The sequence below is a fragment of the Streptomyces sp. NPDC001617 genome (genome assembly GCF_053596855.1).
In genome coordinates, this window is record NZ_JBSFHA010000088.1 from 1 (window position 1) to 43463 (window position 43463).

General features: G+C 70.3%; 32 protein-coding genes and 2 pseudogenes. 12 read left to right on the top strand and 22 right to left on the bottom strand.

What is annotated here, in order from left to right:
* From zwf to pgl, 3 genes are all read left to right on the top strand, one after another.
* A partial coding sequence (gene zwf, locus ACWC09_RS42300; RefSeq protein ID WP_450856371.1) for a glucose-6-phosphate dehydrogenase occupies window positions 1–931 on the top strand: 931 nt, incomplete at its 5' end.
* On the top strand, window positions 928–2031 hold the full coding sequence (gene opcA / locus ACWC09_RS42305; protein WP_450856372.1) for a glucose-6-phosphate dehydrogenase assembly protein OpcA: 1104 nt from the start codon (window positions 928–930) through the stop codon (window positions 2029–2031). The genes zwf and opcA, both read left to right, overlap by 4 nt.
* Window positions 2028–2810: a 6-phosphogluconolactonase gene (gene pgl / locus ACWC09_RS42310; RefSeq protein ID WP_450856373.1), complete on the top strand. Its 783-nt coding sequence runs from the start codon at window positions 2028–2030 to the stop codon at window positions 2808–2810. Before opcA ends, pgl begins: the two co-directional genes overlap by 4 nt.
* A 40-nt stretch (window positions 2811–2850) precedes the next feature.
* On the opposite strand, the gene ACWC09_RS42315 is transcribed toward pgl, so the two are convergent.
* The 5 genes from ACWC09_RS42315 to ACWC09_RS42335 form a co-directional block, all read right to left on the bottom strand.
* Window positions 2851–3690 (bottom strand): carbohydrate ABC transporter permease, encoded by an 840-nt coding sequence (locus ACWC09_RS42315; RefSeq protein ID WP_450856374.1) that lies wholly within the window; start codon window positions 3688–3690, stop codon window positions 2851–2853.
* Window positions 3687–5048: an ABC transporter permease subunit gene (locus ACWC09_RS42320; RefSeq protein ID WP_450856375.1), complete on the bottom strand. Its 1362-nt coding sequence runs from the start codon at window positions 5046–5048 to the stop codon at window positions 3687–3689. Before ACWC09_RS42320 ends, ACWC09_RS42315 begins: the two co-directional genes overlap by 4 nt.
* 6 nt (window positions 5049–5054) lie before the next feature.
* Entirely contained in the window at window positions 5055–6383 is a 1329-nt protein-coding gene (locus tag ACWC09_RS42325; protein ID WP_450856376.1) for an ABC transporter substrate-binding protein, read from the bottom strand.
* A gap of 83 nt (window positions 6384–6466) precedes the next feature.
* Window positions 6467–8092 carry a glycoside hydrolase family 13 protein gene (locus ACWC09_RS42330; protein WP_450856377.1) on the bottom strand — a complete coding sequence of 542 codons (1626 nt, stop codon included), beginning with the start codon at window positions 8090–8092 and terminating at the stop codon, window positions 6467–6469.
* A 135-nt stretch (window positions 8093–8227) separates the two neighbouring features.
* On the bottom strand, window positions 8228–9499 hold the full coding sequence (locus tag ACWC09_RS42335; RefSeq protein WP_450856378.1) for an ABC transporter substrate-binding protein: 1272 nt from the start codon (window positions 9497–9499) through the stop codon (window positions 8228–8230).
* Between the two features lie 125 nt (window positions 9500–9624).
* Here ACWC09_RS42335 and ACWC09_RS42340 point away from each other — a divergent pair, with 125 nt between their 5' ends.
* From ACWC09_RS42340 to ACWC09_RS42350, 3 genes are all read left to right on the top strand, one after another.
* The gene (locus ACWC09_RS42340; protein ID WP_450856380.1) at window positions 9625–10140 is read left to right on the top strand and encodes a PadR family transcriptional regulator; all 516 of its coding nucleotides are present in this window, start codon (window positions 9625–9627) and stop codon (window positions 10138–10140) included.
* On the top strand, window positions 10137–10889 hold the full coding sequence (locus tag ACWC09_RS42345; RefSeq protein WP_450856381.1) for an ABC transporter ATP-binding protein: 753 nt from the start codon (window positions 10137–10139) through the stop codon (window positions 10887–10889). Before ACWC09_RS42340 ends, ACWC09_RS42345 begins: the two co-directional genes overlap by 4 nt.
* A gap of 144 nt (window positions 10890–11033) precedes the next feature.
* The gene (locus ACWC09_RS42350; protein ID WP_450856382.1) at window positions 11034–13559 is read left to right on the top strand and encodes an ABC transporter permease; all 2526 of its coding nucleotides are present in this window, start codon (window positions 11034–11036) and stop codon (window positions 13557–13559) included.
* A gap of 122 nt (window positions 13560–13681) precedes the next feature.
* Here ACWC09_RS42350 and pgi read toward each other — a convergent pair whose 3' ends face one another.
* The 13 genes and pseudogenes from pgi to ACWC09_RS42415 all read right to left on the bottom strand — a co-directional run bounded on the left by pgi (window position 13682) and on the right by ACWC09_RS42415 (window position 29880).
* On the bottom strand, window positions 13682–15337 hold the full coding sequence (gene pgi, locus ACWC09_RS42355) for a glucose-6-phosphate isomerase (protein WP_450856383.1): 1656 nt from the start codon (window positions 15335–15337) through the stop codon (window positions 13682–13684).
* 52 nt (window positions 15338–15389) lie between these two features.
* Complete coding sequence (locus ACWC09_RS42360) at window positions 15390–16658, bottom strand: MFS transporter (RefSeq protein WP_450856384.1); 1269 nt, start codon at window positions 16656–16658, stop codon at window positions 15390–15392.
* A 145-nt stretch (window positions 16659–16803) separates the two neighbouring features.
* A complete protein-coding gene (locus ACWC09_RS42365; protein WP_003976875.1) occupies window positions 16804–17139 on the bottom strand; it encodes an RNA polymerase-binding protein RbpA in 336 nt (111 codons plus the stop codon).
* A 211-nt stretch (window positions 17140–17350) separates the two neighbouring features.
* Complete coding sequence (gene secG, locus ACWC09_RS42370; protein WP_356348840.1) at window positions 17351–17581, bottom strand: preprotein translocase subunit SecG; 231 nt, start codon at window positions 17579–17581, stop codon at window positions 17351–17353.
* Between the two features lie 102 nt (window positions 17582–17683).
* The gene (tpiA, locus tag ACWC09_RS42375; protein ID WP_450856385.1) at window positions 17684–18460 is read right to left on the bottom strand and encodes a triose-phosphate isomerase; all 777 of its coding nucleotides are present in this window, start codon (window positions 18458–18460) and stop codon (window positions 17684–17686) included.
* Window positions 18461–18466: 6 nt separating this feature from the next.
* Window positions 18467–19678 (bottom strand): phosphoglycerate kinase, encoded by a 1212-nt coding sequence (locus ACWC09_RS42380; RefSeq protein WP_450856387.1) that lies wholly within the window; start codon window positions 19676–19678, stop codon window positions 18467–18469.
* Between the two features lie 139 nt (window positions 19679–19817).
* Entirely contained in the window at window positions 19818–20825 is a 1008-nt protein-coding gene (gene gap / locus ACWC09_RS42385) for a type I glyceraldehyde-3-phosphate dehydrogenase (protein WP_361277620.1), read from the bottom strand.
* A 228-nt stretch (window positions 20826–21053) separates the two neighbouring features.
* The gene (locus ACWC09_RS42390) at window positions 21054–24008 is read right to left on the bottom strand and encodes a M14 family zinc carboxypeptidase (RefSeq protein WP_450856389.1); all 2955 of its coding nucleotides are present in this window, start codon (window positions 24006–24008) and stop codon (window positions 21054–21056) included.
* 150 nt (window positions 24009–24158) lie between these two features.
* Complete coding sequence (whiA, locus tag ACWC09_RS42395; RefSeq protein WP_404199309.1) at window positions 24159–25148, bottom strand: DNA-binding protein WhiA; 990 nt, start codon at window positions 25146–25148, stop codon at window positions 24159–24161.
* Window positions 25139–26206 carry a gluconeogenesis factor YvcK family protein gene (locus ACWC09_RS42400; protein ID WP_450856391.1) on the bottom strand — a complete coding sequence of 356 codons (1068 nt, stop codon included), beginning with the start codon at window positions 26204–26206 and terminating at the stop codon, window positions 25139–25141. Before ACWC09_RS42400 ends, whiA begins: the two co-directional genes overlap by 10 nt.
* Window positions 26203–27171: an RNase adapter RapZ gene (gene rapZ / locus ACWC09_RS42405; RefSeq protein ID WP_450856393.1), complete on the bottom strand. Its 969-nt coding sequence runs from the start codon at window positions 27169–27171 to the stop codon at window positions 26203–26205. The genes ACWC09_RS42400 and rapZ overlap by 4 nt, the downstream gene beginning before the upstream one ends.
* Window positions 27168–29216, bottom strand: coding sequence for an excinuclease ABC subunit UvrC (gene uvrC, locus ACWC09_RS42410; protein ID WP_450856394.1), 2049 nt, complete (start codon window positions 29214–29216; stop codon window positions 27168–27170). The genes rapZ and uvrC overlap by 4 nt, the downstream gene beginning before the upstream one ends.
* Before the next feature lie 53 nt (window positions 29217–29269).
* Window positions 29270–29880 (bottom strand): annotated as a pseudogene (locus ACWC09_RS42415) (response regulator transcription factor).
* A gap of 225 nt (window positions 29881–30105) precedes the next feature.
* Between ACWC09_RS42415 and ACWC09_RS42420 the strand changes: the two are divergent.
* A complete protein-coding gene (locus tag ACWC09_RS42420; RefSeq protein ID WP_450856396.1) occupies window positions 30106–30267 on the top strand; it encodes a hypothetical protein in 162 nt (53 codons plus the stop codon).
* Between the two features lie 109 nt (window positions 30268–30376).
* On the opposite strand, the gene ACWC09_RS42425 is transcribed toward ACWC09_RS42420, so the two are convergent.
* Together ACWC09_RS42425 and ACWC09_RS42430 are read right to left on the bottom strand one after the other, a co-directional pair.
* Window positions 30377–33037: a nitrate- and nitrite sensing domain-containing protein gene (locus ACWC09_RS42425; RefSeq protein ID WP_450856398.1), complete on the bottom strand. Its 2661-nt coding sequence runs from the start codon at window positions 33035–33037 to the stop codon at window positions 30377–30379.
* Between the two features lie 455 nt (window positions 33038–33492).
* Window positions 33493–34851 (bottom strand): ABC transporter substrate-binding protein, encoded by a 1359-nt coding sequence (locus ACWC09_RS42430; RefSeq protein WP_450856400.1) that lies wholly within the window; start codon window positions 34849–34851, stop codon window positions 33493–33495.
* Between the two features lie 204 nt (window positions 34852–35055).
* On the opposite strand from ACWC09_RS42430, the gene ACWC09_RS42435 reads away from it, so the two are divergent.
* From ACWC09_RS42435 to ACWC09_RS42450, 4 genes are all read left to right on the top strand, one after another.
* On the top strand, window positions 35056–35430 hold the full coding sequence (locus tag ACWC09_RS42435) for a response regulator (RefSeq protein WP_450856402.1): 375 nt from the start codon (window positions 35056–35058) through the stop codon (window positions 35428–35430).
* Between the two features lie 209 nt (window positions 35431–35639).
* Window positions 35640–36596, top strand: a complete 957-nt coding sequence (locus ACWC09_RS42440) for a hypothetical protein (protein ID WP_450856404.1) — start codon at window positions 35640–35642, stop codon at window positions 36594–36596.
* Between the two features lie 194 nt (window positions 36597–36790).
* Complete coding sequence (locus ACWC09_RS42445; RefSeq protein ID WP_450856405.1) at window positions 36791–37900, top strand: LacI family DNA-binding transcriptional regulator; 1110 nt, start codon at window positions 36791–36793, stop codon at window positions 37898–37900.
* A complete protein-coding gene (locus tag ACWC09_RS42450; RefSeq protein ID WP_450856407.1) occupies window positions 37897–38808 on the top strand; it encodes a carbohydrate kinase family protein in 912 nt (303 codons plus the stop codon). The genes ACWC09_RS42445 and ACWC09_RS42450 overlap by 4 nt, the downstream gene beginning before the upstream one ends.
* Before the next feature lie 60 nt (window positions 38809–38868).
* Here ACWC09_RS42450 and ACWC09_RS42455 read toward each other — a convergent pair whose 3' ends face one another.
* Entirely contained in the window at window positions 38869–39726 is an 858-nt protein-coding gene (locus tag ACWC09_RS42455) for a helix-turn-helix domain-containing protein (RefSeq protein ID WP_450856409.1), read from the bottom strand.
* A 100-nt stretch (window positions 39727–39826) separates the two neighbouring features.
* Between ACWC09_RS42455 and ACWC09_RS42460 the strand changes: the two genes are divergently transcribed.
* Window positions 39827–40411 carry a YceI family protein gene (locus tag ACWC09_RS42460; protein WP_450856411.1) on the top strand — a complete coding sequence of 195 codons (585 nt, stop codon included), beginning with the start codon at window positions 39827–39829 and terminating at the stop codon, window positions 40409–40411.
* 163 nt (window positions 40412–40574) lie between these two features.
* On the opposite strand, the pseudogene uvrA reads toward ACWC09_RS42460, so the two are convergent.
* Window positions 40575–43385: pseudogene (gene uvrA, locus ACWC09_RS42465) on the bottom strand (excinuclease ABC subunit UvrA); the annotation flags it as partial.
* Window positions 43386–43463: the final 78 nt, after the last annotated feature.

Consider the following 43463-nt stretch of genomic DNA (forward strand, 5'->3'; position numbering starts at 1 on the left):
CCACTACCTGGGCAAGGAGACCGTCCAGAACATCCTGGCGCTCCGCTTCGCCAACACCATGTTCGAGCCGATCTGGAACCGGTCCTTCGTGGACCACATCCAGATCACCATGGCCGAGGACATCGGCATCGGTGGCCGGGCCGGCTACTACGACGGCATCGGCGCCGCCCGTGACGTCATCCAGAACCACCTCCTGCAGCTCATGGCCCTGATGGCCATGGAGGAGCCCGCCTCCTTCGACGCGGACGCGCTGGCCGCCGAGAAGACCAAGGTGCTCGGGGCCGTACGACTCCCCAAGGACCTCGGCCGGGACGCCGTGCGCGGACAGTACGCGGCCGGCTGGCAGGGCGGCGAGAAGGCGGTCGGGTACCTCCAGGAGGAGGGCATCGACCCCAAGTCGAAGACGGACACGTACGCGGCCATCAAGGTGTCGGTGGACAACCGCCGCTGGGCGGGCGTGCCGTTCTATCTGCGCACCGGCAAGCGCCTGGGCCGCCGGGTCACCGAGATCGCGGTCGTCTTCCAGCGGGCCCCGCACTCCCCCTTCGACACGACGGCCACCGAGGAACTCGGCCAGAACGCGATCGTCATCCGCGTCCAGCCGGACGAGGGCGTGACGGTCCGCTTCGGCTCGAAGGTGCCGGGCACCTCGATGGAGATCCGCGACGTGTCGATGGACTTCGCCTACGGCGAGTCGTTCACCGAGTCGTCCCCGGAGGCGTACGAGCGGCTGATCCTGGACGTCCTGCTCGGCGACTCGAACCTCTTCCCGCGCACCGAGGAGGTCGAGCTGTCCTGGGAGATCCTCGACCCGATCGAGGAGTACTGGGACACGCACGGCACGCCCGCCCAGTACCCGTCCGGCACCTGGGGCCCCGTCGAGGCGGACGAAATGCTCGCACGAGAGGGACGGAGCTGGCGCCGGCCATGAAGATTGACCTCACGGACACCACGGCCAGCAAGATCAACAAGGCGCTGGTGCAGGGGCGGCGGGCCATCGGCACGCCCGCCGTCGGCATGGTGCTGACGCTGGTCATCGTGACGGACGAGGAGAACGCGTACGACGCGCTGAAGGCCGCGAACGACGCCTCGCGCGAGCACCCCTCGCGCACGCTCGTGGTCATCAAGCGCGTCTCGCGCACACCCCGCGACCGCACGTCGTCCCGCCTGGACGCCGAGGTACGGGTGGGCGCGGACGCGGGGACCGGCGAGACGGTCGTGCTGCGTCTGTACGGCGAGATCGTCGACCACGCCCAGTCCGTCGTCCTCCCCCTTCTGCTGCCGGACGCGCCCGTCGTCGTCTGGTGGCCGGTGACCGCGCCGCTCGACCCGGCGAACGACCCCCTGGGCGCCCTCGCCCAGCGCCGGGTGACCGACACGTACGCCGCCGAGCAGCCGGTACGGGAACTCACGGCCCGCGCCGACACCTACACCCCCGGAGACACCGACCTCTCCTGGACCCGCATCACGCCCTGGCGCTCGATGCTGGCCGCCGCGCTCGACCAGGTCACCGTCGAGGTGGAGGCCGTCGAGGTGGAGGGCGAGGAGTTCAACCCGAGCTGCGAGCTGCTGGCGATGTGGCTGGCGGACCGGCTGGACGTGCCGGTGAAGCGGTCGCTGTCGAACGGCCCCGGGCTGACGTCCGTGCGCATGCACACCGACGGCGGCCCGATAGTCCTCGACCGGGCGGACGGCTCGCTCGCCACGCTGTCGATCCAGGGCCAGCCGGATCGTGCGGTGGCGCTGAAGCGGCGCGAGACGGCCGAGCTGATCGCCGAGGAGCTGCGCCGGCTGGACCCGGACGACACCTACGCGTCGGCGCTGCGGTTCGGCGTGGAGCGGCTGAACGCGCCGGGGCCGGTGCGGGAGGCGGTGGTGGCCGTCGAGGAGACGGCGCCCAAAAGCGACGAGTCCGCGCCCACAGGGGACTCCGCCGACGGAGAGCCGGTCGAAGCCGCTGCTGAAGCTCCCGCACAGGAAGCGGAGGCGGAAGCACCGGTGAACCACTCGAACGAGGCGGCCACGACGTGAGCACTCCGCAGCTGGTCGTGCACCACGACAAGGAACTGATGGCGCAGGCCGCCGCGGCCCGCCTCATCACGAAGATCGTGGACGCGCAGGCCTCCCGGGGCTTCGCGTCCGTGGTCCTCACCGGTGGCCGCAACGGCAACGGCCTGCTGGCCGCCCTCGCCGCCGCGCCCGCCCGCGACGCGATCGACTGGGGCCGTCTCGACCTGTGGTGGGGAGACGAGCGCTTCCTGCCCGAGGGCGACCCGGACCGCAATGTCACGCAGGCCCGCGAGGCCCTGCTGGACGCGGTCCCGCTGGACCCGAAGCGCGTGCACGCCATGCCCGCGTCGGACGGCCCGTACGGCTCCGACGCGGACACGGCGGCGGCCGGGTACGCCGAGGAGCTGGCCCTCTCGGCCGGCCCCGAGAACCACGGCGCCGTGCCCACCTTCGACGTCCTGATGCTGGGCGTGGGTCCGGACACGCATGTGGCGTCCCTGTTCCCGGAACTCCCCGCGGTACGGGAGACCGAGCGCACGGTGGTCGGCGTCCACGGCGCCCCGAAGCCTCCGCCGACCCGCGTGACCCTCACGCTCCCGGCGATCCGGGCGGCGCGCGAGGTCTGGCTCCTGGCGGCGGGCGAGGACAAGGCCCAGGCGGCGGCGATCGCCCTGTCGGGAGCGGGCGAGGTGCAGGCCCCGGCGGCGGGCGCACGGGGACGTCAGCGCACCCTGTGGCTACTGGACGCGGCAGCGGCCTCACAGCTGCCCCGGTCGCTGTATCCGCCGGCTTCGCCGTGAGTCGAGGGCGCGGCGGGGCAAAGAACCCTCGCCGCGCGCCTCACTTCACCGACCCCGCCATGACCCCCTGCACGAAGTGCCGCTGGAACGCGAAGAACACCACCACCGGCACCACCAGCGACACGAAGGCCCCCGGCGCCAGCACATCGATGTTGCTGCCGAACTGCCTTATCTGTGACTGGAGTTCCACGGTCAGCGGCTGTGCCGAGCTGTCCGCGAAGAGCAGCGCCACCAGCATGTCGTTCCACACCCACAGGAACTGGAAGATGGCCAGCGAGGCGATCGCGGGCCGCCCCACCGGCAGGACCAGCCGTGTGAAGATGCGCCACTCGCTGCCGCCGTCCATCCGGGCCGCCTCCAGCATCTCCTTCGGCATCTCGGCGAAGTAGTTGCGCAGCAGGAAGACGGCGAAGGGCAGGCCGTACGCCACGTGGAACAGCACCACACCCGGGATGGTCCCGAACAGCCCCAGTTCTCCGAAGAGTTTGGCGACCGGCAGCAATCCGATCTGCACCGGCACCACCAACAGGGCCACCACGACCAGGAAGACGGCATCCCGCCCCGGGAAGTCCAGCCAGGCGAAGGCGTACGCGGCCAGCGCCGCGAGGACGACCACCAGGACTGTCGCCGGTACCGAGATCAGCACCGTGTTCCAGAAGGCCTGTGTCATACCGGCGTTCTTCAGCAGCGCCGAGTAGTTCTCGAAGGACAGCCGGCCGGGGCTGGTGAACGCCGTCCACCAGCCGCTGCTCGCCGAGTCCTGTGAGGACCGCAGCGACGACAGGAACAGCCCCGCCAGCGGTGTCAGCCACACCAGACCGATCAGTACCAGGAAGGCCTGCACGAGACCACTGCTCAGGCCGCGCCTCACCGCGTTCATCGCTCACTCCTCCGGAAACGGCTGATGTTGAAGGCCATGGCGGGCACCACCAGCAGCAGGAGCAGCACACCGAGCGCGCTGCCCAGCCCCTGGTTGTTGCCGCCACCGAACGACACCAGCCACATCTGGGTCGCCAGCACGGTCGCGTCCTGCTGCACCGGCCCGGGCGCGATGATGTAGACGAGGTCGAAGACCTTCAGCACGTTGATCACGAGCGTCACGAAGACGACGGTCAGCACGGGAGCGAGCAGCGGGACCGTGATGCGGCGGAAGATCTGCCACTCGTTCGCCCCGTCCATCCGCGCCGCCTCCAGCGCGTCCCGGGGCAGCGCCGCGAGCCCCGCGCCGATCAGCACCATCGCGAATCCGGTCCAGATCCACAGGTACGCCCCGATGATCGCCGGCGTGACCAGCGTCGGCCCGAGCCAGGAGACGCCCTGGTAGGGCTGCGCGAAGTTGGAGGCCGGCAGCTTCACCGTGTACGAACCGGAGCCGAGGCCGGTGAAGCGGAAGGAGCCGTCGGCCGCGGTCGTCGTACGCGCGACCGTCTTCCCGTCGTCCCGGACCACCTCGACGCTCATCTCCGGCAGTCCGCTCTCCCGCCGGTCGACCTTGCCCTGCACCCCTCCCCCACCAGGGGTGAAGTCCAGGTAGACGACCCCGCGCAGTTCGTGCGCCCCCGCCGTGCGGGCGGCCGCCGTGTAGGCGGGCCGCGCGTCGCCGGGCAGGTCCTTCGGCGCGACGCCCACCAGGCCGAGCGTCACCGAATCGCCCGGCGACACGCTCGCCGTCGTCCGGTACGAGCCGTCCGCGCCCGCCTTCAGCCCCTGCCCGACGCGCGCCCGGGCGGTCGGATACTCCGATGTCCCCTTGAACGCGTCGTGCACCCCGACGACGGCCGCGTCGAGCACGCCCTTGTTCGGGTCCTCGTCGTAGGCGAGCCGGAAGATGATGCCCGCGGCCAGGAAGGACACGGCCATCGGCATGAACAGCAGCAGTTTGAAGGCGGTGGCCCACCGCACCTTCTCCACCAGCACGGCGAAGATCAGGCCCAGCCCGGTCAGCAGCGCCGGGGCGATCACGACCCAGATGGCCGTGTTCCGTACGGCTTTGAGGGTCGCGGGGTCGCGGAACATCTCGGTGTAGTTCTCGCCGCCGACGAATCGTGTGCCGGACGCGTCGAAGAAGCTGCGGCCGATCGAGAAGAGCACCGGGTAGACGACGAGGGCGCCCAGCAGGAGCAGCGCCGGGAAGACGAACAGCAGGGCGACGACGCGGGCCCGCCGCCGTGAGCGCCGGGCGCGCTCGACCAGCCCTGTGACGGGCGGACTTGGCTCTTTCACCAGGGTCGCGGTCATGGCGCGTCAGTCCTTGTACGCCTTGGCCGCCGCGGTCTCCAGCTCGGCCGCGGTGCCCTTCGGGTCGGACGGGTCGCGCAGGAAGTCCTGCAACAGCTTCCACTCGCCGGCGCCCTTGGTGCCGCCGAAGGCCGCGGGTGCCTGGTCGGACATGTCGAAGCGGACCGAATCCCCGGCCTGGACGAGGGACTTGGCGGTGGCGCGGGTGACGTCGTCGCCGTACTCGGACAGGTTCAGCTTCTTGTTCGGGGAGAGGAAGCCGCCCGCCTTCGCCCACACGGCCGCGGCCTCCGGCGTCGCCAGGTACTCCACGAGCTTCATACCGGCCTTGGTGTTCTTGCCGTCCTTCAGGGCGACGGCCGCGTCACCACCGCTGACCACGGGGGCCTTGCCGCCGTCGACCGCGGGGAAGGGGAAGAAGTTCGCGTCCGTGCCGATGGTCTTGCCGAACTGGTCGTGGGCGACGCCGGCGACGAAGTCGCCTTCGTAGACCATGGCGGCCTCGGGCTTGGGTCCGAACACCTTCTCCACCGAGCCCGGGAAGTCGGTGTTGAGGGCCTCCTTCTGACCGCCCGCGATCAGCTGCTTGTCCTTGAACAGCCTGCCGAGCGTGCCCAGCGCCTTCACGACGCTCGCGTCCGTCCACTTCACCTTGTGGGCGGCCAGGGCGTCGTACTTCTCGGGCCCGGCCTGGGAGAGGTAGATGTTCTCGAACCAGTCGGTGAGGGTCCAGCCGTCCTCGCCCGCGACGGAGAAGGCGGCGAGGCCGGAGTCGGAGACGGTGCGGCCGGCCTGGAGCATCTCGTCGTACGTCTTGGGCGGCTTGACGCCGGCCTGGTCGAGGGCGTCGGGGCTGTACCAGACCGTCGACTTGTGGGCGGCCTTGAAGAAGAGGCCGTAGAGGCGGCCGTCGACGCTGCCGTACTTCTTCCAGACGGGGGCGTAACCGGCGTCCACGGACTGCTCGGTGGTCTTGGACAGCGGTGTGAGCCAGCCGTTCTTCGCGAACTGCTGCAACACGCCCACCTGCGGGACCATCACCACGTCGGGCGCGTTGCCGCCCTCGATCTTGCTGCCGATGACGGTGGAGACGTTGTCCCCGGTGGCTATGAACTGCGTCTTGGCGCCGGTCTTCGCGCTGAAGGCGTCCAGCACCTTCTGGAAGTTCTTCTGCTCGCTGCCGGTCCAGACACCGGCCACGGTGACCGTCTGACCGCTGAGCGCCTTGTCGCCGCCGCCCGCGGAGACCGGTCCGCCGCCTCCGCAGGCGGTCGCGCCGAGGGCCAGGGAGAGGGCAGTGCAGCTCGTGAGCAGGGTCGTGCGTCGTCGCATCATCGTTGATGTCCCTTCAAGGGGGTGGGAAACTGACGAACAATCAGGGGAGATCGCCCGTCATCGCGGGGGTGACAGGTGGCGATTCAGAGGTCGTTGATCCACCAGGCGGCCGTCGAACCGGGCAGCACGCCGTTCGGGCACGGGCCGCTGGACAGCAGAGGGGTACCGGAGACCGGCGCGGGTGTGGGCGCCGTACCGAAGTTGACGGCGCAGACCAGGCCGTCGCCGCGGACGAAGGCGAGGACGCCGGGCGGAGTGTCCAGCCACTGGAGCGGTCCCTCGCCCAACTGGGACAGAGCGGCTCGGAGTTGGAGTCCGTCGCGGTACAGGTGCCAGAAGGAGCGGGTGTCGGCGAGGGCGCGGTCGGTGGCGTATTCGGCGAAGTAGGAGGGCTGCGGAAGCCACGGCCGTGCGGTCTCCGCACCGGAGGTGAAGCCGAAGGGCGAGGCCTGTCCGGACCAGGGGAGCGGGACGCGGCAGCCGTCGCGGACATGGGTCCGGCTTCCCGTGCGCCGGAAGATCGGGTCGGTGAGCACGTCGTCGGGCAGGTCGACCACCTCGGGCAGGCCCAGCTCCTCGCCCTGGTAGATGTACGCGGCTCCGGGCAGCGCCAGCATCAGCAGCGCGGCGGCGCGGGCACGGGCGGTGCCGAGGCCGCTGCCCTCGGTGGCGGGTTCGCCGTAGCGGGTGACGGTGCGGACCTGGTCGTGGTTGTTGAGGACCCAGGTGAGCGTGGAGCCCGTGCCGGCGATGTCCTCCATGGCCTCCGAGATGACCTTGCGGAAGGCGTCGGGGTCCCAGGGAGCGCTGAGCAGGTCGAAGAAGAAGGCCTGGTGGAGCTCGTCCGCCCGGACGTACTGCGCGTGCTCGCGGGCGCTCGGGACCGACACCTCGCCGACCAGGAGCCGCTCGTTTCCGTCCCGTTCCGTGTACTCCTCGCACACCGAGCGCCAGTGCCGCCACACGTCGTGCACCTCGGGCTGGTTCCAGGCGAGCGGGTTGACCGAGTCGCGGGTGCGGGCGTCGGCCTCCGGGTCGTCCGAGTCGGGCAGCTCCGGGTGCTTGAAGAGGCCGGCGGCGACGTCGATGCGGAATCCGTCGACGCCCCGGTCCAGCCAGAAGCGGAGCACCCGGTCGAACTCGGCGCCGATCCGGGGGTCGCGCCAGTTCCAGTCCGGCTGCTCGGGCGCGAACATGTGCAGGTACCACTGGCCGGGCCGCCCGTCCGCCTCGGTCACCCGACTCCAGGCCGGCCCGCCGAACATGGAGTGCCAGTTGTTGGGCGGCTCACAGCCGTCGGCGCCACGCCCGTCGGCGAAGTGGAAGCGAGTGCGGGCCGCGCTGCCGGGTTCCGCCGCCAGCGCCTCCTGGAACCACGGGTGCTCGCTGGAGCAGTGGTTGGGCACGATGTCGAGCAGCACCCTGATGCCCAGCCGCCGGGCGGCCGCCATCAGCAGGTCGAACTCGGCGAGGTCGCCGAAGAGCGGGTCGACGTCGCAGTAGTCGGCCACGTCGTAGCCGTGGTCGTGCTGCGGGGAGGGGTAGAACGGGCTCAGCCAGATCCCGTCGACGCCGAGCTTCTTCAGATACGGCAGGCCGGCCCGGACCCCGGCCAGATCGCCGATGCCGTCGCCCGTGCTGTCCAGGAAGCTGCGGACGTACACCTGATAGATCACCGCGTCCCGCCACCAGCGGTACTTACTCAACATGTATGCATGTTAGGTATCCAAGTCGCGAGAGTGTCAACGAAGAGAACGGAAACTACCGCCGAGTCACCATGGCAGATACGGACTTAGTGGGGCATTCTGCAGCGAGATGAGATGTTCGCGTTACCTAACAGGTAACTATCGACCCCGGATCGCGGCCAGCTCCCGCGCCAGCCGCTCCACGGCTGCCCGCGGCGTCTCGTGCCCGGTCATCGCGTCGTGCACCACCGCCTGCACCACCAGGCTGACCTGGTCGTAGCGCGAGCTCTTGGGACGCGGCTGGGCCGTACGGATGCTCTCGCGCAGGGTCGGCAGATACGGGAACCGCCGTATCAGCCCGGGGTCTTCGTAGAGCGCGGCCCGTACGGGCGGCAGGGCGCCCTTCGTGAGGACCTGGCGCTGGACGGGTGCGCTGGTGAGGTACGCGATCAGACGCGCGGCCGAGTCGGGATGGCGCGCATGGGTGTTGACGGCGAGGTTGGACCCGCCCAGCACGCTCCTGCCCGGCCCGTGAGGGCCGGGCAGCGGTACGGCGCCGATCTTCCCGGCGACCGGGGAGCCCTTGGCCGACGCGACGGCATAGGCGTACGGCCAGTTGCGGAGAAAGAGCAGGTGTCCGGCCTGGAAGGCCTGCTTGGACTCCTCCTCCTTGTACATCAGCGCCTTCTTGGGGATCCAGCCCTCGCGCACGCCCCGGGCGAGGAACCCGATGCCCTCGCGCGCCGCCGCCGAGTCGACGGTGACGCGGGCACCCTCGTCGCCGAGGATGCTGCCGCCCGCCGAGTAGACGGCTTCCGCCGCGTTGACGGTGAGTCCCTCGTACGGGAGGAACTGGCCGGCGTACCCGTCGAGCCCGTACTTCGGCGCGATGGTCTTGGCGTCGTGCTCCAGCTCGGCCCAGGTGCGCGGCGGTGGGACGCCCTGCTTGGCGAGGATGTCCTTGCGGTAGAGGAGCAGGCCGGCGTTGGTGACGTACGGGACGGCGTACAGGCGTCCGTCGTAGCGGGCCGTGTCGACGACCGGATCCAGGAAGGCCCCAAGCGGGAAACGGTCGTCGGGCAGGGGACGTATCCATCCCGCCGCCGCGAACTCCGAGGTCCAGCTGACGTCGATGTTGAGGACGTCGAAGCGGCTGCGGTCGCCACCGCGCAGGTCGGTGACCATCTGCGCATGGGTCTCGTCGGCGGAGTCCGGGAGTTCGACGAGCTTGACCTTCTCGGCGGGGTGCGTGCGGTTCCAGCCCTGCAGGAGGGGGCCGAGATAGCCGGTGAGGTCTCCTGCTGTGGCGAGAGTGAGCGGGCCTCGCCCGCCGTCGGCAGCGCCGCCGGCGAGGGCTCCCGAGGCCACGTAACCGGTCAAGATCACGACGAGAACGAGGAGCCCCCTACCGGCGGCGTGCGTCCACCGCATAGGTTCCTCCTTGCACACCCGGCGCCGGGCGTCCTCGCCCGGAGTCAGAGGCCATGTATACCTGTTAGGTATGGGCGATACTAGAGCCTGCGGCACATTACCCCGAGGCGAGGAGGAGAGCACGCGTGCGGCTGCCTCTCCTGGCCCTGCTCGCCCGCGGTCCGGCCCATGGCTACGAGCTCAAGCAGGACCTTGAGCAGATGCTGGGTTCCGCGTACCCTCAGCCGAACGTCGGGCAGATCTACGTCACCCTCGGCCGCCTCGAGAAGCAGGGGCTCATCGAGGGCCAGGGCGTCGAGCAGTCGGGCCGGCCCAACAAAAAGGTCTACCACCTCACCGAAACCGGGCGCGAAGCGCTGCGCGCCTGGTTCGAGGAGCCCGAGGACGAGCCGCGGGTACGGGACGAGTTCTTCATGAAGCTGGCGCTCGCTCCACAGACCGGTCTCGCCGACCGGATCGCGCTGATCAACAAGCAGCGGCGTCAGTATCTGAACACGATGCGGCAGTTGTCGAAGCTGGCCGCAGCGGAAGACCGGGACAATCGCATCGCCCATCTGCTGATCGATGGCGCGATGCTGCACCTGCAGGCCGACCTGGACTGGCTGGAGCGGTGCCAGGAAGAGCTGGAGGAGCTGGAATGAGCGAGAATCCCGCTCCCGTGCTGCGCGCCGAGAGCCTGGTCAAGACGCATTACGGCGAGGGTGCCCCGGCGCACGCGGTGCGTGGAGTCGATCTGTGCGTACGCAAGGGCGAGTTCGTGGCCGTCACCGGTCCGTCCGGGGCCGGGAAGTCGACGCTGCTGCATCTGCTGGGCGGGCTGCAGCGGCCGGACGGCGGCCGTGTCTGGCTGGACGGGGAGTGCGCGGACGCGTGGAGCGAGGCGCGCTGGGCGGTGGAGCGCCGGAAGCGGATCGGGATCGTCTTCCAGTTCTTCAACCTGGTGTCCAATCTGTCGGTCGCCGACAACGTGGAGCTGCCCGCGCTGCTCGCCGGGGGCACGCCGAAGCGGGCGCGTGCCGAACGGAGGGAACTGCTGGCCGAGCTGGGGCTCGCGGGCAAGGAACGCAGCCTGCCGGGCGAGCTGTCCGGCGGTGAGCAGCAGCGGGTCGCGCTGGCGCGGGCGCTGGTCAACCACCCGCCGCTCCTCCTGGCCGACGAACCCGCGGGCAGCCTGGACAGCAAGGGCACCCGCGAGGTGATGCGGTTGCTGTCCCGCTTCCACCAGCGCGGCCAGACGATCGTGCTGGTCACCCATGACGCGCGGCTGGCGAGCGCCGCGGACCGGGTCATCTGCTTCTTCGACGGACGCATAGCCGACGACGCGAAGCTGGACGGCGCTCCGGCGCCCCGCAGGAGCGGGGCGTCCGGGGTGCTGGAACTCAAGGACTGACATGCGGATGTACGACGGTTCGGGAGTCGCGGCGATGTCCGGCGGCACCTGTGGGAGCGGTGCCGGAACTCCGGAATCCGTCATGTCCAGGCCCGTTGCCCGCCCTCGGGGGGCCACCGCGCGCAGGGCTCGGGGCTGATTCCGGTGCGAGCCACCCTGCGCTGGGCGCACTCCGATCTGCGCACGCACCGCGGCGAGGCGCTGTTCCTGATCCTCGCGACCGCCGGGATCACGTTGTCGCTGCTGCTGGCCACGGCCCTGTTCGGGTACGCCACCAACCCCTGGCAGGGGATCTTCACCGAGTCGCGCGGCGCCCACGTCTGGATCCACACGAGCGAGTCCGCCCAGGTGCGCCGGCTGGCAGGGCTGGACGGCGTGGAGTCCGTCGCCGGTCCCTACGCCACCGTCTCCACCACCCTCGCCTCCCGCGGCACGCGCGCCTCCGTCGAAATGCGCGCGACTCCCCGACGCCCCGCCGTCGGCCGCCCGCTCCTCGTCTCCGGCCACTGGCTGGACCCCGCGACCCCCGACGGTGTCGTCCTGGAGAGCCGCCTGGCCCGCGCCCTGCTCGCCGAACCCGGCGACACGCTCACCGTGCCGGGCACCGCGCGGACGGTGACCGTCCTGGGCGTGGCCGACGACGCCGAACCCCGCTACCACCCGGGTGAACGTCCAGGCCTGGTCTGGGCGCTCCCGGCCGCCGTGTCCCACCCCACCGGCCAGGTCATCGGCCTGCGCCTGACCGACCCCGCCGACACGGACTACGCCGTCCAACGCGCCGTCACCACCCTGGGCGCCGGTGCCATAGGCGATGTCTCCACCTGGCGGCAGGCGCGCGCCGAGGCTCAGGGCGAGAACCGGCTGCTGGGACAGGTGCTGGCTCTGTTCGGGCTGGGCGCGCTGATCGCCGCCGGGCTGGCCGTGCATGGCGCGATCGCCACCCGGATTCGCGGCCACCTGCGCGACATCTCGGTCCTGAAGGCGATCGGCTTCACGCCGGGCCAGGTCGTGCGGGTCTTCCTGTTCCAGCACATCGCCTACGCCCTTCTCGGCGCCGTCGCCGCGGCAGCGTTGACGGAGGCACTGGGCAGCGGCTTCCCCGGCCGCCTCGGGGACGCGGTCGCCATCTGGCAGGGGCTGCCGGGACACACGTTCGCCCTGTTCGCGGTTCCGGTCGGCGCGATGCTGTTCATCGGCGGCACGACGGGTCTGGCGGCCTGGCGGGCGGGGCGGGTGCCGCCGGTACCGGTGGCACGGCCGGTGGCCGCGAGAGGCCGTGGGTTGCGAGGATTGGCGCAGCGAGCCCCGAGACCGCGCCCCGCGGCTCGATCGGACCGACGGTCCACGAACGCGGCGCGGCGCGCGCCCCGGTCCGGGCGGGACTGCTCTGCCCCGCCCGGCGCACGAGTCCCCGGTCCGGCTGCACACCCCGCACTCGACATACGCCCCACCTCATTCAGCGGCGGGCGGGTCACCCCGGCACCCCTCTCCGGCGGAGTGAGCCTCACTTCCCCGTCCGGACAGCTCCCCGCTCTCGCGCGCCGCGCGCTCGGGCTGGGGCTGCCCCCCGCATTGGTCCTGGGCTGGCACACGCTCCTCAGCCGCCGCATGCGGTCCCTGACCACCGTGGCCCGGCTGGCACTACCCCTGCTGCTGATCGTCGTCGCGATGTCCGCCTGGACCACCATCGACCGCTTCCACAGCAGTCCGGAGCGGATCGGTCTGCCGGCCGCTCTCACCGTCCATGCTGACGCCGGCCTGAGCGACCGGGACACCCGCGCCCTCCTGGACCGCGACCCGCAGATCGCCGCCGCCTACCCCGGTGTCGAGGTGGCCGCCCTGGTCCCGGGCCAGACGGCCACGATCGCCCTGCGCGGCCTCGGCACGCGTCAGGACCCGTACCCGTACACGCTGGCCGGGGGCCGCCCCGCGCGAGACAGCGACGAGGCCGTGGCGGGGCAGGGGCTGCTCGACCTGCTGGACGTGCGCGTGGGCGACTGGGTGCGCATGACCGTGGGCGACCAGCCGCAGATCCTGCACATCGTGGGCCGCAACATCGAACCGGAGAACGCCGGCCGGGTCATCTCCACCTCCCTCGACACCCTCCGCGAGAACGACCCTCGCCTGGCCCCGGCCCTCTACCAGGTACGTCTGCGCACGGGCGCCGATCCGCACAAGGTGGCCGACCGCCTGGCCGCCGCCGGGCACGGACACCTGGACGTGCACGCCGTGACCAATCCGGCCGACGGGCTCTCCTCCCTGCGCGGAGTCGTGGCCGGTCTGATCGCCGTCCTGGCCCTGATCGGCCTCATCGAACTGCTCACCGCGATCGGCGGCACCGTCCGCGAAGGCGAACGCGATCTGCTCGCCCTCAAGGCCATCGGTCTCTCCCCGCGCCAGATCACCGCCATCACCGTCATGGCCACCGGCTGCACCGCCCTGGCCGCCGTGCTCGTCGGCACGGCCATCGGCACGCCCCTCGCGCACTGGCTGATCGACGCCCAGGGCAGGTCGAGCGGCATCGGCTCGGGGATCGCCCAGAGGCCGTCGCCGTGGCTGCTGGTGCTGTTCGGGGCGGGGGCGGTGCTGGGCGCGGCAGGGCTCGCCGCACTGCCGGCGGCACGTGCGGCCCGTCGGCGCCTGGCGGACACATTGAGCGCGGTGGCCTGAGCGGGCGGGCGCATCACCTTCCCTCGGGGACGTCACCGGCCCTGGCGCGCGCTCAACGCCGCCCGGAGTCCGGGGAAGCGGTCACCCCGTGCCGCCCGCTTCCCTCACCCACGGCACCCGCGTCACCGACGCCCGCGCAGCTCCCGGTACTTGGCCACCAGCGCCTTGCTGGACGCGTCCAGCCCCGGCACTTCCGCACCCTCCGTCAGCGCGGGCTCGACCCGCTTGGCCAGGACCTTGCCGAGTTCGACGCCCCACTGGTCGAAGGAGTCGATGTTCCAGACGGCGCCCTGGACGAACACCTTGTGCTCGTAGAGGGCGATGAGCTGGCCGAGGACGGACGGTGTCAGCTCGCGCGCGAGGATCGTCGTCGTCGGGTGGTTGCCCTTGAAGGTCTTGTGGGCCACCAGCTCCTCCGGCACCCCCTCCGCCCGCACCTCGTCCGGTGTCTTGCCGAAGGCCAACGCCTGTGTCTGGGCGAAGAAGTTGGCCATCAGCAGGTCGTGCTGCGCCTTGAGCCCGTCGCTCAACTCCGCGACCGGCTCGGCGAAGCCGATGAAGTCCGCCGGGATCAACTTCGTGCCCTGGTGGATGAGTTGGTAGTAGGCGTGCTGCCCGTTCGTACCCGGCGTCCCCCACACCACCGGACCGGTCTGCCAGTCGACCTCCTGCCCGTCCCGGCCCACGTACTTGCCGTTGGACTCCATGTCCAGCTGCTGCAAGTAGGCGGTGAACTTGGAGAGATAGTGGCTGTACGGCAGCACCGCGTGGGACTGGGCGTCGTGGAAGTTGCCGTACCAGATGCCCAACAGGCCTAGCAGCAACGGCACGTTGGACTCGGCCGGCGCGGTGCGGAAGTGCTCGTCGACGAGGTGGAAGCCGTCGAGCATCTCGCGGAAGCGGTCCGGGCCGATGGCGATCATCAGGGAGAGGCCGATCGCCGAGTCGTACGAGTAACGGCCGCCGACCCAGTCCCAGAACTCGAACATGTTGGCCGTGTCGATGCCGAAGTCGGCGACCTTCTCCGCGTTGGTCGACAGCGCCACGAAGTGCTGGGCGACGGCCTCCTGACCCGCCTTCAGCTCACCGAGCAGCCACTCGCGCGCCGAGGTCGCGTTGGTGATCGTCTCGATCGTGGTGAAGGTCTTGGACGCGATCACGAACAGCGTCTGGGCCGGGTCCAGGTCGCGGATGGCCTCGTGCAGGTCGGCGCCGTCGACGTTCGACACGAAGCGGACCGTGAGGTCGCGGTCGGTGTAGCCGCGCAGCACCTCGTACGCCATCGCCGGACCGAGGTCCGAGCCGCCGATGCCGATGTTGACGATGTTCTTGATGCGCCTGCCGGTATGGCCCGTCCAGGCGCCGGAGCGGATGCGCTCGGCGAAGCCGGCCATCTTGTCGAGGACGGCGTGCACACCCGGGACGACGTTCTCCCCGTCGACCTCGACCACCGCGTCACGGGGCGCCCGCAGCGCCGTGTGCAGAACCGCGCGGTTCTCCGTCGTGTTGATCTTCTCCCCGCGGAACATGGCGTCCCGCAGCCCGAACACATCGGTGGCGGCGGCCAGTTCACGCAGCAGCCGCAGGGTGTCGTCGGTGACCAGGTGCTTGGAGTAGTCGACGTACAGGTCGCCCACCTGCAGCGTGTAACCGGCGCCGCGGCCCGGGTCGGCGGCGAAGAGCTCCCGCAGATGGAGGTCGGCGAGCTCCTCGCGGTGCCCCGCCAGCGCGGTCCACTCGGGCGTCTGGTTGAGCCTGGTACGGCCGTCTGCGTTCATGTCCGACTTCAGCCTTCTTTCGTGCCTGTCCCAGCTGTTCCAACCTAGTTGATCAGCGCGGCGCGCGAGCCGTCATGGCGTCGTCCCGCGGCGCAACAACAGGTACGTCGGTCTTGCTCGCCGGTATCAACGAGGTGACGGCCAGGGCGAACAGCAGGGCCGCCAGCAGCGCCGGCCCGTTCAGCCCGTAGGCGTGGGCGACGGCTCCGCCCAGCACCGCGCCGAGCGGGGCGCCGGACGTGGACGCCGTACGGAAGGCGGAGGCCATGCGGCCGACCATGGCCTCGGGGCTGCGCTGTTGCATCAGCGTGACCTGGTTGACGTTCCACACCATGCCCATGACGCCGAGCAGCAGCATGCTCACGAGAAGGGCCGCGAGGTGCCGGACGCTGCCCATGACCAGCAGGGACGCGGTCTGGACGGTCCCGCCGAACAGCAGGGCCCGCACCCGCCCGACCCGACGCGCGATCCGCTGGGCGAGGAAGCCACCGGTGAAGCTGCCGAGCGAGTACGCCGTCATGGCGGCCGCGTACTCCGCGTTGTCGGCGTGCAGCCAGCGCGTCACATGCAGCACCAGGGTGGCGATCAGCGCGCCCATGCCGATGTTGCACAGCAGGGTGGCCAGGCAGGTCGCCCGGAGGGTGCGGTCCCGCCACAGCGCGCCCACGCCTTCGCGGATCTCCGCCCGCAGGGTGCTGCCCGCCCGCCGCGGCTCCCGCTGCGGGGGCCGTATCCGCAGCGAGGCCACCAGGGCCGCCGCCAGCAGATACGTACTCGCGTCGGCCGCGAACGGCATGAAGGCGGCGACACCGAGCAGCAGCGGCACGAACGGGCCGGCCAGCAGGCCTCCGGCGAGCTGCTGCCCGGTCATCAACCGGGCGTTGGCACCGCCCAGGGCCTCACGGTCCACCAGGGACGGCAGCAGGGCCGTGGACGCGTTGTCGAACAGCGTCTGGAGCGTGGTCAGCGCGAAGGCGAGCGCGATGAGCAGCGGGATCGAGGCGTGTCCCAGGCCCACGGCGAGCGCGAAACAGGCGACGAGCAGGCCTCGTAACGTATCCACGGCCCACATCGCCCGGCGCTGGTCCACCCGGTCCGCCACCGCTCCGCCGAGCAGCCCGAACAGCAGCCACGGGACATACCCGCAGGCGGTGACCGACGCGACGACGAGAGGCTCGTCGGACAGGCGCACGGCGACCAGCGGCAACGCGGTGTTGCGCAGCGCGTCCCCGAACCGCGAGACCACGGCGGCGGTCCACAGCCGCCCGAACCCACCCCGCCACGCGGGCGCGGAGGCACCCGTCGTCGTCACCGTCGTCACTGCTCCCCCTCACGATGCGCACGCCACGAGGCGATGAACAAACCGTAGAGGTCACCACTGACAGTCGGTCGGAGGCGGCCGGTCGACCGGCCGTGAAACGGCTCCGGCCAGGCACCCCGTTCGGTGCCCGGCCGGCTGTCGACTCCTAGATCTCGCCCCGCAGTTTGGCGAGCGCCTCGGCGAGGATCGCCTCGCCGTCCGCGTCGCTGCGCCGCTCCCGCACATACGCGAGGTGCGTCTTGTAGGGCTCGGTGCGCGGCGGGTCCGGCGGGTTGTCCCGGTCCTGCCCGGCCGGGAAGCCACAGCGCGGGCAGTCCCAGGTCTCGGGAACCTGCGCGTCGCTGGCGAAGCTGGGCTGCGTCTCGTGCCCGTTCGAGCACCAGAAGGAGATGCGCAGACGCGGCGCGGACTCGCCGCGCTCGGCCTCGCCCATCGGCCCCGCCCCGACCCGGCTACCTCGGATCGCGTTGCCACTTGCCACGGTCGTAACTCCCTGCGTGATGGTGCCGCGAAGCGAGTCGGCGTTTCGCTTCGTTGCGAGCGCCTCAGTCTACGTAAGGCCCAACGCACGTCCAGTGGTTGGAGTTACAGCCCCCATACCTAGACGCAAGCCCCATGATAGGCCGCGCTCAGCTGCGCGTACCGAACATGGGGCCTTACGTGCGGAATGTACGTGCTGTGTGTGTTGCTGCTCAGCTGTTCGTCTTCATGATGATGCCGAGTACGACAATGCACGCGAACCACAGCAGACCGACCACGATCGTGATGCGGTCCAGGTTGCGCTCGGCGACCGAGGAGCCACCGACGGACGACTGCATGCCGCCACCGAACATGTCGGAGAGGCCGCCGCCCTTGCCCTTGTGCATCAGCACCAGCAGCATCATCAGCAGGCTGAAGACGATCAGGGCGATCGAGAACCCCAAAACCACGGCTGGACCAACTTCCTCGGATTCGGATGAACGACGGGGGCACAGCACCACGGCTGTGCCCCCGCAAGAGTACGACGGATCGCCGCTAGGGCCTACTCACTGGTCGCGGAAGCGCACGATCTTGACGAACTCATCGGCGTCGAGCGAGGCACCGCCCACGAGCGCACCGTCGATGTCGGCCTGCGCCATGATCTCCGCGACGTTGCCGGCCTTGACGGAGCCGCCGTACTGGATGCGGACCCGGTCGGCCAGCTCCTGGGTGTACAGCTCGGCGATCTTGCCGCGGATGGCGGCGCAGACCTCCTGGGCGTCCTCGGCGCCGCAGACCTTGCCGGTGCCGATGGCCCAGACGGGCTCGTAGGCGATCACGACGGTCTCGGCCTGCTCGGCCGGGAGGTCCTTGAGACCGCCCTCGACCTGGGCGAGCGTATGCCTGACGTGGTTGCCCGCCTCGCGCACGTCCAGTTCCTCACCGACGCACAGGATCGGGGTCAGACCGTGCTTGTAGGCGGCCTTGACCTTGGCGTTGACGATCTCGTCCGTCTCCGCGTGGTACTGCCGGCGCTCGGAGTGGCCGATGGCCACGTACGTGCACTTCAGCTTGGCCAGCATCGGGCCCGAGATCTCGCCGGTGTAGGCACCGCCGTCGTGCGCCGAGATGTCCTGGGCGCCGTACTTGATCTTGAGCTTGTCGCCGTCGACCAGGGTCTGCACGGAGCGCAGGTCGGTGAAGGGCGGCAGGACGGCGACCTCGACGGCCTCGTAGTCCTTGTCGGCCAGGGCGAAGGCGAGCTTCTGGACGTGCGCGATGGCCTCGAGGTGGTTGAGGTTCATCTTCCAGTTGCCCGCCATGATCGGCGTGCGCGTGCTCATAAGGGGTCAGTCCTCCAGTGCGGCGAGGCCGGGGAGCGTCTTGCCCTCGAGGTATTCGAGGGAGGCGCCACCACCGGTCGAGATGTGGCCGAATGCGTTCTCGTCGAAGCCCAGGAGGCGCACGGCCGCGGCGGAGTCGCCGCCGCCGACGACCGTGAAGGCCGGGGAGTCGAGGAGGGCCTGGGCGACCGCCTTGGTGCCCTCGGCGAAATCGGGGTGCTCGAAGACGCCCATCGGGCCGTTCCAGAAGACGGTGGCGGCGTCGGCGATCTTCGAGGCGTACTGCTTGCGGGACTCCGGACCGATGTCCAGGCCCATCTGGTCGGCGGGTACGGCGTCCGCGGCGACGGTGACGGGGTTCGCCGACGCCTTGGTCTTCAGGTCCGGGAACGCCGGGGCGGCCACCACGTCGACGGGCAGCACCAGCTCGACGCCGGTCTTCTCGGCGCGCTCGATGTACTCCAGGACCGCCGGGATCTGGTCCTCCTGAAGGAGGGACTTGCCGACCTCGTAGCCCTTGGCCTTGAGGAAGGTGTAGGCCATACCGCCACCGATGAGGAGACGGTCGGCCTTGCCGAGCAGCTCGTCGATGACGGCGAGCTTGTCGGAGACCTTGGCGCCGCCGAGCACGACGACGTAGGGGCGCTGCACCTCGTCGGTGAGCTTCTTCAGTACGGCGACCTCGCCCGCGATGAGGTAGCCGGCGGCGTGCGGCAGGCGGGCCGGGAGGTCGAAGACCGAGGCGTGCTTGCGGTGCACGGCGCCGAAGCCGTCGCCCACGTACACGTCCGCGAGGGCGGCCAGCCGGTCGGCGAACTCGCCGCGCTCGGTGTCGTCCTTGGAGGTCTCGCCGGCGTTGAAGCGCAGGTTCTCGATGACCGCGACCTGGCCGGGCTGGAGGCCGTTCACCGCGTCGTGCGCGGCGGGGCCGACGGTGTCCTGGGCGAACGCGACCGGGGCGCCGAGGAGTTCACCGAGGCGCTCGGCGGCGGGCAGCAGCGAGAAGGCCGGGTCCGGGGCGCCCTTGGGGCGGCCGAGGTGCGAGGCGACGACCACCTTGGCGCCCGCCTCGGCGAGGGCCTTGATGGTGGGCAGTACGGCGCGGATGCGGCCGTCGTCGGTGATGAGGCCGTCGGCGAGCGGCACGTTGAGGTCGGCGCGGACGAAGACCCGCTTGCCGTCCACGCCTTCGGCGAGAAGTTCGTCGATCGTCTTCATAAGGGGACACTCCTGGTGAGGGCTGCTCTGATCGTACGAGGGCTGTTCTGTACGTGAGTCAGGGCCCGGGCGGCGCGTCCCTGCGCTGCCCGAGCCCTGCGTTCACATCAAAGTGCCTGCTCTGTGGATCGGATCTGGATCAGAGCTGGTTGCCGACGAAGACCGTGAGGTCGACGAGGCGGTTGGAGTAGCCCCACTCGTTGTCGTACCAGCCGAGGATCTTCACCGACTTGCCCTCCTGGACCATGGTCAGGGAGGAGTCGAAGGTGCAGGAGGCCGGGTCGCTGACGATGTCCGAGGAGACGATCGGGTCCTCGGTGTACGCCAGGTAGCCCTGGAGCTCGCCCTCGGAGGCCTTCTTGAACGCGGCGTTGACCTCGTCCTTGGTGACCTCGCGCTCCAGCTCCACGACCAGGTCGGTGGCCGAACCGGTGGGGACCGGGACGCGCATCGCGATGCCGTCGAGCTTGCCCTTGAGCTGGGGCAGGACCAGGGCGGTGGCCTTGGCGGCACCGGTCGTGGTCGGGATGATGTTCTCCGCGGCGGCGCGGGCGCGGCGCAGGTCGGAGTGCGGGAAGTCCAGGATGCGCTGGTCGTTCGTGTACGCGTGGACCGTGGTCATCAGGCCCTTGACGATGCCGAAGTTCTCGTCGAGGACCTTCGCCATCGGCGCCACACAGTTGGTGGTGCAGGAGGCGTTGGAGATGACGTGGTGCTTGGCCGCGTCGTACTTGTTCTCGTTGACGCCCATCACGATGGTGATGTCCTCGTCCTTGGCCGGAGCCGAGATGAGGACCTTCTTGGCGCCGCCGGCGATGTGCTTCTCGGCGTCGGCCTTCTTGGTGAAGATGCCGGTCGACTCGACGACGATGTCGACGCCCAGCTCGCCCCACGGGATGTCGGCGGGGTTGCGCTCGGACAGGACCTTGATGGTCTTGCCGTCGACGGTGATCGTGTCGGCGGTGTGCGAGACCTCGGCCTTGAGGCGGCCCAGGATGGTGTCGTACTTCAGCAGGTGGGCGGTGGTTGCGGTGTCACCCAGGTCGTTGACAGCCACGATCTCGATGTCAGCACCCTGCTCCAGCAGTGCGCGGAAGTAGTTGCGACCGATACGACCGAAGCCGTTGATGCCTACGCGGATCGTCACGAACCGATCTCCTCGTTGGTACGCCGGCCATGCGGTGCCGGCGAGCTCTGTTTGGGATGTCCCCGACCACCCCCGACCCTACCTCCCTGAGGCCCCCGGAGTGACATCGAGATGCCGCATACACGGGCAGGCGGTCCGTACCCGCCAGTAGGGGTATGGACCGCCCGGGCCGAAAGGTCCTGTCACTCGATGTGACTACGGTGAGCTAGTCATCGTTGACCAGGGGGTTCACCCTCCGAGGGCCGCGAGGGCCTTCTTGACGAGGGTGGCCCGGTCGGCCGCCGAGGCGACGTGCTCCAGGCCGAAGCCCAGCAGCACGGTCCGGTCGGTGGTGACGGCGCCGTAGGTCTTGAAGAGGGCCCCGGTGCGCGCCCAGTCCTCAAGGACGGCCGGGCTGCCCGCGGGCGGTCCGGGCACGCTCCAGGCGCCCAGCGACGCCTCGAAGCCCTCGGTCTGGGTCGGCGTGCCGCCCACGACGAGCGAGGCGTCGTCGGCGAGGACTCCGTGGCCGCCGGTGCCCGGGTCGGTGACATAGCTGATCGAGACCTCGACGGACTTGCCGGCGTAGGCGCTCAGGTCGTAGTTGACCTGCTGCCAACCGCTGGAGGCGCCGGTGAGGCTGTTCCAGGAGCCGCTGGTGCCGGTCGCCGTGCAGGCGTTGGACCCCACGGTCAGGTAGTGCTTCAGCCAGGGGTGCTCGCCCACCAGGAAGCCCGCCCCGCAGTCCGACGGCACAGCCGTGCTGGTCGCGCCGCCCGCCTCCGGGAGGGTCGTCCAGTCGTCGGCGCCGGTGGTGTGGGCCTCGACGATCACATGGTCGTAGCCGGGCTCGGTGTCCCACAGCAGATGGCTGCGCAGGGTCGGCTTCTGGACCGTGCTCACGCCGCTGAGGTCGATGGTGCGGGTGAGGCGCTTGTACGCGTCGTCGGTGTGCACGGCGGCCGCCATGTAGGAGCCCGCGTACGGCCCGTACGGATTGACCGTCCCGGCGAACTGGCCCGCGCCCGCGCCGGCGAACTGCGGGTACTTGTCGACGGGCAGCGAGTCGGAGGTGACGGAGTAGGTGCCCGCCTTGTCGAGCGGGTTGCCGGGTGCCGCGCCGAGCGCCCCGCCGGCGCCGTCGAGCTTGCCGGAGCCGGTGAAACCGGTGGCCCCGGGGGTCGACGTACGCGAGTAGGCACCCAGGTAGTACTGGCTGAAGTCGTCCGACAGGGTTCCGCCGCCGAGGTCGACGTTGCCGCCGGCCTGCTCGCCCGCCTCGATCAGCTTGCCGCCCTCGTTGAGGTAGGCGCGCAGCTGGAGCTGGGTGGCGTTGCCGGGGACGCCCGCGCCGGTGTAGTGGACGACCGTCTTGAAGTGCTTCAGCACGCCGAGCGCGTCGGGCGCGCCCTGGGTCGCGACATCCCAGACAACGGCCTTACGGCCATTGGCCTTCAGCGCGTCCACATACGTCTGCGCCTGCGTGGCGGCCGCGCCCTCCTCGGCGACGACGAGCGTGTCGGCCTTGGCCCGCTGGGCGACGGTGTAGGTGAAGTGCTCGCTGGAGACCTTCTTGCCGCCCCTGCTCCGTCCGGTGAACCAGACCTCGACCTTGTCGCCCGGGTCGCCGTCCTTCACCTTGGCCCGGTACGCGTCGAAGTGCAGGTTGTCGTCACCGCCGTAGGTCTCGCCGCCCTTCCAGGCCCTGAGGTCCTGGTCCTGCGTACGGCCGCCGTTCACGCGGTACTTGAGCTCCTTGTCGCGCACGGACTTCCGTACGACGACCGAGACCTCCTGGTCGGCACCGCGGGAGTACGACGTGGCGAACTTCGCCGGGGTGAAGTCGGCGGCCTTCAGACCGAGCGAGGAGGACGGGACGTCGGGGTGCTCGGCGGTCTCGGCGACCGAGAGCGCGAACGGGATGTTCTTCTCGAACTCCTGCTGGATCAGCTTCTCGTCGTCCGGGAAGTTGAACACGGACTGGCAGTCGGCGGCCTTCCACTGGTCGTTCGGGTCGATGTTCGACGCGCTCTGACAGGTCGACATCTCCGGGGTGAACATCGACATGCCGTTGACGTTGGCCGCGTGGCCGTCCGCCTCGCCGTTGGTGGTGTACAGCTCCGAGGAGACCTGCGGGCGGTAGCCGGGGATCGCGGAGTTGCCGGGTGTACCGGCGAGCGCCTTGTAGATCACGTCGTCGGGCGTGGGGGTGGCCACCTGCCAGCCGACGCCGTAGAGGAGGAGTTCGGCGGCGGAGTGGTAGTTGACGCCGTACGAGAACCCGATCCGCTTCTCGAAGGTGTCCAGCGCCCTGGTCTCGGGCTCGGACTCCGGGGCCGCGCCGCGGTAGGTCTCACTGGTCGGGTTGGGGGACGAACCCTCGTCGTCGTAGCCCCACTTGTAGCCGAAGTTGCGGTTGAGGTCGACGCCGTCCCCGACGGAGATGACGCCGTCGCCGTTGACGTCCCGCAGGTTCTTGCGCCACAGGCGGGTGTCGGAGTTCTTGAAGGTGTAGTCGTAGCCGTCGGGGTTGGCCGAGAGGACGAACCACAGCTCGGTGGAGTCGACGATCTTCTTGATGCGCTTGTTCTTCTTGTAGTTGTCCAGGTAGTAGTGCATCAGCCGCCGGGTCATCTCCGGCGTGATCCACTCGCGCGCGTGCTGGTTGGAGACGTAGAGGACGGAGGGTTTCGAGCCGTCCTTGGACTTCCGGGCGCCCTTGGTCAGTTTGAGCGCGAGGATGTCCTGGCCGTTGACCGTCTTGCCGATGGACTCGACCTTGGCGAGGTCGGGGTGCTGCTGCCCGGTCCGGACGATCTCCTCCTTGAGACCACCGCTGCCGCCGTACGGGCGGAACACGCCCTCGGCGGCGACGCCGACCCGTTTCTCCGCCTTGGCCGAAAGCGTGTGCTCGGTGAGGTCGACGCCCTGCTTCCGAAGCGACTTGGCCTGCTGACCGGTGAGGTAGACCTCGACGGTGGCCTTCCCCTTCGCGGGGACCTGCTCGCCGAGTTCGTGGCCGTCCTGTCCGGCGGCCAGCAGCAGGGGCACCTGCTTGGCGGTGATGTCGGCGCGGTAGACGTTGACCTCGCCCGGATCTTGTCCCTGCGAAGTTCCGTTCTGAGCCTGGGCGATGGGTGCGAGGCTCGCTCCGCCGAGCAGGAGCGCGCCGACAGCGAGGATCGATCTCGCTCTGGGTCTCATGAACCCCCCTAGCAATCTTTCGTCACGGCGACGAATTGCTGCCAGGCTCATGCCAGTTCACAGCGGAGTCAAGGGCGACACAAAGCCAGTCAAAGACCGGTGCCGACGCCCAAGTGGGCGTCGGCACCGGCTTGTTGGACTTTCGGTTGATCAGCCGACCAGATTGTCGGCCATCTCCTCGGTGATGCTGGACTCCGTGCCCGGGATGCCGAGGTCGGAGGCGCGCTTGTCGGCCATCGCGAGCAGGCGGCGGATACGGCCGGCCACGGCGTCCTTGGTCAGCGGCGGGTCGGCGAGCGCGCCCAACTCCTCCAGGGAGGCCTGCTTGTGGTCCATGCGCAGGCGCCCGGCGGCCGCGAGATGCTCGGGGACCTCGTCACCGAGGATCTCCAGCGCGCGCTGGACACGGGCGCCGGCGGCGACGGCGGCGCGGGCGGAGCGGCGCAGGTTGGCGTCGTCGAAGTTGGCGAGACGGTTCGCCGTGGCCCGCACCTCGCGGCGCATCCGGCGCTCCTCCCAGGCCAGCACCGACTCGTGCGCGCCCAGGCGGGTGAGCAGGGCGCCGATCGCGTCGCCGTCCCGGACGACCACGCGGTCCACGCCGCGTACCTCACGGGCCTTCGCGGCGATCGACAGGCGGCGCGCCGCGCCGACCAGGGCGAGCGCGGCCTCGGGGCCCGGGCAGGTCACCTCCAGGGAGGAGGAGCGGCCGGGCTCGGTGAGCGAGCCGTGCGCCAGGAAGGCCCCGCGCCAGGCGGCCTCCGCGTCGCAGGTGGCCCCCGAGACCACCTGCGGGGGCAGGCCGCGGATCGGGCGCCCCCGCCCGTCCACCAGGCCGGTCTGCCGGGCCAGCTGGTCACCGCCGGCGACGACCCGGACGACGTAGCGCGAGCCGCGGCGCAGTCCGCCCGGTGCCATCACGATCAGTTCGGAGCTGTGGCCGAAGATCTCCAGGATGTCCCGCTTCAGGCGCCGGGCCGCCATCGCGGTGTCCAGCTCCGCCTCGATCACGATGCGCCCGCTGACCAGGTGGAGGCCGCCGGCGAACCGCAGAATGGCGGAGACCTCCGCCTTCCTGCAGCAGGTCCGGGTGACGGGGAGCCGGGAGATCTCGTCCTTCACCGCTGCCGTCATCGCCATGGGCCGATCCTTCCATGCATCCGAAAAATACGGTCGTACGCGGCGGCCAGCAGCTCCGGGTCGTGCCGCGGAGTTCCGTCTCTCCGTGCCACCGGGGCCAGCTCGACCGCGGCCCCGAGCCGTCCCGCGGCCTCGGTGAGCACATCACGGTCGGGCACGGCGGCCTCGTCGGCCAGCACCACGTCCAGGGCGAGTTTAGGGGCGTGTCGTCCCAAAACCTCCAAATGACGCTGCGGGGAGAAGCCGTCGGTTTCTCCGGGCTGCGGGGCGAGGTTCAGCGAGAGTACCCGGCGTGCCTTGGTCTCGGTGAGCGCGTCGAGCAGTTCCGGCACGAGCAGGTGCGGGATGACCGACGAGAACCAGGAACCGGGGCCGAGGACGACCCAGTCCGCGTCCAGGACGGCGTCCACGGCCTCGGGGACGGCCGGCGGGTCGTGCGGCACGAGGTGCACGGACTGCACCTCGCCGGGCGTGAGGGCGACGGTCGCCTGTCCCCGTACGGTGTCCACGTCCTCCGGCCGGTCCGGGTCGTGCCCCTTGACCAGGGCCTGCAGCTCCAGGGGTACGGCGGACATGGGCAGCACGCGCCCGTGCGCGCCGAGGAGTCTGCCGACCAGGTCGAGGGCCTGGACGTGGTCGCCGAGCTGCTCCCACAGGGCCACGATCAGCAGGTTGCCGACCGCGTGCTCGTGCAGGTCGCCCTTGGACTGGAAGCGGTGCTGGATGACGCGGGCCCAGGTCTGGCCCCACTCGTCGTCCCCGCACAGCGCGGCCAGGGCCTTGCGCAGATCACCCGGGGGGAGCACACCCAGCTCGTCGCGGAGGCGCCCGCTGGAGCCGCCGTCGTCGGCCACGGTGACGACGGCGGTGAGGTCGCCGGTGATCCGGCGCAGCGCGGCGAGCGAGGCGGACAGGCCCATGCCGCCGCCGAGGGCGACGACCTTGGGCTGGGCGCCGCGTCGGCGCGGCCGGGCCCCGCGGGCCTCGACGGGTCGGCCCACACGTGACTCGGGCACCACCCGGCGCAGCCTGCCCAGCCGCGAAGATCGTTCCGTCATTCGCGTCCCATGTCCCGGTGCACGACCACCGTCTCCACACCCTCGGCGGCGAGGCGGGCGGCGAGCTTCTCCGATGTGGCGACCGAGCGGTGCTTGCCGCCCGTGCAGCCGATGGCGATCGTCACGTACCGCTTGCCCTCGCGCCGGTATCCGGCCGCTATGAGCCTCAGCAGCTCGGCGTACCGGTCGATGAACTCCTTGGCGCCGGGCTGGTTGAAGACGTAGGCCGACACCTCCTCGTTGAGGCCGGTGAAGGGGCGCAGCTCCGGGACCCAGTGCGGGTTGGGCAGGAAGCGCATGTCCGCGACCAGGTCGGCGTCGACCGGGAGGCCGTACTTGAACCCGAAGGACATGACCGTGGCCCGCAGCTCGGGCTCCTCCTCGCCGGCGAACTGGGCGTCCATCTTGGCGCGCAGCTCGTGCACGTTGAGGCTGGAGGTGTCGATCACCAGGTCGGCGTCACCGCGCAGCTCGCGCAGCAGTTCGCGCTCGGCGGCGATGCCGTCGACGATACGGCCGTCGCCCTGGAGGGGGTGCGGGCGGCGGACCGACTCGAAGCGGCGGACCAGGGCGTCGTCGGAGGACTCCAGGAAGACGATCCGTCGGGTGACGCCCCGGCCGTCGAGGTCGGCGAGGGACTCGCGCAGGTTGTCGAAGAAGCGCCGGCCCCGGACGTCCACGACGACCGCGATCCGGGCCACATTGCCCTGCGAGCGGGCGCCGAGCTCCACCATGGTGGGGATCAGCGCGGGCGGCAGGTTGTCGACGACGAACCAGCCGAGGTCCTCGAGACACTTGGCGGCCGTCGACCGTCCCGCGCCGGACATGCCGGAGATGATCACCAACTCGGGGATGGCCGCCTCGGGAATGGCGGCCGCGTCGCCGGTCGTGCCCGTGCTCACCTGTGCTCCGTCTCCGCCTTGGCCGGTCTGGCCGTCTTGCTCGTCGTGCTTGTTCACATTCATGTCTCCTGCCCCCGTCGTTCGTCCGGGGCGCCCGTCGTCACGGGCTCCCCACGGGAACCCATGGTGCCGGGTTCCTCTTCCATGATCTCTCCAGTCGCCGTATTGACGGCTGGTGCGGCCGGGGCCGCCTGGGCGAGGGCGACGGCGATCGTCTCGGCCGTCTTACGGCCTATGCCGGGTACCTCGCAGATCTGGTCGATGGTGGCGGACTTCAGTTTCTTCAATGAACCGAAATGTTTAAGAAGTGCCTGCTTCCGGGTGTCGCCGAGGCCGGGCACGTCGTCCAAGGGGCTGGAACGGAAGCGCTTGGCCCGCTTGGTGCGCTGGTAGGTGATCGCGAACCGGTGCGCCTCGTCGCGGACGCGTTGCAGCAGGTAGAGGCCCTCGCTGGTACGGGGCAGAACGACCGGGTCCTCCTCGTCCGGCAGCCAGACCTCCTCCAGGCGCTTGGCGAGACCGCAGACGGCGACGTCGTCGATGCCCAGCTCGTCGAGGGCCTTCTTGGCCGCGGCGACCTGGGGCCGGCCGCCGTCGACGACGACGAGCTGAGGCGGGTAGGCGAACTTCTTGGGCCGGCCCTCGTCGTCCTTGAAACCATTGTCCGACTCACCGTCGACGGCGTCCTCCATCCACTCGCCGGTCCTCTCCTTCTCGGCGAGATAGCGGCGGAAGCGGCGGTTGATCACCTCGTGCATGGAGCGGACGTCGTCCTGACCCTCGAAGCCCTTGATCTGGAAGCGGCGGTACTCGCTCTTGCGCTGCAGGCCGTCCTCGAAGACGACCATGGAGGCCACGACGTCGTCCCCCTGGAGGTGGGAGATGTCGTAGCACTCGATGCGGAGGGGGGCGCTGTCCAGGTCGAGGGCCTCGGCGATCTCCTCCAGGGCGCGCGAGCGCGTGGTGAGGTCGGAGGCACGCTTGGTCTTGTGCAGCACGAGCGCCTGCTGGGCGTTGCGCTCCACGGTCTCCATCAGGGCCTTCTTGTCGCCGCGCTGCGGGATGCGCAGCGAGACGTTCGACCCCCGGCGCTCGGCGAGCCACTCCTGGACGGGCTCGACCGGGTCGGGCAGGGCCGGGACGAGGACCTCCTTGGGAACGGAGTCGCCCTTCTCCTCGCCGTACAGCTGCTGCAGGGCGTGTTCGACCAGGGCGCCGGTGGTGATCTCCTCGACCTTGTCGGTGACCCAGCCACGCTGACCACGGACACGTCCGCCGCGGACGTGGAAGATCTGGACGGCAGCCTCCAGCTCGTCCTCGGCGACCGCGATCAGGTCGGCGTCGGTCGCGTCGGCGAGCACGACCGCGTTCTTCTCCATGGCCTTCTTGAGGGCCTCGATGTCGTCCCGCAGCCGGGCGGCCCGCTCGTACTCCATCTCCTCGGCGGCGTCGGTCATCCGCTTCTCGAGGCGGCGGATGTACGTGCCGGTGCGGCCGGCCATGAAGTCGCAGAACTCCTCGGCGAGTTCGCGGTGTTCCTCGTCCGAGACGCGGCCGACGCAGGGGGCCGAGCACTTGCCGATGTAGCCGAGCAGGCAGGGGCGGCCGGTGCGGGTGGCGTTCTTGAAGACGCCGGCCGAGCAGGTGCGCACGGGGAAGACACGCAGGAGGAGGTCCACGGTGTCGCGGATCGCCCACGCGTGCCCGTACGGCCCGAAGTACCTGACGCCCTTCCGCTTCTGACCGCGCATCACCTGTACACGCGGGAACTCCTCGTTCATCGTCACCGCGAGGTACGGGTAGCTCTTGTCGTCGCGGTACTTGACGTTGAACCGGGGGTCGAACTCCTTGATCCAGGAGTACTCCAGCTGCAGCGCCTCGACCTCCGTGGACACCACGGTCCACTCCACGGACGCGGCGGTGGTGACCATCGTCCGGGTGCGCGGGTGCAGGTTCGCCAGGTCCTGGAAGTAGTTCGCCAGGCGCTGACGCAGGCTTTTCGCCTTTCCGACGTAGATCACCCGGCGGTGCTCGTCGCGGAACCTGTACACCCCGGGAGAGTCCGGGATCTGTCCCGGCTTGGGGCGGTAGCTGGAGGGGTCGGCCATGTCTCACACCCTACTGGCGAGGGCTGACAGTGCGGCGGGGCTGTGGACAACGCCTACCGCGACTCCAGGAAGGTCAGGACGGCCAGCACTCTGCGGTGGTCGTCCGTGTCCTCGGTGAGGTGGAGCTTGCCGAGGATGCTGCGGACGTGTTTCTCGACCGTGCCCTCGGTGACCCACAGGCGGCGGCCTATGCCGGCGTTGGAGCGGCCCTCGGCCATGAGGGCGAGGACCTCCTTCTCGCGGGCGCTGAGGTGCGCGAGGGGGTCGTCGCGGCGGTGGACCGAGAAGAGTTCCTGCACCAGGGAGGGGTCGACGACCGAGCCGCCCCGGTGGATGCGCTCCAGGGCCTCGATGAACTCGTCGACGACCGTCACCCGGCTCTTGAGCAGGTAACCGATCTTGCGGCCGCTCGCCAGCAGTTCCAGCGCCTCCTCGACCTCGACGAACGCCGACAGGACGAGGATGCCGGTGTCGGGGTGGCGCTCGCGGATCGTGCGGGCCGCCTTGAGGCCCTCGGTGGAGTGGTCCGGCGGCATTCTCCGGCCTGCCCCACCACCTCGTACCCGACCCGCTCGCACAGGCTCGCCAGCCCCTCCCGGAGCAGCACGTCGTCGTCGGCGAGGACGACCCGTCCCCGCGCGGGTTGCTGCGATGCGTCGTCCATGGCCCCGGCTCCCCTTGCCCGACCGATCCGTGCGCGCCCAACAGCCTGCCCGACCGGCGGGGTTCCGGCTAGCCGGAAGCGGAATTGGAGGCCTGCCAGGACGACAGGAGGACGTGTCCGCGCGATTCTCTTACCAGTGCAGATGCAAGTGGATCGACCGGCTCGGGCGAGGGTCTGCCAGCCAGGCCCCGGAGCCGGCGGTCACATGTCGAAGGGCTGCGGGAAATGCGTCGGACGCGGATCGAGAAGCCACGGCGGCCGGTCCGCACCCGCCGGTACGTCGACGACACGCACGCGTGGAGCGACGTACTGGATCCCAGGGACCTCGACATAGTGCGCGCCAAGCGCCTGCGATCCGCACAGGAAGGCGGCACCGACCGCCCCTAGAGCCGGACGGACGCCTCTCCGTCCGACAGGACCGCCCGGAGCGTACGCGACGTCACCGAGTCCAGGACTCCCCCGCCTGGGCGAACTCCCCTGCGTGCGCCTCGGGCGGTCACATGTGTGCCGGCGGTCCGCTCAGCGGCAGCCGTACGTGCATCCTCGTGCCCTCTTCCGGCGGACTGCTCACGTCCAGCTTGCCGCCGATCGCCTCGACGCGGTCGATGAGGCCGATGAGGCCGGAGCCGCTGCGGGTCTCGGCGCCGCCGACACCGTCGTCCGCGATGGTCAGCTCCAGGACGTCGTCACAGATCCGGGCCTCGACGCTCACCACGCGCGCGTGGGCGTGTTTGGCGGCGTTGGTGAGGCACTCGGAGGTCACGTAGTACGCGGCCACTTCCACCTGCTCGGGGAGGCGGGCCTTGGGCAGTCGGAGGTCGAGCTCCACGGGGACAGCTGAGCGGCGGGCCAGGGAGCGCAGAGCGGGGCCCAGGCCGCCCTTGGAGAGAATGGCCGGGTGGATGCCGCGGGCCACCTGGAGCAGGTCCTGGAAGGCGTCGTCGAGTCCCTTGCTGACGTGGGCCAGCTGCTCGGCGAGCTCGGACCCCGGGTCGGTGACCATGGACTCGGCCAGCCGCAGGTCGAGTTGGAGGGCTACGAGCCGCTGCTGGACCCCGTCGTGCAGATCGCGTTCGATACGACGCCGGGAGGCGTCACCGGCGGCCACGACGCGCGCGCGTGAGGCGGTCAGTTCGGCGCGACTGTCGGCGTTGGCGATCGCGGTCGCGATGAGCTCGGTGAAGTCGGCCAGCCGCGACTCGGTCCCCTCGGCCAGCGCGTCCAGCGGGGAGGCCGCGACGACGAAGCCCCACAGCCGGTCCTCGACGACGATCGGCGCGGCCACGGCCCGGTCGGCGCGGGCCGCGCGCCGCGTCCGGGTCACCTCGTGGACCGCCTGGCGTGCGGCGTCACGCCGGGCGTCGCGCGAGGCCCGTTCGTGCTCGCCCAGGAGTTCGTGTGCGGTTCCGAGGACCGTACGGCTGCCGTCGGGCTCGTGTCTGAGGACGGCCGCGGTGGTGTTGAGCAGGTCTCCCACCTCCTCCGCCACCCTCGCGAACACCTGGGAGGGCGGGGCGCCGCGGGCCACCAGGGTGGCGACCCGGCGCAGCGCGGCCTGTTCGCGGGTGTGGCGGCGGCTCTCGGTGACGTCGCGGGCGGCGGCGTAGATGAGGCCCTCCTCGGGGACCGGCCGGGCACTCCACTGGAGCCAGCACTCTGTGCCGTCCTGGCGCAGATACCGGTTCTCGAACTCGGCGACCTCGACGCCCCTCTCCAGCCGTTCGAAGGCCATGCGCGTGCCGGCGCGGTCCTCCTGGTGGACGAACTCGATGAACGGCTTGGACAGCAGCGTGCGTGCCGGGTATCCGAGGGTGCGCTCGAAGGCGGGGTTGACCCGCTTGAAGTAGCCGTCGACCCCGGAGATGCACAGCAGGTCGAGGGAGAGGTTGAAGATGCTCTCCAGCTCCTCCTCGGCCTTCTCGCTCCGATCGTGCGCCGCGGCGAAGGACGCCATGGTGCCGTTCATGCCGTCCAGCAGCTGGGCCCAGGTGCCGTCGAAGGAGTCGACGTCGGCCCGGTGTCCCAGCCGGTTGTCGTCGATGGCGGTGTGCATGGAACGGATCTCTGCGGCCAGTCGTTCAGTGGTCACCCGCAGTTCGCGGAACGTGTCGGCGACGTCCCCCAGTTCGTCGCGTCCCGCGTAGCGGATGTCGTACGACAGATCGCCGTCCGACAGGGCTCGCGCGCCCGCGGCGACCTCGCCGAGGGGCCGGGTGATCGAGCGCCGCAGGGCCAGGGCGAGGAGGGTGACGAGGCACAGGACGGACAGGGAGACGAAGAGGTCGCGCCATGCGCGGGTCTCGGCGGTGTGCAGGTCGTGGGCGGCCGTGTCGGCGAGTTGGCGTGCGGCCTGGTCCTGGATGCCGCGCAGGGAGTCGATGCGTGCCTCGGAGTCGGCGAGCCAGCGGTCGTACGAGGGCAGACGGGTCGACTGGGGGCCGGACTTGGTGAGTGTGTCGCGGACCGTGCGCACGGCCCGGCCGGGGGGCTCGAACTGCTTGCTGTACAGCTCGGCCCGCAGCCGGTCGGAGGTGTTCTGCCGGAACTCCCGCAGCTGGGACTCCTCCAGCGCGGACCAGCGTTCGGCGGCCGTGGGACGGCGGTCGGAGGGCGTGTCGAGCAGGATGGCCACCTCCGCGCGCTCCCGCTCGCCGGCCTCGATCGCCTCCAGGAGTGCGATGTGGGCGTCGGCCGCGCGGCCCGCAGCCCTGGTGGGCCGTCCGGATTCGAGACCGGCGGCGGTGTCGAGCAGCTGATCCTCGACGCTCTGGTACTGGTCCACGACCGAGCGCGCGGCGAGCGAGCCGGTGCCCGTCTGTACCCGCAGCGAGTGCAGTTGGCGGCCGACGGCGTCGAGCCGCCCCGCGACGTCCGACTGCGACCAGGGCGCGGCCCGGCCTGCGGCCCGCGACAGCGCACGGTCCACGGCCCGCTCGGCTGCCCTCCGTTCGGCCAGGGTGACCGGCCCGGGTCTCAGCCGGGCCAGTACGGCGGCGATCCGCTCCCGCGCGACGGCGCGGGAGAGCTCGGTCGTCCCGTACGACACCCCGATCGCCGTGTGGAAGCGGTCCAGCGTGTGTGCCTCCTGCCCCTGGGCGACGGCGCTGAAGGCGGTGAAGGCGAGCATGCCGGTCACCGGTAGCAACACCAGGAGCATCAGCTTGCGGCCGACCCGGAGGCGGGCGAGAAACGGCGGGCGGTTGCCACGGAGGAGATGCGACTCGGGCGTCGTAGTCCTTCTTCGTGCGATGCGCCGTCCGAGCGGGGAGCGCGGTGGTCTTCCCGACGGAGCGCGTCCTGCGAGTCCGGGGCGGTGCACGGCCGGGCCTCAGTGTCCGGTGGGCGGGGAGTACCGGCACCGCTCGGTGCGGGCGATCGCCGGACGGGTCGCCGGTATCGCACCGTTGACGTCCGTCATGAGCACCACCTCGTCGGGCTCAGCGGGAAGGCCACCCGTGACGGTGCTATGGCGCCCGGTGTCCCGCCTTGCGGAGTTTCCTCAGGATGCCCGTGAACCCGTCCGTGGTCCAGGCATCAACGATCCGAAGCCGTGGCCGAAGATGCCGAGGCCGAACAACTCTGCCTGGCAGGAGTCCTGTTGGAGCAAGGCCCTCATGGCCCCTTCTGGGGGTAGCCGTCGTGGGCCGTCACGTCCTTGTCGACGGCTTTGGCCGCTTGGTCGAGCGTGGCCTGCACCGGAGCCCGGTGCAGCATGATCTTCGCGAAGGCGTCGCCGAAGGCCGTGGTGATCGCCGGGTAGGCGGGCGTCTGGGGCCGTGGACGCGCGATGCCGTCGCGCAGTTGCTCGATGAAGAGGTGCTCGCCCCCGCCCGTGTCGTAGTTCGGCGAGAGCTTCACGGCGCTGCTTGTGGCGGGGATGCCGCCGTTGGCGACGCTCATCCGGTGGATCTGCTGCGGCTCGAACAGGTAGGCGAGGAAGCTCCAGACCGCGTCGCCGTCGGTGGCCCCGGAGGTGATGCCCCACTGCCAGGAGCCCATCCCGGTGACCGTGCCATGACCGAAGTCGGGCAGCGGCACGATCGCCACGTCGCCCGGGAACGCCTTGGTGTACTCCGGGTACCGCCAGTGCCCGCCCCAGGAGATGACGCTACGGCCCTTGTCGAACGCCCTCTGGTCCTTGTCGGGGTCGATGTAGCCCGCCTTGCTCCACCTCTGCATCACGGTGAGCGCCTTGACGGACTCCGGGCCGTTCAGAAAGCCGTCGGCGGTGCGGAAGGTCTTCGGATCGACGAGGTCACCGCCCGCCGACCACACCGCGGGCGCGAAGCCGTACGTGTTCCACTCGTCGCCCCTCGCCACGTACACGAGCCCGATGTCGAGCGGTGTCCGGTATCCCTGCTTGCGCAACTTGGCGAGAATGGTGGTCAGTTCGCGTGCGGTCCAGGCGTCCTGCGCGCCCTTGGGGATACGGATGCCCGCCTTCCGCAGCACCGACGGCCGTATGTACAGCCCCATCCCGGAGTCGAAGGCGCCGATGCCGTACATGCGTCCCGCGTACGTGCCCTGCCGGCGCACGGAGGGCAGCAGATCGTCCCGCACGTTCCCGGGGACGCAGGAGTCGATCGGTTTGAGCTTGCCCGACCAGGCGTAGCTGTAGAGGTTCGGCCCGTCGAAGTCGAGCAGGTCGGGCAGGTCGCCGCTGGCCGCGGCGGACTCGACCAGGTCGCTGTAGGGGCGCTGCTCGGGCAGCTTGACGAGTTCGACACGCACCTTCTTCTGTGCCTTGTTGAACTCCTTGACCTGCTTCTGCAGGGTGCCGACCTCGCCGGGCGGTCCCGAGTGGTACCACACCCTGACATGGGCGGTCCCGTCGATCCTGCCGTCGCAGGTGGTGTCGCTCGGCGTCTTGTTCGCCTTGCCGTCCCCGCTTCCGCCACCGCCGCATCCGGCCAACAGCAGCGCTGCGCCCGCCAGCCCCGAGACCAGAACCTTGCTGAGCGACGCCTTCATAGCGCACCCCCACTCGACCGGATCTTCGGCCTCCCCAGGGCGGCCCCATGCTACCGCCGGTGATGGGCCGCTGCGCTGGGTAAGCGGGAACCCGCTTGTTCGGCACAGGACTTCAGCACATTCCAGCTGACCGGTACCACCGGCCGCCGACAGTTTCCGGCTAGCCGGAAAGCGCAATCACCCCTCGCTTGGCACCCTGTCCGCATGTCCCTGCGCTGTCTTCTCGTCGATGACAGCATCCGGTTCCTGGAGGCCGCACGCACCCTGCTCGAACGCGACGGAATACCCGTCGTCGGCCTGGCCTCGACGGGTGCGGAGGCTCTCGCGCGAGCGGCGGAACTCACCCCGGACATCGTCCTGGTGGATCTCGACCTCGACGGGGAGAGCGGTTTCGACGTCGCCGTGCAGCTCGCCGGTCGCGTCTCCTCCGTCATCGTCCTGATCTCCACCCACTCCCTGGAGGACTTCGAGGAACTGGTCGCCGGCAGTCCGGCCCGCGGCTTCCTGCACAAGTCCGACCTGTCCGCACGAGCGATCCGGCAGGTCCTGGGCAGCGACGGGACGGCCGCGCCGACCTGAGGCGACCGACCGCGTCTCGGCCAGGAGTACACGGCTGTTGGGCATCAGGTGTTGTCGGGACTTGGTCAACACGCTTCAATGCGGGGGAACTCGGGGCCGTGAACGACGGCGTACGGATGTGACGACGCCTCGACGCCGACGGGGTGACCCCGGGGCCGCACGAACCCGGCCCGACCAGCCGTAGCGAGCATTCACAGAAAGGCCCCTGCATGCCGCACGCCACACAGCACGCGGATGTCGCCACCGTCGCCACCGCGGAACTGGAATCGGCCCTGCGCGGCGGGCCCTTCCATGTCGCGCTGCGCGCCGCCATCGCCGCCCGGGGGCTGCCGCTGCAGCGTGTCCAGCACCATCTGTCGCGCTACGGGGTCAAGGTCGGTGTCACCAGCCTGAGTTACTGGCAGCAGGGCGCCCGCCGCCCGCAGCGCCCGGAGTCCCTGCGGGCCGTACGCGCGCTGGAGGAGATCCTCCAGCTGCCGGAGGAGTCCCTGATCCGGCTGCTCGCCGAGACCGACGAGCGCCCTGGTGCCGAGCGGCCCGCCGGCCGTTCGTACCGCTCCCTGGTGGCGGCCTCGGACGTCCTGGACCGGATGCTGGCCGAGTTGAACCTGCCGCCGGACGGCGGGCTGCACACCCTCGGGCACCACGAGCGGGTCCACATCGGCGCGCACCGCGAGCTGGCGGGGCGCGAGTCGCACCACATCGTGCGCGCCCACAAGGACGGCGTCGACCGCTTCGTCGCCGTCCACCACGGTGACCCGGGGTGCGCGCCGGAGCGCATGGGCGTGCACGCCCTGGAGAACTGCCGCACGGGACGCGTGCGCGTGCACCACGACACCGGCGTGCTCGTGGCCGAGCTGCTCTTCGACACGCGTCTTCGGGCCGGCGACACCTTCCTCTTCCGCTACGGCGTCGAGGACGGCACCGCCGGCGTCTCCCGCGAGTACGTCCGCGGATTCGGTCCGGCGGGCGGACAGTACGCGCTCCAGGTGCGCTTCGACCAGCGGGCGTTGCCGGTGCGCTGCCACCGGTTCGCCCAGCACTCGGCGGCGGCCCCGCGCAGCGGACGCCAGGAACTCGTCCTCAGCGGCCACCACCACTCGGTCCACCTCGTGGAGCCGCGGGTGCGGACGGGGGTCGTGGGGATCGGGTGGGACTGGGAGTGAGTGGTCGGTGAGGGCCACGGGTCGGCGGCCGCCTCGGTTGACGCCTGACACCGTGAACGGCCTGCGGGTGCGACTTCTTCAGCGGACGTAAACGCTTACGCAAGCGTTTACGCGCACCGCCGGATGGGATACGTTCCGGCCTGAAGGCCTGCTCGGCACGTCATGCTCGAGAAGGTCCGCTCGGGGAGGGAACGTTGGCGACCATGGCCGATGTCGCGCGGAGTGCCGGGGTGTCCGTGGCGACCGTCTCGCATGTCCTGAACGGCACCCGACCGGTCCTCCCCCACACCCGCCAGGCCGTCCTGGACGCGATCGACCTCCTCGGCTACACGCCGAACGCCCTCGCCCGCTCCCTGGTGACCGCACACACCCGGTCCATAGGGCTCGCGGTGTCGGCGACCAGCAACCCGTACTTCACCGAGATCCTGCAGGGCGTCGAGACGGGAGCCCTGGAACACGGCTACAGCCTCCTCCTCGCCGATCCGCACGACGACCCTCAGCACGAGCGCAAGGTCGTCCAACTGCTGCACGAACGACGGGTGGACGGCCTGATCGTCGTCCCTTCCGCGAACCCACGCGAGCTCGTCGCCTACGTCACACGTCACGATGTGCCGACCGTGTTCCTCGACCGACTCGTCGAACTGCCGCCGGACGGACCACGCTTCGACCAGATCTGCGGCGAGAGCGCCGAACCGACCGCACGGCTCGTCACGCATCTCGCCGAGCTCGGCCACCGCCGTATCGCCCTGGTCGCGGGCCCGCCCGGACTCAGCACCACCCGCGAACGCCTCACCGGCTACCGGCACGGCCTCGCCGCTGCCGGGCTTCCCTTCGACGAAGGTCTGGTCGGCGACTCCGAGTCCGCCGGCGCCGAGCGTGCCACCGCCGCGCTTCTCTCCCTGGCCGCCCCGCCCACCGCGCTCGTCACCGCCGACAACACGATGACCCTCGGCGCCCTGCGGGTGCTGCGCGACCGCGGCCTGTCCGTGCCCGACGACATCGCCCTGTGCTGCTTCGACGACTTCGCCTGGGCAGACCTCCTCTCACCCCGGCTCACCGCGATCGCCCAGCCCAGCAGGGAGATCGGCACCCAGGCGGTACGGCTGCTCCTGGAACGCCTCGCCTCACCGGACCGCCCCGCCCGCACCGTGCGGCTCCCCTGCACCTTCGTCCACCGCACGTCGTGCGGCTGCCCGGAGAGCACGGGCCGGCCGGACAGAGGGGAGGCACGGGACGACGGACGGGTCTCCTCAGCCACCCACTACCCGCAACCCACGAAGTTCGAGAAGGGAACCGTCTCGTGATCGTCGTCGCCGGTGAGGCCCTGATCGACCTGGTACCGCAGGGCACTGGTGCCCTCGCGGGTCTGCAGCCGGCGCTCGGCGGCGGCCCGTACAACACGGCCGTGGCGCTGGGCCGCCTCGGCTCCCCCGCTGCCTTCTGCTCCCGCACCTCGCTGGACGCCTTCGGCGAGGCCCTGCTCGACGGGCTCCGGGAGGCGGGCGTGGACGTCTCGGCCGTGCAGCGCGGCGCGGAGCCGACCACGCTCGCGGTCGCGACGATCGACGGGAACGGCTCGGCCGCCTACTCGTTCTACGTCGAGGGCACCGCCGACCGGTTGTTCGCCGCTCCCGAGGCGCTTCCCGCCGGGACGCGGGCCGTGTCCTTCGGTACCTGCTCACTCGTCCTGGAGCCCGGCGCGACCGCCTACGAGACGCTGCTGCGGGCCGCGGCCGCGAAGGGTGTCTTCACCGCCCTGGACCCCAACATCCGAGCGGGGCTGATCCCCGACGCGGATGCCTACCGGGCCCGTTTCAAGAACTGGCTGCCCTCGGTGTCGCTGCTCAAGCTCTCCGAGGAGGACGCCCTTTGGCTGGGCGGCACCCCGCGCGAGTGGCTGGCCGCCGGGCCCGCGGCGGTCGTGATCACCCATGGCGGCGACGGGCTGACCGCGTTCACCGCGGACGGCGCCGTGTACCCCGTGCCGGGCGAGAAGGTCGATGTCGTCGACACGATCGGTGCCGGCGACACGGTGAACGCGGCTCTCCTGCACGGTCTGGCCGCCCAGGACGCCCTGTCCGCCGAGGCGCTCCTGGAACTCGGCCCCACCGGCTGGACGCGGCTGCTGCGTTTCGCGGCGCGAGCGGCCGCGATCACCTGCTCCCGGGCCGGCGCAGAGCCGCCGTACGCCTCCGAACTGGGTGAACTGTAGGGGCTGTTCACCGGTCGAGGCTGCTCGGCCACCGCACCGGGTTCGCGAGGTGGGCGCGGGTCAGCCGCTGACCGCGCGCAGTGCTCCGGGCCTGCGCCCGTTGAGACGGTCGAGCGCCGTGGCCGTGGCCTCGTCGGCCGGGATGTGCACCACCAGACGCTGGCCCTCGTCCGGAAGGGAGAGCGTCTCGTACGACAGGCGAAGGCGCCCCGCCTCGGGGTGTTCGACGAGGTCGATGCCGAACCGGGTGGGCAGGGTCGGCACGGCGGCGAGCCGGTCGCTGAACGGCGCCCCCGCGGTCACCGTCAACTCCTCTTCCAGGGCGGCGACATGGGGGTCGTGACGCGAGGCCTCGTTGCGCAGATGGGCGATCTGCTCATCGGCGAACCGCTCCCACCCGGGGTACACGGTGCGGGCTCGCTCGTCGGTGAACACATAGCGGACGATGTTGGGCGGGGTGCCGTCGAGCAGGCCGAGCGGGCGGGCATACCGCTCGTAGCCCTCGGTGTACGCCACGATGTCGCCGATCCAGTTCAGCAGGACGGCCGGTGTGGGCTCCAGGCGGTCGAGGAGTGCCTGGAAGGTGGCGCGGACCGTGCGGGCGGGCGGTGCGGTGACCGACTTGCAGAGCACCTTGTCCATGCCGTGCTCCTTGGCCAGCCGGCCCAGCAGGACATGGTCCGCCGATGAGAGGCGCAGGGCCTCGCCGAGAGCGCCGAGCACCTGGGGCGAAGGGTTGCGGTCACGCCCCTGTTCGAGCCGGGTGAGGTACTCGACGCTGATGCCGGCGAGGGTGGCGAGTTCGGCGCGGCGCAACCCCGGCGTGCGACGCCGAGGGCCCGTGGGCAGGCCCACCTCGGCCGGGGTGACGCCTTCGCGGCGGGTGCGCAGGAAACCGCCCAACTCGTTGTCGCTCACCGATCGAACGTACAACGCGTGCCGACGCGGAGGGTGTCCCTGTCACTACCACTCTTCGCCCGGCCTCCCTTCCCTGTCACGAGCCTCGCAGGGTGGAGGCATGACTTTCGACAACCCCGCGACCGCCGCTGCCGCCTCCGTCGCTCTGCCGCTCGCTCCCGGCGAGTGGGTGCTCGACCCCCTTCACTCGGCCGTCAACTTCACCATCCGCCACCTCGGGATCGCCAAGGTGCGCGGTCGGTTCACCCAGTACTCGGCCGGACTGTACGTCGGCGGGACGGCCGACGAGGTGCGGGTGAGCGCCGAGATCGCTCTTGCCTCTATCGACACCGGGAATCCCGACCGGGACGCGCACACCCGCTCAGCCGAGCTGCTCGACGTGGAGAAGCGTCCGACGATGACGTTCCGCTCGACGCGTGTGGCCGGTCGGGGCGAGGACTGGTCGATGGAAGGGGACTTGACCATCGGGGACGTGACTCACCCGGTCACGCTCGCCGTCGAGTTCGGCGGCGCGGTGGACTCCCCTGCGGATCAGAGGAAGCACGCCGGGTTCGAGGCGACGGGTGAGATCCGGCGCAGCGACTTCGGGCTCGACTTCGGCGCCGGGTTCCTCGGTGATGTTGTCAAGGTGCAACTGGACATGCAGTTCGTGGAACCTGCCGAACCGCAGAGCCAGGGTGGCTGATCGATGAACGAGCGGCGCCCCACGGGAAGTTCCCGCGGGGCGCCCACCCTTTCTGGATTTGTCCGGCCAAGTCGCTCACGAGCGACAGGCCTTGCAGAACGGCCGATCCGTCAGGCTTTTCGGAACGGCTGCTCCGTCAGGCCCTTTCGGAACGGCCAGCCCGTCAAACCTTCCGTGCCCGCGTCGTCTTCTTCGCGGGAGCCGTCTTCTTCGTGGCCGCGGCCGCCTTCTTCGTGGCGGTGTTGTTGGCGGTCCTGGCCGTCGCCGTCTTCTTCGCCGCCGACTTGGCCGCGACCGTCTTCTTGGCCGCAGCCTTGCGCGGGGCCCTCACCGGGGCCGCGTCGCTGATCCGGTCGGCGCCGAGGATCTCCCGCAGGAACTTGCCGGTGTGGCTGGCCGGAACCCCGGCGACCTCCTCGGGCGTGCCCTCGGCGACGACGAGTCCACCGCCGGCGCCACCCTCCGGACCCATGTCGACGACCCAGTCGGCGGTCTTGATCACGTCGAGGTTGTGCTCGATGACGATGACCGTGTTGCCCTTGTCGACCAGGCCCGACAGCACCTTCAGCAGCTTGCTGATGTCCTCGAAGTGCAGACCGGTGGTCGGCTCGTCCAGGACGTAGACGGTGCGGCCGGTCGAGCGCTTCTGCAGTTCGCTCGCGAGCTTGACGCGCTGCGCCTCACCGCCGGACAGGGTCGTCGCGGACTGGCCCAGGCGGACATAGCCGAGACCGACGTCGTTGAGCGTCTTGAGGTGACGGTTGATCGCCGGGACGGCCTCGAAGAAGTTCATGGCCTCTTCGATGGGCATGTTCAGGACCTCGGAGATGGACTTGCCCTTGTAGTGGACCTCCAGCGTCTCCCGGTTGTAGCGGGCGCCGTGGCAGACCTCGCACGGGACGTAGACGTCCGGGAGGAAGTTCATCTCGATCTTGATGGTGCCGTCGCCCGCGCAGTTCTCGCAGCGGCCGCCCTTGACGTTGAACGAGAAGCGGCCGGGCTGGTAGCCGCGGACCTTCGCCTCGGTCGTCTCCGCGAACAGCCTGCGGACGTGGTCGAAGACACCGGTGTACGTCGCCGGGTTGGAGCGCGGGGTGCGGCCGATGGGCGACTGGTCGACGTGCACGACCTTGTCGACGAGGTCGTCGCCGTCCACCCGCGTGTGCCGTCCCGGCACGCTCCTCGCGCCGTTCAGTTCGCGGGCCAGGTGTGTGTACAGGATGTCGTTGACCAGCGTGGACTTGCCGGAGCCCGACACGCCCGTGACCGCGGTGAACACGCCCAGCGGGAACGAGACGTCGATGTCCTGGAGGTTGTTCTCGCGGGCACCGTGCACCGTGAGCCGGCGGGACGGGTCCTGTGGGCGGCGGATGTCGGGCAGCGGGATCGCCTTCTTGCCGGACAGGTACTGGCCGGTCTGCGACTCGGCGTTGGCGAGCAGCTCCTTCAGGGAACCGCTGTGCACGACCTTGCCGCCGTGCTCGCCCGCGCCGGGGCCGATGTCGACGATCCAGTCGGCGACCTTGATGGTGTCCTCGTCGTGCTCGACGACGATGAGCGTGTTGCCCATGTCGCGCAGCCGGACCAGGGTCTCGATCAGCCGGTGGTTGTCGCGCTGGTGCAGACCGATGGACGGCTCGTCGAGGACGTAGAGGACGCCGACGAGGCCGGAGCCGATCTGGGTGGCCAGGCGGATGCGCTGGGCCTCGCCGCCGGAGAGCGTGCCGGACGCGCGGTTGAGCGAGAGGTAGTCCAGGCCTACGTCGACCAGGAAGCGCAGCCGCTCGTTGACCTCCTTCAGGACCCGCTCGGCGATCTTCTTGTCACGGGCGTTGAGCTTCATCTCGCCCAGGAAGTCCGCGCAGTCGCTGATGGACATGCCGGAGACCTCGGCGATCGACTTCCCCATGATGGTGACCGCGAGGACGATCGGCTTCAGGCGCGTGCCCTCACAGGTGGGGCAGGGCACCTCGCGCATATAGCCCTCGAAGCGCTCACGGCTGGCGTCGCTCTCGGACTCGCTGTGCCGGCGCTTCACGAAGGGGACGGCGCCCTCGAAGGGCGTGGTGTACACGCGCTCGCGGCCGTACCGGTTGCGGTACCGGACCTCGATCTGCGTCTTGTGGCCGTAGAGCAGGGCCTTCTTGGCGCGCTGCGGCAGCCCGGCGAAGGGGATGTCCGTCCGGAAACCCAACGCGTCCGCGAGGGCGCCGATCAGGCGGCCGAAGTAGTCCTTGGTGTGCCCGTGCGACCAGGGGTGGATGGCGCCCTCGTCGAGGGACTTGTCCTCGTCCGGGACGATCAGCTCCGGGTCGACCTCCATGCGCGTGCCGATGCCGGTGCACTCCGGGCAGGCGCCGAAGGGCGAGTTGAAGGAGAAGGAGCGGGGCTCCAGCTCCTCGAAGGACAGGTCGTCGTACGGGCAGTACAGGTGTTCCGAGTACATGCGCTCGCGCTCGGGGTCGTCCTCGGGGAGGTCGACGAAGTCGAGCACGACCATGCCGCCGGAGAGACCGAGAGCGGTCTCGACGGAGTCAGTGAGGCGGCGCTTCGCGGTGTCCTTCACCGTGAGGCGGTCGACGACCACCTCGATGGTGTGCTTCTCCTGCTTCTTCAGCGTGGGCGGGTCGGAGAGCTGGATGGTCCCGCCGTCCACGCGCGCGCGGCTGTAACCCTTGGTCTGGAGGTCGGCGAAGAGGTCGACGAACTCCCCCTTGCGCTCGCGCACCAGCGGCGACAGCACCTGGAAGCGACTGCCCTCCGGCAGCTCCAGGACCTTGTCGACGATGGCCTGCGGCGACTGGCGCGAGATCGGGCGGCCGCACTCGGGACAGTGCGGCTTGCCGATGCGTGCGAAGAGCAGACGCAGATAGTCGTAGACCTCGGTGATGGTGCCGACCGTCGAGCGCGGGTTGCGCGAGGTCGACTTCTGGTCGATGGAGACGGCGGGCGACAGACCCTCGATGAAGTCGACGGTGGAAGGTCAGACGGGACCATGCGGTGTCCGTCAGGGCGCCGCTGTCGAGCAGTTCGTCGGTGGTCTGGTTCAGGG

What these genes read in the sequence shown, in the direction of transcription:
- tpiA (WP_450856385.1), bottom strand. Translation starts at nt 18,460, where the DNA reads ATGAGCACGCGCACGCCGATCATGGCGGGCAACTGGAAGATGAACCTC.
- ACWC09_RS42420 (WP_450856396.1), top strand. Translation starts at nt 30,106, where the DNA reads ATGCGTCGGACGCGGATCGAGAAGCCACGGCGGCCGGTCCGCACCCGC.
- ACWC09_RS42440 (WP_450856404.1), top strand. Translation starts at nt 35,640, where the DNA reads ATGCCGCACGCCACACAGCACGCGGATGTCGCCACCGTCGCCACCGCG.
- ACWC09_RS42315 (WP_450856374.1), bottom strand. Translation starts at nt 3,690, where the DNA reads ATGAACGCGGTGAGGCGCGGCCTGAGCAGTGGTCTCGTGCAGGCCTTC.
- ACWC09_RS42345 (WP_450856381.1), top strand. Translation starts at nt 10,137, where the DNA reads ATGAGCGAGAATCCCGCTCCCGTGCTGCGCGCCGAGAGCCTGGTCAAG.
- ACWC09_RS42325 (WP_450856376.1), bottom strand. Translation starts at nt 6,383, where the DNA reads ATGATGCGACGACGCACGACCCTGCTCACGAGCTGCACTGCCCTCTCC.
- ACWC09_RS42400 (WP_450856391.1), bottom strand. Translation starts at nt 26,206, where the DNA reads ATGACGGAACGATCTTCGCGGCTGGGCAGGCTGCGCCGGGTGGTGCCC.
- ACWC09_RS42460 (WP_450856411.1), top strand. Translation starts at nt 39,827, where the DNA reads ATGACTTTCGACAACCCCGCGACCGCCGCTGCCGCCTCCGTCGCTCTG.
- opcA (WP_450856372.1), top strand. Translation starts at nt 928, where the DNA reads ATGAAGATTGACCTCACGGACACCACGGCCAGCAAGATCAACAAGGCG.
- ACWC09_RS42335 (WP_450856378.1), bottom strand. Translation starts at nt 9,499, where the DNA reads ATGCGGTGGACGCACGCCGCCGGTAGGGGGCTCCTCGTTCTCGTCGTG.
- ACWC09_RS42380 (WP_450856387.1), bottom strand. Translation starts at nt 19,678, where the DNA reads ATGAAGACGATCGACGAACTTCTCGCCGAAGGCGTGGACGGCAAGCGG.
- rapZ (WP_450856393.1), bottom strand. Translation starts at nt 27,171, where the DNA reads ATGAATGTGAACAAGCACGACGAGCAAGACGGCCAGACCGGCCAAGGC.
- ACWC09_RS42435 (WP_450856402.1), top strand. Translation starts at nt 35,056, where the DNA reads ATGTCCCTGCGCTGTCTTCTCGTCGATGACAGCATCCGGTTCCTGGAG.
- uvrC (WP_450856394.1), bottom strand. Translation starts at nt 29,216, where the DNA reads ATGGCCGACCCCTCCAGCTACCGCCCCAAGCCGGGACAGATCCCGGAC.
- ACWC09_RS42425 (WP_450856398.1), bottom strand. Translation starts at nt 33,037, where the DNA reads ATGCTCCTGGTGTTGCTACCGGTGACCGGCATGCTCGCCTTCACCGCC.
- ACWC09_RS42320 (WP_450856375.1), bottom strand. Translation starts at nt 5,048, where the DNA reads ATGACCGCGACCCTGGTGAAAGAGCCAAGTCCGCCCGTCACAGGGCTG.
- whiA (WP_404199309.1), bottom strand. Translation starts at nt 25,148, where the DNA reads ATGGCGATGACGGCAGCGGTGAAGGACGAGATCTCCCGGCTCCCCGTC.
- ACWC09_RS42330 (WP_450856377.1), bottom strand. Translation starts at nt 8,092, where the DNA reads ATGTTGAGTAAGTACCGCTGGTGGCGGGACGCGGTGATCTATCAGGTG.
- pgi (WP_450856383.1), bottom strand. Translation starts at nt 15,337, where the DNA reads ATGAACGCAGACGGCCGTACCAGGCTCAACCAGACGCCCGAGTGGACC.
- ACWC09_RS42390 (WP_450856389.1), bottom strand. Translation starts at nt 24,008, where the DNA reads ATGAGACCCAGAGCGAGATCGATCCTCGCTGTCGGCGCGCTCCTGCTC.
- ACWC09_RS42430 (WP_450856400.1), bottom strand. Translation starts at nt 34,851, where the DNA reads ATGAAGGCGTCGCTCAGCAAGGTTCTGGTCTCGGGGCTGGCGGGCGCA.